This window comes from Blautia sp. MSJ-19, assembly GCF_018918125.1.
GTDB lineage: Bacteria > Bacillota > Clostridia > Lachnospirales > Lachnospiraceae > Blautia_A.
The window spans coordinates 57,672-115,342 of the sequence record NZ_JAHLQA010000005.1 but is presented as its reverse complement, the minus strand read 5'-3'; the positions used below and the strand labels follow the sequence as shown (position 1 = coordinate 115,342).

The window sequence follows — 57,671 nt, the reverse complement described above, 5'->3', positions numbered from 1 at the left end:
CGTAGAGATCCGGCTGGGTAAGCACGCCGATGACCAGAGTACCGTCCTCTACCAGGGAAATGGTTCCGTGTTTCAGCTCGCCTGCTGCATATGCTTCAGAATGGATATAGCTGATCTCCTTCATCTTGAGGCTACCCTCCATGCAGATTGCATAGTCGATACCACGACCGATAAAGAACACGTCTCTTGCATTTGCCTGTTTGGATGCAAACCACTGAAGTCGTTCTTTGTCGTCGATGATACGCTGAATCTTATCCGGCAGTGTTTCCAGTTCCTGAATATAGGCCGTATACTGTTCCTCTGTGATCTGCTCTCGGACTTTTGCAAACTGGATGGCAATCGTATAGGAAGCGATCAGCTGTGTGCTGTATGCCTTTGTTGTGGCAACGGAAATTTCCGGACCAGCCAGTGTATAGAATACATTGTCAGCTTCACGGGCAATGGAAGATCCGACTACGTTTACGATACCGAGTGTACGGATTCCCTCTTTTTTGCAGAGGCGCAATGCTGCAAGGCTGTCTGCGGTCTCTCCGGACTGGCTGATCACGATTGCAAATGCTTTGGAATCCAAAATCGGGTTACGATAACGGAATTCGGAAGCAAGTTCAACACGAACCGGGATTCTTGCCATATTTTCAATCACATACTGTGCCGCCATTCCTACATGGTATGCGGAACCACATGCAATGATGTAGATCTGGCTGATCTCACGGATATCGTCATCTGTAAGGTTCATTTCAGAAAAATCAATCTTACCTTCTTTGACTACAGAGTTGAGTGTATCTCTGACTGCCTTCGGCTGTTCATGGATCTCTTTCATCATGAAATGCTCGAAGCCGGCTTTTTCGGCTGCCTCTGCATCCCAGTCGATCACTTTCATTTCTTTCTGGATTTCTTCACCGTCAAGGTTGTAGAAAGTGATTTCGCCCTTGCGGACGCGTGCCATCTCAAGGTTTCCGATATAATATACATTTCTGGTATATTTGAGGATAGCCGGTACATCGGATGCCACATAGGACTCTCCGTCAGCCACACCAAGGATCATCGGGCTGTCTTTACGTGCCACATAGAGCTCTTCCGGATAATCTTTGAACATAAGCTCCATTGCATAGGAACCACGGATACGTACCATTGCATGATTGATTGCATCTACCGGTGTTCCTTCGTATTTCTTGTAATAGTAGTCAACCAGTTTGACAGCTACTTCTGTATCCGTCTCAGAATAGAAAGAATATCCCTTGCGCAGAAGTTTGTCTTTGAGTTCCTGATAGTTCTCGATAATACCATTGTGAACAGCTACGACATTTCCGTCATCGCTCACATGCGGATGTGCATTGTTTTCAGATGGTTCTCCGTGAGTGGCCCATCTGGTATGTCCGATACCACAGGTTCCCGGAACAGCCTCCCCGTTGTTTGTTTTTTCGGAAAGACCTTTCAGTCGGCCTTTTGCCTTGATCACAGTTGTCTCTGCTTCCCCGTCACGGACAGCAATACCTGCAGAGTCATATCCACGGTATTCAAGTTTGGAAAGTCCATCTAACAGGATCGGTGCTGCCTGATGATTTCCTGTAAAACCTACAATTCCACACATAAATTTTCTCCTCTTCTCTTTTGCTTACTATATGCAGTCAAATACTATAATGTAAAAAATAAGCATGATTATATAAATAACAATTTTTCGTCTATCATAGCACAAAATTTCTGAGAGTTCAACCGGTTAATCGCCCGTGCCTCCCTTTTCACCTCAGCGCAGGATGATATAGGCACTGTAAAACAGATACATTGCAACCATCGTGATTCCACCTGCACGGGTAATTTTTCTTTTTGTTGTCGCCAGTATCCATACGACCACGGTAAATGCCATGAGTACCGCAATATCGATCACGTTTTCACGGATCAGCGAAATCGGGCTGATGGCAGATGCTATGCCAAGGACCATCAGAATATTAAAGATATTGGAACCTACCGCATTTCCTACTGCCATATCCACTTCGTTTTTGCGTGCCGCCACTACAGATGTCACCAGTTCCGGAAGAGACGTTCCGATAGAAACGATCGTCAGTCCGACTAATGTCTGACTCATTCCGAGGTCCAGTGCGATCCGGCTGGCTGCATCGACAGTCAGATCTCCGCCAAAAGCAATAGCTGCTGCTCCGCCGATGATACACACAATACTCCTGGAATATGGCATAACCGGAAGCTCTTCTGTTTCCTCTACTGCCTCAAGTTCTACTTTTTCACCTTCTGCCCTCGCCTTCATCGCTGCCCGGACCATTGTAAAAATATAGACTGCAAATAAGAACAGAAAAATGATTCCGTCCAGATGCCCCAGTGTCATTCCCATTGCATCCCCAAATGCCAGATAGCCAAGGCCAAGGAGAAGCAATGCACAGAGCAGAGAAAGTGGAATATCCCTCACGATCGTAGCACGCTGTACCAGGATCGGTGTCAGAATAGCACAGGTCCCGATCACAAACATCAGATTAAAAATATTGGAGCCAACGACATTGCTGACTGCCAGTTCGTTGTTATGCACGAGCGACGCAGTCACACTGACTGCCGTTTCCGGAAGGGACGTTCCCATTGCCACGATCGTCAGTCCGATGATGATCGATGGAACTTTCAGTCTTTTTGCGATGCTGGAGCTTCCCTCCACAAAAAAATCTGCGCCTTTGATCAGAAATACAAATCCAATGAGCAGAAATACCAGAACCAGTACGAACGGTGCGTTGTTTACAAATTTTTCCATAAAGCCTCCTGTTGTTGTAGTTTGTTCTTCAAAATGTTATACTTTCTGCTGAGCATTATCGCACATTATAACAAGGAGAACAAGACATGCAGATTACAAAACCTGTTTTTTATAAAGAATTTTCCTGCATTGCAGGAGCCTGTCCGGATACCTGCTGTGCCGGATGGCAGATCATGATCGATGACAGAAGCCTGAAAAAATACCACAGATACAAAGGTGTGTTCCGCAACCGCCTGCACAACGACATTGACTGGAAAGAACAGTCTTTCAGACAGTATGACCACCGCTGTGCCTTTTTAAACGAGGAAAATCTCTGTGACATGTACAGCGAGGCCGGACAGGACATGCTCTGTGATACCTGCCGCAAATATCCAAGACATATTGAAGAGTTTGAGGGGCTTCGCGAGTATTCCCTGTCACTTTCCTGCCCGGAAGCTGCAAGGATCTTTCTTTCTCACAACGAAAAACTCACCTTCGTGACCAGAGAAGTTCCGGCTCCAGAAGAAACATATGATGATTTCGATTATCTGCTGTTCACTGCACTTATGGACACCAGAGAGTATCTTTTCACAATCCTTCAGAACCGGTCTGTCCCTGTAAAGCTGCGACGCCAGAAACTCCTGGCCTGCACACATGACTTCCAGCTGAGTCTGGATAAAAATGAACTGTTTCAGTGGGAGGATATCCGACAGCGCCATCTGAATTCCGGATTTGGAGATCGTTTTCAGGAAAAGATTTCTGCATGGAGCACAGGCAATGCAGAAACTGCTGATCGTAACGACCGTATTCTTCTTGTTCTGTATAAGCATATCTGGAAGACGGTCATTCCTCAGATGGAGGTTCTGCGTCCGGGCTGGCATGCATATCTCCAGGATACACTGACTCCTCTTTATACTTCCTGCAAAAATGATGCAGATCTGCTGGCGGTTTACAGGGAATTCGAAGCAGCTTATCCCGCCTGGTCGATTCAGGAGGAGCAGCTTTTGCTTTACTGGATCTATACATACTTCTGCGGTGCCGTTTATGATGACCGGATCTTTGCCAAAGTCAAAATGGCGGTGATCTGTACTTTTATAATCCACGAACTTGCAGTTGGCACTTTTCTGCGAAATGACCGGAAGTTTTCATTTGAGGAGATGGTTTCCATCTGTTACCGCTTCTCCCGTGAGCTGGAGCATTCGGATCCGAACCTGAATGAGATGGAGCGGCTGATGGATGAGGCAGAGATCTTTCGGTTTGAGAATCTGCTGATCATATAGAAAATTTGAGGGGCATTCCATGATGGAAGTGCCCCTTGCGTTTTATATGATTTCTTCCCGCATCAGAAAACCCATTGTGGATCCTCTGCTTACAAGAAAATTCAGAACAGCCATTACCTTTTTGCGTCTGCGTTCATCTGTCCGCAATGTAAACTTTTCTCTTTTGATCAGGTCATTCATGTATTCTTCTATATAATACTGTGTATTATTGGGCAACACTGCCTTGCCCAGATGCGAATTGGAACTTATGATGGTATACAGCCATTCCAGTCCCTCTTTCGAAAACATGTCTTTTCCTATTGAATTCAACACATAAGAAACCGAATATAAGGTTGCCGGATGAGCACCGATTTTAACTGCTGCCATTCTGTAAAAGTTTGCCCTTTCATGTTTCAGGGAATCCCAAGAGGTACTCTTCTCCGCCCGTATACCATTTGCCATAAGATAATTTTTTATGACTTTTGTGTCCTGTGCTCTGAAGATATACGGCTGAAGCAACTTCCACATATTCCAGAATGCCGCATATCTCGGTCTCTGCACTTCACAGTCAGTCATCTCCCAGATCCAGCTGGCAAATGTGTCTTTCATACAAATACATGGCATCAGGTTCCGGACAAGTTTACTCTGGTTGTCAGGCGACAAATCTAATGCATAGTCCGCCAGCCATCCCACATACGCACGTTCTTGTTGATAATTTCTGCGTACTCCTGTTTCTTTTGTATCTTTATCAAATATTCTTCCCCAGATTTTCTGCCCTGTTCTTATTACAAATGCGAAGTTACCCTCATCCTCTTTATTCAATAATTCATGAAAAAACAACAACTGGTTAAATGAGAGGGTGTCTGTATTTATCTGATCAATCGCTTCTATTTCTTCCGCAAAGTCCTTTTCTATGAGGTTCTTATTTTCTTCAAGAAATGTCTCCAACCGATCCTTTCTCTCATACTTCTGATAATTTTTTCGGTATATCGGATATAGATGGACATAAGTAAACAGAATTTTCCATGCTGCCTGTCGATCCTGCACCCACAGGATTTCCGCAACACAGGATGGAAGGATTTTCCAGTCTCCTCCATGCCCCAGCAATGTTCCCAGCAGCAGAAACATAGGGTTCTCCCAGTCTGCTGACAAATCTTCACAGGAAATCATTTTTGTCAGCTCCGGAACTACCATTTTTGCTGCATCCCCAAATGCATATTCCTTTTCAGATACGAGGGTCTCTGTGCTTACCACCTGTATAACTGCCTTACAGTAAGTAAGTTCTTCTGTTGAAAGATTTTCATTAAAATCACGTAAAAGCACCACACAGGTATAAATTGCCGCTGACAGATCCATGAAATCAGATATGTGGTTTTCATTTTTCAAAATTTCCTGCATCTCTACATATGCATTCTCAGGATGGTCTTCATATTTTGTATATTTTTGGTAATTCTCCGTTTTCTTTTCATATCGTGCCCAGGACCAGAGATTTAATTCCATATGTCCATATATCTGTTCTCTTTTTTTCTCCACATTTTTACTTAATTCTACCAGTTCATCAGGCATACAGACTTTCAAACCCAGATATTTCTGGTTTTCTCTTTCAATAATCTCCGGTTCCCCGTGATACTGTCTGAGGTCCATCCGATAATATGCATATCTGTAATCCGGATTCCAGTTTTCACTATCTTTCGTTGTCTGATCAATCGCCTCATACAACGTATCCATGCGGCAGTTAAATTCACTTTTTGACAGCCCGTCACTTTTTATCTGATATCCCATGATTACCTGTTCAAAGCTTATTTTTCGAAACTCCAGCTTATCGCTTGTCCTTCGTTCTTCCTTAAATACCTCTGTTCCCGGCAGCCAGCCCCTCATTGGCTTCATACTTTGATCGTATACCTGCCGCTTAATATCATAATGAAAAATTTCTTTTGTCTTAAGCAAAATACAGCTTATATCAAACAATTTTTCCGGATAAGCTTCTACAATGCTCAGCACTGTCGCTGTGACCGCCACATTATTACTGTTTTTCAGCAAAAACATACAATGCTGTTTTATAACTATTTCCGGGAAATTTTTTGCAACTTCCAGCAATCTTTTTTCTAATGCCATCAACACGCATTCCAGCACATTCGGATTTGGCATAGTTCCCCGATACATTTTCCAGAGTCTCTCACTGCAGATCTGTTTTACTTTTTCCGTTTCAGAAAAGATAATTTCAATCTCCTGACAATCACCGTCTCGCTTTGCCCGCGAAGAATCCCGATAACACTCCGATGCATAATTTAACAGATCTACAATAAACTGAAGGCCTGTTTCTGGTGCGGCATGCAGCAGAGAATATACAGGTGTCTGTAATGCACTATCCGGATAATAGTTAAGATGTGCTTTGAGCCCAAAATGCGATTCAAGCCCTGTCGTTTCCCACATATTTTCCGGATTCTGCTCCTTCCAATAACCACTCAGCAGTTCTGCCAGCAGTTCCGGAAGGGCAGTGCCTATCATTCCACATTCCACTACGTTTGATGCCGCCTTTTCAATCAGGGAAGCATATTCTGTTCTGTGATCAAATGCCTCTTCTCTGAGTACTTCCTCAAAAATTTCTTTCAGTTCTTCTTTTATCTCCATTGCCGCATTCAGAATGATCTGATCCAGTTTTTTATAGGCAGCATTGTTTTCCAGTTGATATTTGCGTGAAGTTTCTTCATATATTTTCTTTCTCAGATACAATGCCGTCAAACCGGCTGCCCTCGTTGTTTCTCCTCTTCGTTCTGCCTGTGTCCATACATCTAAAGCCTCCGTCACCACCGGTATATTTTCTTCCGACCAGGGAATCCAGTTCCGATTTTCATAAATATATCGCAAAAGCGTTTTCCATGCCGGTCCACTCGGACGTGTAAACCTGTACCGGCTGATTCCTGTTTCTTCCTGTTTATGAAGCAGTTCCAGAAGTCCGGGATTGATTCCGCCTTTACATGCCGTGTTTAACATAAAAAGGATTCTGGTAAAAAATCTGTCTTCCGGCTGGCTTAACAATATATGCAAGACAGACTCTGCCTCATCACTTTCGGAATTCATCAGTGCGATCAGCGTTTCATCCTTCCACTCCTGTCCCAGATCCTCATCCTGCAAAATATCTGTCAGAAATTCCAGCATGTCGTTGTCGCTGTCCGCCAGCTGCATTTCCAGCCAGGTCCGGTACATTTTTCTTCCTCTCAGCGAATCTCCCAGACCATCAAAAAACATCTTGCCGGAACATTCTTCATATTTGAGCCGTCTCGTAAACATGTGATTGGATACAATTTCTTCGTATACATCATGCCCCATCATCCAGGCTTCCCTGTTTTCCTGATATGGTGCGATAATCCCACTGGCTTCCAATGCTTCAACTGCTTTTGCATCGTCTGTAGCCTTAATCAAATAGGTATATCTTTCATGTAAAAGCATATCGCGGACCATATGCTCAATAAATGCCTCTCTTTTGGCCGGCAGATTGTCATATTGTTCAGAATTCCTGCGAATAACCTGACTCCAGATTTCCTCTCGGAACAGTGTCACATTCATCTCCGCATCTTTGGCCTTAGGTCTCAGATTCAAGTACAAATTCAAATAAAACAACTTACACAACAATTCCTGCAGTTTTGCATCCGCCGGCAATAGAAACTGATACTGCGTACTCAATTCAGACAGTACGTTCTTCTCCAACTTCAAAATCTCGTGTTCACTGTATGTATAATTTTCCAGAAGCAGATGGCAGAAACTGTCTTTATAAAATGTCCGGATGGTCAGAATCACTTTCCAGCCATGATCTAAAAACTGATGCAAAATAGACTCAAACACCTGAGGATATCTTGCGGTGCTGTATTTCTCTGCAGAATCTATGACACATAATCTGTATTTTTCATTTTTGTATAATCCAAACAGATCTTTCAGACGGTAATTCGGATCTTTCAGAAACAAAGTTTCGTCTTTTACATCCAGATCTCCTGCCGAAAACACCAACGCTATTTCGTCTTTTGCATGTTCATCCTTTTCCATGAGGAATTCTTTTATTACCGCAGATTTTCCGGTACCGGCATCCCCATACAGAATCAGTACCTGCTCGTCTGATTCCTGAAAATCCATAAGTTTCTGGTAATTCTGAGGGACTTTCACCTCTTTATCCCCATATCTTATCGCAGAATGAATATGTCGCAAGACAGAGTTTTTGCGACTCATAATATCTTCATAAAACCGGTCAAGTCCTGGCTCCGGATTAAAATACCGGTCTCTCACATAGCTGAATTCTTCAAGAAGCAGCATCTTTTCCAGATGACTCTGCACTCTCCATTCGATTTCAATACCGCGATCCCTTCCGTATTTTTCAATACGCACCTGATATTCCGGTTTTTCTTTTTCTTTACTGCTGCTCGCAGAGAATTCTTTATTTATATAAAAAATCAAACGGTCAAGTCCTTCATATTTTCTCCATGCACCCTCAATTGCGGCTTCAAGCTCTGCCTCTTTTGATGCCACAGAAGTACCCGCATCATAATATTTCGCCTGAAATCCAACCTTATGTCCATCACCGGTGTCCACCGGCTGTGTTTCAATATACGGTTGATTGCGGTATCGAAAAATTCCATAGTTCTGCTTAAATTCATAACAAAAAAGAATATACGCGAGCTCTTCAAACGCAGCTCGCGTATTCGCGGAAAACTTATATTCAAATACTTTCCAGTCAACTGACAGATTCATGCCCTCTTCCTCCTTGCCGTGGAAACGGCGGCTTAAAGTTAAAATAGTACGGAAGTTTACCGTATACGTTTCCTGCTTATTTTTTATTAGATTATTTTGCCAACACTACTTTACAGTTCTTTTTATAGCAGGCAATTCCATACTTAATGATATTCCGCATGCCGTCCTCTTTCAGTCTGGCAGCATAATCTCGTTCTTCAATCTGTTGCAGGGCTTTCTCACAGGCTGCATCCATATTACCATCTTCTGCATATTTCAGTTCAATGACAATACCTGTGCGGTTCTTTGGTACTTCCACAAGAATATCGCTGTACCCGGTTCCTGATTCGGCATTTGACCTGACAAGCCAGTTTGACTTATATCCCAGAAGTCCCAAAAGGATTCCATGGTAAAAGTTCTCTTTTTTTGCAGACGCAGTATCCCGAATGCTGATCGTATTCCACAGGTAATCGCTGAAGATTTCTTCTATTTTCTCTGGATTCTGCTCTGGAAATGCCTCACAAAACTGATTCAGTGTCTCTCCATCTTTTCTGGATACATCGCGGAACCATTCCCGAATCTGTAAAATAAATAATTCTCTTATTTCATTGTTTGGAATAGTTAAGCGATATTTTTTCCCCTCCTGGCCATGCTGTGTCAGGTATCCGGTCGTAAAAAGAACGCTCCACAGATTTTCGATGCTGCTATCTAACTCATTATATGTCAATTCCTGGTGAATTTCTTTTACGATTTCCTCGCCAGCAATCAGACGTTCAATCTCATCGCGTGTCTGAGTGTCTGCCTTATCAATAAACCTGCGTACCATTGCATTACCACTCGTATTAGACCAGTAATCCTGTGGCAGTGCATTTGGATCTGCTTTCAAAAGATCGCAGTAATTAATCACATCCCACGGACAATACACTTCCACATTTCCAAAACGATATCCATCATACCACTCTTTCACTTCTCCATAATGCTCAGATAAGCCATAATATTTCAGCATATCCTTCACTTCTGTATCCGTAAATCCAAAATACTCGTCAAATCTCACGTCCGTAAGCGTCAGCACTTTCAGATTATTAAGACCAGTAAAAATACTTTCTTTCGAAATTCTCAGACAGCCTGTCAATACAGCAAAATACAGATTCGGATTCGTTTTTAATGCATTGCCAAATATATTTCTGATCAACAATACCATTTCATCATAATATCCATACTGAAATGCCTTATCCAATGGCACATCGTATTCATCAATCAGAAGTATGACCGGCTTCCCATAATGTTTGCAGAGCAATGATGACAAACGCAGCAAAGATTTTTCCAATGCTGTATCAGACATTCGAAAATCTCCCGTCTCATCTACACCAATCAATGCTCTGTAAGATTTTTTCTCTTCATCTGTAAGATTACTGCTCTGTGTCAGAAAATAAAATCTGCCCGCCTCTTCTCCCAGAATATCCTTCAAAGATTTTTTTGCATTTTCAAAAGTCAATCCCTCTACGCTCTTTAAACTGATAGAAATCACCGGAAACTGTCCCATATACTTCTTACAAAGTTCTTTCTTTTTCGAAATCTTTAATCCGTCAAACAATGCAGGATTGCCATCGATTTCAAAGAATGCCTTCAGCATACTCATATTTAAAGATTTGCCAAAACGTCTTGGACGGGTGAAAAGGTTTACTTCACTCCGATTCTTCAACAGTTCTTCAATCATTTCCGTTTTATCTACATAGTAAAATTCTTCCCTGTCCATTTTTTCAAAAATGTCGATTCCAATTGGCAGTTTTTTTCTCTCTGTCATTCCTGCTATATCCTGCTCACCTATTTCTTTTCCCGAATAAATACAATACATTCTTTACCCTCTCACATGTTTTGGTTTCAATAACCACTCAATTTCATTCACCATTCACCTCTAAAAACTGTTTTCATCTCAACACTACTTTACAGTTCTTTTTATAGCAGGCAATTCCATACTTAATGATATTCCGCATACCGTCCTCTTTCAGTCTGGCAGCATAATCTCGTTCTTCAATCTGTTGCAGGGCTTTCTCACAGGCTGCATCCATATTACCATCTTCTGCGTATTTCAGTTCAATGACAATACCTGTGCGGTTCTTTGGTACTTCCACAAGAATATCGCTGTACCCGGTTCCTGATTCGGCATTTGACCTGACCAGCCAATTTGACTTATATCCCAGAAGTCCCAAAAGGATTCCATGGTAAAAGTTCTCTTTTTTTGCAGACGCAGTATCCCGAATGCTGATCGTATTCCACAGGTAATCGCTGAAGATTTCTTCTATTTTCTCTGGATTCTGCTCTGGAAATGCCTCACAAAACTGATTCAGTGTCTCTCCATCTTTTCTGGATACATCACGGAACCATTCCCGGATCTGTAAAATAAATAATTCTCTTATTTCATTGTTTGGAATTGTTAAACGATATTTTTTCCCCTCCTGGCCACGCTGTGTCAGGTATCCGGTCGTAAAAAGAACGCTCCACAGATTTTCGATGCTGCTATCCAGTTCATTATATGTCAATTCCTGGTGAATTTCTTTTACAATCTCCTCGCCAGCGATCAGACGCTCTATCTCATCACGTGTCTGAGTGTCTGCCTTATCAATAAACCTGCGTACCATTGCATTACCACTCGTATTAGACCAGTAATCCTGTGGCAGTGCATTTGGATCTGCCTTTAAAAGATCACAGTAATTAATCACATCCCACGGACAATACACTTCCACATTTCCAAAACGATATCCGTCATACCACTCTTTCACTTCTCCATAATGTCCAGATAAGCCATAATATTTCAGCATATCCTTCACTTCTGTATCCGTAAATCCAAAATACTCGTCAAATCTCACGTCCGTAAGTGTCAGCACTTTCAGATTATTAAGACCCGTAAAAATACTTTCTTTCGAAATTCTCAGACAGCCTGTCAACACAGCAAAATACAGATTCGGATTCGTCTTTAATGCATTGCCAAATATATTTCTGATCAACAATACCATTTCATCATAATATCCATACTGAAATGCCTTATCCAATGGCACATCGTATTCATCAATCAGAAGTATGACCGGTTTCCCATAATGTTTACGAAGCAGTGATGACAATATCTTAAGACTTGATGTAAGCACTTCTATTGACATATCAAAAAGTCCGGTTTCTGAAGTTCCTACCGTTGTAAGCTGCCTGTACATTTTCTTATCATTTTCTGATAAAACAGTACTTCCTTCCAAAAAATAAAATCTCAATGCTTCTGTTCCTATAACCGTTTTTAATGCAGCACAAGTTGCCGCAAAAGTCAATCCCTCTACGCTCTTTAAACTGATAGAAATCACAGGAAACTGTCCCATATACTTCTCACAAAGTTCTTTCTTTTCCGAAATCTTTAATCCGTCAAACAATGCAGGATTGCCATCGATTTCAAAGAATGCCTTCAGCATACTCATATTTAAGGATTTGCCAAAACGTCTTGGACGGGTGAACAGATTCACTTCACTCCGATTCTTCAACAGTTCTTCAATCATTTCCGTTTTATCTACATAGTAAAATTCTTCCCTGTCCATTTTTTCAAAAATGTCGATTCCAATTGGCAGTTTTTTTCTCTCTGTCATTCCTGCACCTCCAACAGACCAAGTTATCGGAATATTACGGAGCAATTTCCTATAACGTAAAAAAGTTCCACGCCATCATTCATAAAATAATGATAGCATGAAACTATTTTTGCGTAAAGTCGAATTTAGAGCCCGGTTTCAACCGCGTATCCCATTCCGAGCAGGCACCAGAACACTGGCGAAACAGCAAGGTTGGAATCATTCAGCAGTCCCATCAGCCAGAAGCTGACCACCGCTGCCAGAATGACCAGCCGCAGCCATCCTTTCTTTTCTTTTTTATGGTTTCTGATCCAGAGAAACAGATACTGTCCCCAGAAGATCAGCAGACAGATCAGTGAAAGAATCCCTGTCTGGAGCGCGGTCTGCAGATACATACTGTGTGCCTTTGTCGGAAGCTGCTGATACATGCCAAGACCGGTATTTGCTTTCATAACATAATCCGACTGCGGGAATACCGCTGCAAAAGTATCCGGCCCGCTACCCCAGAGGATACATTTTTTTAACAGCGGGATCGTTCTTCCCCAGATATATCCTCGCCCGGACAACATTTTCTCATGACCTTTGAGTACCGCCGGTGCGTTCTTTATCTCATCCGCTTTCTGATACTGATTGAGAAACACATACTTTTCCGCATAATCTTCTTTATAAAAGATCCAGTCCACATCCAGATACTGTACCGTTATGTACTGTACATTTCCCTGTGTATAAGTATCAAAGGCAAGTTCACTGTATAGGGTATCCTGGAATCGAAAGCTCTCTGTTGTATCATCCCAGTTCGCCGTCAGCGTTGTTTTTCCATCTTCGATTCCCTGCAGCATCTGACCCCATTCTGTCAGCTCCGGAACCAGTTCCAGTTCATGTCCTTTGTACTGCAGAGTCACACCTGTATCTCCTGGTTCCATTGCCTGCAGATCGTATTGTTCTTTTTCTGTCATACTTTTCAGACCATCAGACAAAGCCTGATTCTGTGCCATATCATAGCCTTTGATTCCTACACAGAGTAAGACAAGACAGATGCCTGCACAAATCCATTTCTGATTGCCTCTGATTTTTTTGATACAGAACATAAATGCTGCTGCCAGAAGCAGGATCCCGCACACCAGAATTCCTGTTTTGGATCCGCTTCCATACAGGCAGACCGCCAGTATCACACACAGAACAATTTCTGTAATTTTTCGAATTCTGTTTTTTTCTTTTATGGCAAACAGGAACACCACCGGAAGAACCATCGCCAGATAAACGCCCGCATAGTTCGGTGTATATGCTGCCATGTACACTGTGGAGCTCCCATTCCCTGCATACAGAAACTGAAGATTGTCTTTTGCATAAGAGCCGAGCCCCAGCGTCATCAGCACTTTACCCAAAGCACTGGCAAAAAAATCTTTGCCGGCAAACTGGCTGAGACCAATCATTCCCTGGCATGCCGCCCCGCAGAGCAGTGCATACAGAATGACTTTGACATCCTCCATGCTCTCTATCACCTGCACACTGTAGAACACAGTCACCACATACCCCAGCAAAACCCAGACAGATTCATATTGCTGCCACATTCCCTTCAACGACAGTGTCTTATCCGCGGACAGGACCGTAGACAGCACCACCAGTATTGCATAGATATATAATGGAATAAAATATTTCCCGTGATGAAGCTTTTTGCCGCGGATCAGTACCCTGTCAGTCAGCATTACCAACATCCAGAGTACCAGTGCCAAAAAGGCGATACTTTTTCCATACATAAAGAAATCATATTGAAACTCGCCGTCCGGAAACCAGGAATACTGTCCCAGACTGACTGCTACTTTGCAGCCCACGGAGATCAGTGGCTGCAATGTTACCAACAACAGTAACGGCAACAGATCTCCGCGAAACCATTTTGATTTACTTTTCATTTAATGTTTTTTATTTCCTTTTATTTCTGTTTTATCTGATATACAACAGATGCTCTCCGGACTGTTCCTGTACTGTCTTTGACATCTACATACAGATTCTTCTTTCCGGCCGGTCCTGTCGTCCAGGTAAACTCGCTGCTGCTTCCGAAGTCTCTCAGGCGATACCAGTTTCCTTTGTCATCACACACGATGAATTTGTAAGTATAACTTCCGCTTCCTCCGTTCGCTTTTGCACTCAGTTTTACTTTTGTTCCACTTACCGCACTTCCAGACGGACTTACGTTCAGGCTGGCTGTCAGTTCTTTATTGGTTATCTCATATCCGAGTGCAGCTCTCTTGACCGTTCCCTTGCTGTCTTTTACATCTACATACAGGGTTTTCTTTCCGGCCGCTCCCGGAGTCCAGGTAAACGCACTGCTGCTTCCAAAATCTCTCAGACGATACCAGTTTCCTTTGTCATCACACACGATGAACTTGTAAGTGTAACTTCCGCTTCCTCCACTTGCTTTCGCGGTCAGTTTTACCTGGCTTCCGCTCACGGCCTTTGCAGACGGGCTTGCGCTCAGACTGGCAGTTATGTTCGTTACTGTCTTTGGTGTTACTTCACACGCAAGCTCTGCTCTCTTGACATATCCGTCACTGTCTTTGACATCTACATACACCGTCTTTTTCCCGCTTGCTCCTGTTGTCCAGGTAAACGCACTGCTGCTTTCAAAATCTCTCAGCTTATACCAGTTTCCCCTGTCATCGCACACAATGAATTTGTACGTGTAGATTCCGCTTCCTCCACTTGCCTTCGCAGTCAGTTTCACCTGTCCGCCGCTTACAACCTGCTTACGGTCAGCTTCCAGTGTGGCTGTCAGTTCCGGTCTGGCCTGTCGGATATAGAAGGATCTGGTGAAGTATCCGTAAAAGTTTCCGATTCCTGTGACACCTACCCGTGCAGTACCGATTTCTATGTTATTTGCATATTCTACAGTATAATCTTTGTTCAGAACAAGCGGCACATCATTGTACTTGATGATTACCTGCGGAGTCTGCGGTTTTCCATTGTAATAGCCGACAGACGGGGTCAATTCAACCGTTGTCATGCCGCTGTAAATAGAAGTTGCACGAATCGTAAAGTCTCTTTCGATCGTTCCTGTATATCTTCCGATTCCTGTAAAAATAACCGTGGCTGTTCCCGCATTGACCAGATCTCCTCTGTAGCTGACCGCAAAATCTGTTCCCTCCTGCAGAGACTGTTCGGAATTGGATATGTACGCAGACGGTTTGTGTTCTTTTGCGTTATAATAAGGCAGATTATTGATCAATGTCACATCAAAGACTGCATCACTGAGGCGGTCCACATAAATATCAATTTTTTTCTCAACTTCCGGATTATAGGTTGCTTTTATCGTGAGTGTTGCCACACCGGAGCGAACCGGTGTCAGTTCCAGCGTTGTAACAGCAGTCTTTTTTACCGTAAAGATACTCTCATCCGAACTTGTGAACTCAAAATCCACGGCACTTTCCGCATCGTCATCATCCACAGTATCAAATCCGCAATACATCTGATAGGTTTTTCCATTCTCTACAGATCTGGCATCTCCCATCAGCTGCCATCCATGTTTTTCTGTTTTGATACGAGGATACACTGCCGTCGGAACAACTGCCTTCTGGGTTGCTCCGCATATTTTACAGGTCTTTGTCACATAACCGTTTTCTGCTTTGTCTGCATAAGTAAATTTATGTCCGTTTTCAATTCGTACAGCCTTGTTTGCAGAAAGATTGGACAGGTTGATCTCATAGAATGTATTTCTGTTGTTTTTCCATGTGTACCAGATCAGTTTTCCGTTGATCACAGACGGCACACAGTCGGAAAGATTTCCTGCCATTTTGTAGGTATTTCCTGCACGTTCTCCGTTTCCGTCCAGTGCACAGTAATACACATAGCCCTGGCTGGACCAGAGGAGCACAAAACTGTTGGCACCGGTCTTGACCAGATGCGGGGTGGATGCACTGTCACCGGTTCCCGCATAATCAGAAAAATATCTGATCGTGGCTGTTCCACCGTCTTTTGGCACAGATGAAACAAAAACATTTCTGCATGAGCCTTCATCATCTGCATCGTAGTTTCCTGCCACCAGATATGATGAATCTGAATATTCAAATCCGCCCTGTGAAGCTCCCGTATAATTGCCGCCTCCACCGGAATAAGTAAACATCGTATATTTTTCACATTTCGCACCGTAAGACGGGAGAAATGCACCATTGCTGATATCCGTCGGATATTTCAGGGCTACGATAGAACGTGGGTATGCATCTCCGTGGTCTGCTCCGAGAAGAACACCATTATCCACCTGAATAAACTGATTGAATGAATGGCTGACATATCCGTTATCGGTATTCCATACTCCTGTAAATTTGTCCACCACAGACATGTTGGAAGTATCTACTGAAAATGTTACATTTGCCTGATGTCCATTGTACATCTCATGGCAGGTTCTTACATAAATGTATTTTCCATTCATGACCATCCGTGCAGAACCGGCATCAAACGGAATCGCCGTATTCGCTCCATACAGGCTGCAGGATCCCTGTGAAGTCCAGGACTTGGAATATTTACTCAGACGATAAACCTCTTTGGAATCGCTGTGTTCTGTATTCTTGTCACCTGTGAGAATATAATAGTTGTCTCCGCTTTCATAAAATGCTCCAAAAAGCGGAAGTGTCAGTTCCAGTGTCAGAGTTTTTTTCAGATTATAGTTTGTATCATAATATTCAATCAGAAGAGCTCCTTCTATTGCTCCGGACTGCACACGCATGATCAGCCCATCTGATGTCCGTGTGATATAGGAATACGCCGGTGAAGACCACACAGAATAGTTCTGATATTCCAGATTGCTTCCGGAGTATACGGTGCACGTCGTTGTTACAGAATCTGATGCCGGAATATTTGCCTCTACCACTGCTTTTGCCGATCTGGAAGAGCTTCCTCCTGCATCCAGAATACCGCCGAGATTTTCTTCCGTAGACGCTTCTTCTGCAGATATAAACTCGTCCTGTTCTGCATCTGAAAACAGGTCTTCTTCCTGCGTATCTCCTGCCTCCACACCATCTGTTTCTTCTTCGTCCGCTTCTATGCTGATATCTGCATCTGTTGCAGGATCATCTTCCGGCTCCATCTCAAAATCGGCAGCCTCATCCTGTGCCTCCTGCAGATTCGTTTCTTCCGTTCCTGCTTCATCCAGCACAAATGCCTCTGATGAAAATTCTGCAGCTTCGACCGGAAGTGCAGCTGCCATACAGGATGCCAGCAGCATAGACAGTATCTGTACTTTCTTTTTCTTCATATCTTCCTCCTGAAATGCCAGTCTAACTGGTTGTTACAGGAATATTTTACTACAATTTCTGACATTTCAAAACAACTTTCTCTACTTTTTTCGTCATTTTTCTTTTTGTTTTTTTGTTTTTAGTCAAAAAAGACAGGATGGTTTTTCCACCCTGCCTTTTTATTATTTATTCTTTATTTTACTTCATAATTGATCTGAGCTCTCTTCACGGTTCCTGCTGCGTCTTTGACATCTACATACAGCATTTTCTTTCCTGTTGCTCCTGTCTTCCAGGTCAGGGTACTGCTGCTTCCGAAATCTCTCAGTTTGTACCAGTTTCCGCTTGCATCGCATACAAGGAATTTGTAAGTATAGCTTCCACTTCCTCCAGATGCTTTTGCACTCAGTTTGACTTCTGTTCCGCTTACTGCACTTCCGGACGGGCTTGCACTCAGTGTTGCTGTCAGCTCGTTGGACTTAACCTCATAGGTAAGCTCTGCTCTCTTCACGGTTCCTGCTGCATCTTTGACATCCACATAGAGAGTCTTCTTTCCTGCTGTTCCTGTCTTCCAGGTAAAGGTACTGCTGCTTCCGAAGTCTCTCAGTTTGTACCAGTTTCCGCTTGCATCGCATACAAGGAACTTATAGGTATAGCTTCCGCTTCCTCCGTTTGCTTTGGCACTCAGAGTTACCTGTTCTCCGCTTACTACGCTTCCGGACGGACTTGCACTCAGTTCTGCTGTCAGTTCCTGACTCTTGACTTCGTATACGAGTTCTGCTCTCTTCACAGTTCCTGCTGCATCTTTGACATCCACATACAGCATCTTCTTTCCTGCACTTCCTGTCTTCCAGGTCAGTTCACTGCTGCTTCCGAAGTCTCTCAGTTTGTACCAGTTTCCACTTGCATCGCATACAAGGAATTTGTAGGTATAGCTTCCGCTTCCTCCGCTTGCCTTCGCGCTCAGTTTGACTTCTGTTCCGCTTACTGCACTTCCGGACGGACTTGCGCTCAGTGTTGCTGTCAGTTCCTGACTCTTGACTTCATATGCAAGTTCTGCTCTCTTTACAGTTCCTTCGCTGTCTTTGACATCCACATACAGAGTTTTCTTTCCTGCACTTCCTGTCTTCCAGGTGAAAGTGCTGCTTCCTGCGAAGTCTCTCAGCTTGTACCAGTTTCCGCTTGCATCGCATACAAGGAATTTATACGTGTAGCTTCCGCTTCCTCCGTTTGCTTTGGCACTCAGAGTTACCTGATTTCCGCTTACTACGCTTCCGGACGGGCTTGCACTCAATGTTGCTGTCAGTTCCTGACTCTTAACTTCGTATGCAAGTTCTGCTCTCTTCACAGTTCCTGCCGCATCTTTGACATCCACATACAGGGTCTTTTTGCCGACAGAACCTGTTTTCCAGGTCAGTTCACTGCTGCTTCCGAAGTCTCTCAGCTTATACCAGTTGCCGCTTGCGTCGCATACAAGGAATTTATAAGTATAATTTCCTTTACCGCCGGATGCTTTGGCACTCAGTTTAACTTCTGTTCCGCTTACCGCACTTCCGGACGGGCTTGCGCTCAGTTCTGCTGTCAGCGCATTTGCTTCCACAACTTCATACGCAAGTTCTGCCCTCTTCACGGTTCCTGTACTGTCTTTGACATCCACATACAGGGTTTTCTTACCAATTGAGCCTGTTTTCCACTTTAAGGTATTGCTGCTTTCAAAATCTCTCAGTTTGTACCAGTTTCCACTTGCATCGCAGATCAGGAATTTGTAAGTATAACTTCCGCTTCCTCCCTCTGCCTTTGCAGTCAGGGTTACTGTTTCGCCGGATACTGCATTCTTTTTATCTACGCTGAGTGATGCTGCGATCAATTTGTTGAGTTTTTCTTTCTTTACTTCTCCGCATCTCGTACAGGTATAAACGATTTCTCCTTCTCTCGTCGTAGTCGGAGTAACCGTAACCTGTCCCGCATTCCAGCTATGACCAAGTGCCGGCAGAATTGTCTCTCTGTCCTCTCCATGTCTGCTGCAGATTTCAACTACTTTTCCATCTGTTGTGCAGGTTGCCGGAATTCTGAGTGTTTCCTGCCATACACAGCCGGACTCTGTGGACACATTCACTACCGGATTTGCCGCATCTGCATGGACATACAGGTAATACGTCTTACCGGCATGCAGATAATAAGATTCCTGCCATTCTCTGACACGTACATCATCTGCTGCATTCTCACCTTTGATATAGAGCAGACGTCCGTTCGTTATGTTGATCCAGTAACTGTAGTCCTTCTGTGGAATAATCTTCAGAACAAAGGTATCACCTTTTTCTGCCTTTGCCTTGTATTCCTGATTTTCCGTAATCTGAACTGCTGTCCGCGGTGCGGCTTTCAGTTCAAAGCTTACCCGATATTTACCAAGACGTGCATACGCTCTGCATTCTGTTGCATTCAGCCACTCTACGCCATCATGGTACAGATGTCTTCCTGAAGAATCTGCTTCTCCATAGGTAATGGTCTCTGTAGAACCATCTGTGTAGGATGCCTGTACTTTCAGTCCCTTAAGAGAAACCACATTTACGCCATCTGCCACGCAGGTTGTCTGCTCCGGCGGTGTCAGCAGTTTCAGTCCTTTTAAGGTTTTGGCTGCTTTGTAGATCTTGAATGTATCAGTGCTTGTAAGAGAAGCATAGTTCTCCACTCTGTAGATCTCATCTTTTACCAGATGTACAGAATAGGTACTTTCTCCCTCATAACTGAGAGTCTTGCCGTTTCCAAACTCAACTCCGTATTCATTAAATGTATCCGAAGCATATGACAGACCTTTTATGCCGATTCCATTCTGTCCTGCGACTGCCTCGTTTACGGTAATCATATACTCGCCTGTCTCCGGTGCCTTAAACAGTCTGTCCAGAGCATTGGCTTTTATTGCATATTCTTTGTCCAGTTCAAGGAAGGTAAAAGCACCAAGACCTTTTGTCTTAAACTGTTTCTCGGTCTTTTTCCATTCTTGTTCATCTTTGGCATGATATTTTACTGTAATTGTAAAGTTTACTTCTTTATCCAGTACAGAATTTGTTGAGGCAAATGCAATATCCAGTACATTGTCATTCTCGTCACTGTATCGACCGCTATTTACCCCAAAGGACGCGGTTGTGCCATCCTCGTAAGTAACCAGAATCTCATATGCCTGATCCGGTGCATCCAGTACACTCAGCTCTTTGCCTTCGTATTCCTCGTTGACAACCAGTTCAACTTTTGCAATTTTCCTTGATTCTGCTTTGTAAAAATTCAGATAGAAGGAACCAGATGTTTTGTTACTATAAAAACGAACTGTATAAGTATATGTGATTCCTTTTTTAAGGTGATATTTCAGTCGGAAATGATTATCCCTGCCGCCGTCATCATCGTCTTCATAATAAGTATCTTCGTTTTCCTCCCATTCCAGTGATGCGAAGGTATCTACCCAGTCATCATATTCAGAAGATTCCAGTACGTAATCGCCATCTTCTTCCGGTGTGAAGGTACAGGTGATCTGTTTTCCTGCAGACAGGGATACTGCTTTCTTCATTCCCGGCTCCAGTGTAAGTTCGGAAATCTCATCCGGCTTAACCGGATCTACCGGATCTACTGCTGACTCTTTGACCACTCTTCCCTGCATTGCATCCGTTGTCAGAACTTCTATCAGGCAGCTCTCGCCCTTCTCAAGTTCAATAGTGCTGCCTTCAAATTCATAACCATCTTCACCGTCACGGTAAAAGACCATGCTGGAAACCGTTCCCTGGTTCTCAAACTCTCTGATATATGTTCCGGCTTCCTCGGCAGTAAAGGAATAAAATTTCCGTTCAAAAGAACTGTTTTCCAGTGTCTTCCACTCATTTAAGGTAAACGCCGGAAGCTGTGTAAGATCCAGTTTTTCTGCCGTAACTTCATCTGTTACAACCGGAATGTCTGCCATCTCTGCTGCCACTGCGCTTCCTGTCTGGATGCTGGCACTCAGATAAGGTTTTACTACCCATGTACCCACTGTCATTGGCTCATAGGATTCCAGAACCTGATTTGTTTCTTTGTTTGAAACTTCATACTGGAGATAATAACCACCAACTGCCGCATTGCCATTTGTCGTGTAGCTGCCTTTGTCGCTTCCTTCATAAGATACTTTTGTCTGCATATATGCACTGTCGAAATGATCAATTCCTGCAATATATGTCTTTTTCAGTGCTTTTGTTTCCAGATTTGACGGTCTGGTAACAGGAGAAACCTTAACGTTAAGTTCCGGACAATATTCATTTGCCTTTACATACAGATAATAGGTAGTGCCCTTTTCCATATTGGCATAAGCCCGGAATTCCTCTACGGAACTGCTTTCCAGCCCCTGACCATCTTCTGTTATTACTTTGACCGTCGTAACTGGAACATTAAAACGAATCTCATAACGTGCGGTTTCTGCCGGTGTATATTTGAGAATCATCTTGTCTTTATTGACAAGGTCTGTATCTCCCTTGATCTCCGCATCCGCCACATCTGATGGATCGACTATTTTCACCGGAATATCTTCAATATGATAATCTCCATAGGAGACTCTGTACACATAGTCGCCGGCCGGAAGATCTTTTATATCCTCTACTCCATCCCAGATATCCGGATACTTTCCGTCTGCGTCCTTGCAGCCGGTCAGCACGCACTCAAGAGATCTGTCATATTCATCATCCCAGCCATCCATATCTACTTTTTCTGTTGTTCCATCATCATATACAATTTCTGCATAGAGATTATTCAGATGAACGGTCTCCATGCCTTTGATGAAGGTCAGATTTTCAGGATCATGACCAGTTACTTTCGCAGATACAATCTCAGGAACTTTTTTAATGATCACCTCATCTGTATATGCACCGGCCAGACTCTGCCAGCAAACCAGATAACGCACTCCTTTTTGTAACTGATAACCATACTGTCCCCATTCCGGATACTCGCTTGAAACATTGCCATCTTTGTCAATACATCTCCAGATCCAGCTCCAGTCGCGCTCATAACCGGTCGCCATGGAAATTTTGTATTCACCGGTTTTTTCCGGTTCAAATCCATACCAGGTCTGTGCAGAAAGAGAAAGATCATCCATTTCTTCACCGATCTGAATGGTGTTGCTGCCCAGGCTCAGTTTTTCATATTTATCAAAATCAATCGCCTGCACCTTGAGTTCTACAGAAGCAGACGCAACAGAACCACTTGAGAAGGTAAGGGTATAGGTTCCTTTTGCGATCGAATACCAGTCACTTCCCCAATCATAGGCCTTGCCGGTCGACTGATCGATCATGGTTGTTTCGATGCGGTTTCCATACGAATCCTCAATACCTACCGCATATTTCGGATGAATCGTATCGGTTGTTCCGTCGTCATATTCCAGCGTAAGCTCCCCTTTTGGAATCATACTATCATATGACAACGCATCAACGGCTTCTGACAGTGCGATCGTACTTTCTGAGTACTTCATAGATGTCAGTTTCGGGCATTTTTTTATCTCGACATTCCACTCATTTATGTCCTCTCCGTTCTCTGCCTCTCTGCCGCCACTGAACCCTACATAATTCTGGTCAGTCGGATCAAAATAGCACGTTCCCTCTGAAACAGTCACATCGAACATACCATAACCATAGTCTCTCCGGGCTTCCAGAATGCCGACCGGAGAAAACTGGTATCTTCCTTCTTCAGGTACTGTAATGCGATACCATTTTGTCCAGTCATCCGGACTTTCGATATGGTTGCTGCCAACAGACAGTGTATCCAGTGTATCCAGTCCCTGCACGGTAATACAGTCAGCTAACGTAGCCATCTCTGTATTGTTACAGTCAACTCTCAGAGAATACACACCTGCATCACGATTTCCGCCACCCATATCACTTTCCAGACCATTCTCGGTCTCCCTTGTGAAATAATAGGTAATGATGTTTCCATAGGAATCCAGCTTGCTGTTTTCCCATTTATGATAAGTAAGTTCTTCCGAATCTCTGCCATCTGTATAGTTCACAGTCAGCTTCATTCCCAAAAGATATGTATAATCCAGTTTCTCTACGAATTCGGTTCTTACGCCGCTCAGATCTATATCTACAGATTCTACCGGTACACATTTTTGAATCCGAACCGTACCATCATAATTGCTCGGCTGTCCATAGTAGGTAGTGCCCGCTTCCAGCACATACATCCTGTCTTCTGCAGATGCGTCTTTAAACTCACCATTATCATTGTATTTCAGATTTATCCAGGCAGATGTATCTGAAACACTCATGCGAAATCCATATTTTCCTGATTCAGACGGAGTGAAGGTAAAGATATCATCCCGCGTCACATAAGGCTCATTGTCTCCCTCACGGAATTCTCCCTTGTAACGGTCTCCGATCTCTGTCGGCAATACTGCCTGTGCAGATATTTCGTTACTCGACACATCTCCACAGCGAAGCATCAGTGTATGCGTTCCCATTGTCAGCGTGCTATAGGAATCAAATGTCTGTGCTTCTCCATTGTTCAGCCAGTAAGCTGTAATCTGATTTCCCTCTTCATCACTGAAGACATCACAATAATCAGTGCCATTATACTCGTGCACATAAGGTGCTGACCCATCTGCATAGTTCACAGTAACTGTGGCATCTTTTAAGATCTTGCCTGCTTTGTCAAATCCTGCTGCCAGACGTGCTGTCGTATTTGACACTTCAATAGAAGAAACTGCAGATTTTTCTCTGAATGCTACGGAAAAAGATCCTGTATCACTACTGTTATACAACTGTACGCTATAGTAATAGGTTGTTCCGGCTTTTAATTCATAGGAAAGCAGGAAATCATTGCTGCTTCCCTTGCCATCGTCATCCGTAGCCGCATAATCATACCAGTTAGAAACATCGGCACGATCGTACAGAAACGCGCGAGGATCCACCCCTTCTTCACTGGTGGAAACGAGTCTGTACTCTGCATCCTTATCCGGTGTATAGGAGAACCATACTGCTTTTCCAGGGGTATCAATATCCACCTGGTACTCCATATTCGGAGTCAGTTCTGTTATTCCTTCTGTCGGGACAATAGAATCCGAAGCACTCTGCAGGTCAATCTCCGACTCCTCCGAAGTAAAGTCCGGTTCTTCATCCTCTCCTTCTGTCTGTACCTCCGGAGCATTTTCTTCCTCATCAGAAATCACCTCTGCTTCTGCTGCGGAAGGCTCTTCATCTTCTGCCTCATAGGTTACACTGTCTGTAAAATCGGCATCTGCTGATTCCTGAGAAGCTCCGTCCTCAGACTGCACACTTGCCTCTGCATCCTGCTGCACTGTTTGTTCTGTCTGCACAGGATCTGAAGAAAAGTCTGCCCCACTGGCCACTACAGCTGCGCTGTCCAGACTTGTGACCATCATTACTCCAGCCAGTAATAACGCCAGACGCTTTCTTTTCATACATCAAACCTCCTTTGTAATAATGTATGGCTTCATTATAAAAGAAAACTGCCCTGCATGCAAGCATACAGGACAGTTTTTCCTCTTTCTCTGATCTACAGTTCCCGCTCACACATTTCCAGTGCTGATGCGATCACTGCATCCATATCGTAATATTTGTATTCGCCGAGACGACCTCCAAAGATCACCTTTGTTTCTGCATCGGCAAGCTTTTTGTACTCTGCGTAAAGAGCACCGTTCTTTTCATCGTTTACCGGATAATATGGCTCATCGCCCGGTTTCCATTCGGAACTGTACTCACGGCTGATGACTGTTTTGGGCAGATCATTGCCGTTTTCATCTTTGCCGAATTCAAACCATTTGTGTTCAATGATCCTCGTCCACGGAGTCTCTCGATCCGTGTAATTGACTGCCGCATTTCCCTGAAAGTTTGGCTTGTCCAGTGTCTCAGTCTCAAAACGGACAGAACGATATTCCAGTGTTCCCAGTTTATAAGCAAAATACGCATCAATTGGTCCGGTGTACACCACTTTGTCTGCCAGAGCATCCAGTTCTGTTTTTTGTTCCAGATAATCGGTATTCAGACGTACTTCTATGCCGTCCAGAAGATTTGCCACCATCTTTGTGTAGCCCCCGACCGGAATTCCCTGATACAGTGCATTGAAATAGTTGTTGTCAAACGTCAGACGCACCGGAAGGCGTTTGATGATGAATGCCGGCAGATCTTTGCAGTCACGTCCCCACTGTTTTTCCGTATATCCCCTGATCAGCTTCTCATAAATATCGCGACCCACCAGAGAGATTGCCTGCTCTTCCAGATTCTTCGGTGTTGTGATTCCGGCTTCTTTTCGCTGTTCTTCAATTTTTGCTTCCGCTTCTTCCGGCGTCACGACACCCCACATTTTGTTGAATGTGTACATATTGAACGGAAGACTGTACAGTTCGCCTCTGTAATTTGCAACCGGACTGTTTGTAAACCTGTTGAACTCTGCAAACTGTGTGATATATTCCCATACTTTTTTGTTGTTTGTATGAAAAATATGTGCACCATATTTGTGAACATGAATGCCTTCAGTTTTTTCTGTATAGACATTTCCGGCAATGTTCGGCCGTTTGTCAACGACCAGAACAGATTTCCCGGACTTTTTTGCTTCGTGTGCAAAAACTGCACCATATAATCCTGAACCAACTACTAAATAATCATATTTCATTTTGTTTTTCTCATTTTCTTAAATTCTGCTTCACGCCGAATCCCTGTCTGCCGTATCAGTAGCAGTAAAATCTGATTTCAGAACGTACGGTTGTACCTTTGCCATCTTTTACGTCTACATACAGTTTCTTCTCACCTGCGGAACCCGGTTTCCATTTTGCAGTAGATTTTGTGCTGAAATCCTGAATCTTATACCAGCTTCCTGTTCTCAGATCCTGCACAAGGAATTTGTAATAATAGGTTCCTGAGCCGCCGGATGCACCTGCGGAAAGAGTCAGTGTGCTTCCCACATATCCCGGATAGGAATCGGTCTTAAGATAGGAAACTTTTAACGGAGTATTCGCTGTTACTGTAATCGTTTTTGACTTGCGGACTACTCTGCCCAGTCTGTCTTTTACATCCACATACAGTGTCTTTGTGCCTGTCGTGGTTGCAGTCCATGTAATGCTTCTGTTTGAAGAGAAGTCCTGAATCTTGTACCAGTTTCCTTTTGCATCACAGATCAGGAATTTGTACTGATAGCCGCCTGCTCCGCCGCTTCCCTGTGCAGTAAGCGCAACTTTGGAGCCTTTGGTGCAGCTGCTTCCCGCACTGGAAACAAATGTGGCATTTACTTTGGAATATACCGTTACTCCTGTCGCTTTTCTGCAGACTTTTCCGGAACCGTCTTTGATATCTACATACAAAGTCTTTTTGCCTGACGCACCCGGTGTCCATGTTACGTTTCTCTGTGTTCCATAGTCTTTGATCTTAAACCATTTTCCTGATGCTTCATCAAGGAGAAGGAACTTATACTGGTAACTTCCGGTTCCGCCGGTTCCGGCTCCCCAGATCGTTACGCTGTCACCTGCATATACCGAAGTGCCGGTGCTGAGTGCCATTCTTCCACCCAGGGCTTCTGTGATCTTTATGTTCATTGACTTTCTGACAGTCGTGCCTTTTTCATCTTTAATGTCACAGTACAGTGTCTTATTTCCGGTTGCTCCCGGTGTCCATGTGATCGCTGCATCTGAAGAATAGTTGCGGAGCAGATACCAGTTGCCTTTTTCGTCACAGATCAGGAACTTGTACTGTAAGGCTCCACTTCCACCGGATGCCTGTACCCACAGACGTACTGCATCTCCGGATGATACTGTATTTCCTTTGTTCTTGTAAAAAGTAGCTGTGATCGGCTGTACCGGTGTACTGTCTACAAAAGGTATGTCATATTCATTTGCATAATCTTCTGCAAATGATCCTGCCACTCCATAGATTGTTACGTTTGGACAATCCCAGAAAATAGATCTTCCAAATACTGTTACACTCTCCGGTATCACTGCTTTTGTCAGACTCTTGCATCCCTGCATCGCGTTGCCGGAAATCGTGGTCACACTGTCCGGAAGATAGATTTCAGACAGTGCGGTGCAGTTCTGGAACGCATAACTTCCTATAGAAGTTACTGTATTTGCAATGGAAATATTCGTTAATGAAGTACATTTATAAAAGGCTTCATACTGTATGGATATTACTCCTGATGCTACAGTAACTGTCTTCAGAGAACTGCACCCTTCAAAACAACTGTCGGGAACAGTCGACCCATACACGGTCGCGCTGGTCAGATCTGTGCAACCTTCAAATATACTCGAACCTATTCCCGTAACAGATGCCGGAATTGTAACGCTGGTCGTACCTGTTCCTGCAAATGCATTGTGTCCAATATCTGTAAGCGTATTTGGAAGAGATACCGTCGTCAGTGCTGCGCAGCCTTTGAACGCGGAAGTTCCAATCGTTTCAATCTTGGCCGGAATATTTGTTTTCAGATTCTGGCAACCATAAAATGCATAACTTCCAATTTTTGTTACACTTGCAGGAATCGTAACGGTTCCCAGTGAAACACAATTTTTAAAAGTTTCATATCCAATCTCAGTGATTCCGCTTCCCAGCGTAACGCTTGTCAGATTTGTACACTCCGAAAAATAAGACTCTCCAACCTGTCCGACACTTCCCGGAACGCTTGCCGATACCAGACTTTTACATCTCTGGAACGCACCGGCTCCAACAGAAGTAACCGTTCCCGGAATCGTAAGTGTTGTCAGTCCACAGTCCGAAAATGCATAATGGCCTATTTCCAGAAGACCATTCTGCAATGTCACATTTCCCAGTGCAGAGCAGCCATAAAACGCGTAACCATCAATCGAAGTTACAGATTTTGGAATCGTCATATTTTTGATTGCGGTGCAGCCATAAAATGCAGACTCTCCAATTGTTTTTAATCCCTGATTGAGTGTCACGGTTCTAAGTCCTTTACACTGCCAAAAGGCACGATAACCGATTTTGGTTACACTACTTGGAATCACCACCGTCTGTACTCCTGTGCAGTATTCAAAAGCATAGCTTTCAATCTCGGTGATTCCTTCCGGAATCGTTACATTTCCGCCAGTTCCGGTATATTTCTTTAAGACTGTTCCTTCAATAGTAAAGGAATTTGCCTCACCACTCTCCGGAAGCTCCTCTTCCGTGGCAGTTTCTCCATCGGAAAACACATCCAGGTCAAAGCCATCACCGGCTTCTGCAGTGTCGCTCTCTTCTTCCGGATCCTGTACTTCAATCTCCGGTTCCTCTGCGGGTTCTGCTTCCTGCGTCACATCTGCTTCTTCTGCACTGTCTGAAATCTCTTCGCCGACATCTGCTTCCTCTGCCGTAAGATCGATGCTGTCGCTGAACTCCTCAATCTCTGCTGCAAATGTTGTAACACCGGTTCCTGATGCAACCATGCTGGTACTTACCAGAGTAAGCATCAGACTTTTTAACACTTTCCTTTTCATCCCTTTATCCCCCTTTTATTTATTTTTCTTCTTTTGAATCCTGTACCTCCAGCGTAAGCACTGCTTTTTCTTCACCCTGCTCCTGATAGATAATATCTACTTCCTTTGTGCCCTTCAGTGCCACATATGGCTGTTCCTGTTCCTTCTTTTCTCCTGCCTCTACAAAATCAGGGAAACCATTTTCTGACATTGTAGAATCCCACGCTTCAAACTCATTGCCGTCTGCATCTTCCATATGGAAAGTATTTGCATTCAGCATCAGAAGGCTTCCATTATCCGGATCATAGTCAATATTCTCTACTTCATAAGATAAAACAAGAACTTCGTTTTTATCATCGCTCATCCAGTCTGTTCTGTACACGCTGTGGATCGTAAATGTATAGCTTCCTTCATCCGTCTTCACGGTATAAGGCTTATCCACTTCCAGTTTTTCCAGTCCTGAACGGTCTTTCTTTTCTTTTTTTACTTCTTTTTCGGCTTCATCATCTGCTGCATCTTCTTCCTGAGCATCCGCTTCCTGTGTTTCAGAATCCTGCGTCGCCGCTTCTTCCGTCTCTGTTTCTTCTGTTTCTTTTTCTTCTGTTTCCTGCGTTTCTTCATCAGATTTCGTTGTTTCAGTTTCCTCGCTGTTCTGGTCATTTCTGAGATTACCAGAAATTGCACCACCTGCAAGAGCTCCGATGATCAATGCAGCAGCCACCAAAAGTGCTACCTTTTTGTTTGCCATGACAATCCCTCCTATGCATGCCTTATTTTTTTATAAAATTTTTAATTTTACGCTTTACTCTGGTTTTCAGAGGATCCTTAAGAAGTCCTCCGAGTTTGTCGATTTCTTTATGATGAAGATCTCTGAAAAATCGTTCTCTGTTGCGATGAAGTGCTACGGAATGTCTGGATTCCGCACTCGGCGGGAGTGCTGCTTCCGCATCCACTTCCTGAAATGCTACTGCTTTCTGAAGTGCTTGCATCATGTCCATTCCTTTTTGAGAATGGACGAGTACCAGTGAGGTTCCACGGTCGTCATCAATCGCAGGCGCAACATTCTCAACTCCCCAGAAATCTCCAATCGTAAGATCACTCGTTCGATTGAGGCTCTTGAATCTGCAGTCATAGCAGGATGGCCGCAGGCAGATATTCTTAAGGAACAGCTGCATATACAGGTCCTTTGCCAGAGTCTCCGAATACAGTGCACCATTTTTGAATCGGATCTCCATAGAGAAATCTCTCCAGCCCTGTCGTTTGCTTCTGAACGTAACATATTCTGCTTCTGAACCAAAATTCTTCTCCTGAAACCTGAGATATTTTTCCCAGACATCCGGACTTGGCACCCCATGACAGAGAATATCTATGGTGATCAGATTCTCATATTTTTTGCCAAGATATCTCTGCAGGCCCTCAATCTGACATCCGGTTCCGGAAAAAAGCACTTCCCTTCCCTGCTGCAATGCCTGCTTTGCCTCTGCAAACGTGTTCTTTGTGTCGCTCTGCACATACTTACTTCCTCTGAGCAGTGCCAGTTCCTCTGTATCGGAAACTCCCGTATGCTTTACCTGCCAGTTTCCATCAAATGCAGCTCCAAAGACCATCCCGCCCTTTTGCAGGGTCTGCTCGGCAAGTAGCGTAAACAGACCTCCGGAAGAACTCTCTTCTCTCATGCCAGTGTCTTTTGCATATGCTGCATAGGCCTTCGGAGATGTCTTTTCCATCTTCTCCTTATGGATGACCGGACAGACTTTCTCACACAGACCACATTCTACACAGGCTTCTTTATCCACTTCCGGATACAGAAATCCCTCCACATCTTTTTTCATGGAAATACAGTTCTTCGGACATTTCTGTACACAGGCTCCACAGCCACAGCAGTCCGATTTTTTATTGATACAGATCATAAGTGTTTCCTTTCTTATGATAACTTTTTCTCTAAGTTGAGTTTATTCTTGGTCATTTTATCTGCCAGCTGCAGACACTGCTTAAATTCCGGTCGTTTTCTGTAAGTAACGAAATAGATCACATTCGGAATGATACAGCACAGGACTGCACGCACGATCAGTGTAGCCCATTTTCCAAAATCAATAAAGCTACAGCACAGCCAGCATACCAGACAGCTGATCAACACAACAGACACATAACTCAGCAGGCACATCAGATATTCCTTCAGCTGGCTTTTCTCAAAGAGAACAGTAAACAGATTGTGCAGAAGCCATGGCATTCCAATAAACAGCGTAGACAATACGGTAGATAAAAGAACTCCATAAATTCCCCAGAACTGAACCATGATAAGGTTCATTCCCAGATTTGCAAGTGCCGTGATCAATGGTCTGAAACGATCCTCATGCCAGATTCCAGCTGCATCTTTGTATGTTGTCAGAACCTGATTGATCTCATATACAAAATAGTAAACACAGAAACAGATAACTGCGGAAAAGCCGAGCATCAGCTTATCTCCTACCCAGATTTTCATAAATGGCTGATATAAGCAAAGGAAACAGCAGGTACAGAAGCCAGCCAGCCATGCGATCAGAAATGTGAATTTCTTAAGATCATTGAAATTCTTTTCTTTTGATTCTACAATGACACTGTTTCCGATTCCGGCTGTACATGCCTGAAAAATGATCGTTACAAATCCAATAATAGAGGACAGGATAAAATAGTAATTCTGATAAACTGCCAGTACTGTCAGACCCAGAAAGGCCGAAATGATCACGGTGTCAGCAGAGTTGATGATGACCATACCTAGTTTGGAGGTAAAAAGGTCTTTGATCCTCTGATTGATATCTTTTACTGTCTGTTTGTCAAGTTTTCCTTCCGGCTTATAATCCGGATATTTTTTATTTGCTGCGATCGCAGTTGTAACATTTGTCAGAATCTGTGTAAGTAATGCCGCAATTACATAGATATAGTAATCTTTCAGCCAGAAGATAACCGCCAGCTGTACCGCATACTGAATCGTGTTGGTGATCAGTGTGATCTTGCTCGTCACGTCAACACGCTGATGTGCCTGAAACAGAGAATTCTTATAGGCAAACAGCCAATAAGACAGTACGGTTGCCGCCAGGTTCAGAAGATACAATACATAAATATTTAATTCCGGCGGCAGATCACTCTTGATCAGTTTGGGGATAAACGGTGTCAGCATAATTCCCAGAACCGCGATCACTGCACCGATTGCCCTGTAATAAGTACGATACAGACGAACCAGCGCACAGATCGTCTTTGAATCATCTTCCGCAATCGGGCGGTACATGCTGTAGACCATCGCGCTTCCTACGCCAAGCTCCGCAAGATTCAGCACCTGCAGGATAGACGTAAACAAACTGTTCAGTCCCAGGTACTGTACCCCCATAAAGTAGATCATTGCGGTTCGCATCAGAAATGGAATGGTAATCTGATAAATTTTCAGGATACCTCCAAATACAATATTCCGACTCGCATTTTTTGTACGTTCAATCTTCATCTCAATCCACACAATCTACACAGTCGGCAATCGCTTTATGCAGAAATTCCATACTGTGTGCCTTTTCTTGTTCTATCGCTTTTTTTGCAGTTTCAAAATTACAGTTTAACAGATGCTCTTCATCCATATACTCTTTTTTTCTTTCAGACAATCCACACATCTCGAGCAGAGAGGATAATCTGGAACCCATCTTGCTGCCTATACCCTGGCGGCCATATACAACAAAGGGGCGTTCATACAAAATTGAAAAAACTGTAGCATGAAAGGAATCTGTCAGTACAAGTTTCGCCTTGCTGATCAGTCCTACGAATCCATCTGGTCCGGCTGTATAACTGGCATCTTCCAGATCCAGCAGATGAATGACCGTGCAATGATATTTTTTTGCATAACTGTCTATTGTTTTGTTTAACTCTTCTGTTCTTCCTCCCAGAAAATAGGTAAGAATGTAATTTTCATTCTGTACTTTCTCCGGGACTTTTTTTACCTTATCCCAGTCGCTTCTGTTCAGCAGCATCGTAGGATCCAGGACTTTCTCGCAGGAGTTCCCGGTAAGTTCTCTGACAATCTCAACTGCGCGGTCTTCTCTGACCGATACCGCACGAAACTCAGAAAGTCCGGTTCTGTATTTTTCTGTCCATTCTTCCGGTACAGTATCTACCCCAAAGCTTGCCGCATAGGAAATACGTTTGTCTGTCGGTGAAAATCGCAGAAACATCTTGTCATATGTATACTTTGCCCAGTCCGGATTCCATACCTGATCACTTCCGGATATAAAGCAATCGTAATCTTTTTCGGGAACATTTTGAAAACTGTTGTCATTGACAGCAAGCGTATTGACATATTGCTCATCAAAAGAAAGAAAATTTCTTAATCTTTTCATATTAAGCAATTTCGTACTCAAAGAATTCCTGTCTTTTTTTATCACAGTCTTTATTGTTGTTTTTATCAGATTGGGACGATATGGCACAAGGGATACAGCCGTATTCCCCATATCTGTAAGTACCTTTTCGAGTGCATAATTCTGCAGTCTGTTTCCATAATTATTAAAATCTGCCAAAGTGACGATTGCTATTTTACTCATGTTTTTATAATTTCCTTATTTGTCAAAAATTTTAATTATCGCACATGGGAATCTTTTTCTCATCATCTTCTCAACAAGCCTGCGTCTGATCTTTCCCAGTTTATTTGAATGATGCTTATACCAGACGGTCCGCACATCATCGATCTCACGGTCGATCATTTCATAAATATCATAACGCCCACTGTAATATGCAGCCTTCATGATCCTCTGTCCTACATAATACAGTCTCTTCTGTGCGCACAGTGTCAGCTCGTCTGAATGATAATCTCCGATACTTTCCAGTACCATTTTCTGGGACTCATAATCCGTCATTCTTGCATCGGAAATCCAGACATCCTTTGATGCGCCTGCTGAACGATACCGATAATTATATAACGGTGCACCAAGCAGTACAATATTTCTCGCTTTTTTGAGCACCTCAATCATCCACAGTTCATCTTCTCCGATTTTTAATGATGTATTGAAGATATTTGTCTGATCAATCAGACTTGTTCGAAACAGTTTGTTCCACAGCATCGTAGAATACTCTCCAAACAATCCCTCTACACCCTCATCTCTGCGGACCTGTCCACGCTGATTCGGCGTAACCGTCTGCAGAAGTTTATTCGTGCCATCCTCGATTTCCTGATAGCCACAGAAAACTGCATCTACAGACTCCTTCTGTTCCATCTCATGCACAAGGATTTCAACCATATTCGGTTCGATCCAGTCATCTGCATCTACAAACAGGACATAACTTCCGGTCATAATACTCATGCCGAAATTTCTGGCCGCACTTACTCCTGCATTTTCCTGATGCAGTACTTTTACTCTCTCGTCACGGCTTTCGTATTCTCTGCATATACGCAAGCCCTCATCTTTTGAACCATCATCCACGACGATCACTTCGAGTTCTTTATAGGTCTGCCCCAGAATACTGTCAAGACATTTGTTTAAATACGGTGCAACATTATAGACCGGCACAATCACTGAAACTGTACTTTTCACTATGTCATTTCTCCTCATATATCGTTAAAAATCCAGGCTGTTTATCCTTCACGATTGATCAGCAAGAATATTGCAAACATGCATATATTGAATGGCATATAGGTAATCATATAGTCCACCATGTAGTTTACAAACGCATAACCAACGATTGCAAAATATAACCACACATCCGCATTTTTGAAATTCTTTCTGATTCTTTTCAAATTAAGAACAAACAGATTATAAAAATAATACAGGAACGGAATACATCCCCATCCAATATAGGTTCTGAGAATGTCATTATGAATTCCGACATTATTTGTAACTCTTAATGCATATTTTGTTGAGGATAATATCATGATATTATCTGTGTACTGAATTCCTCGTCCCAAATAAAACGGTGATAACTGATACGCATCTTTAAAGTAATTCCAGAAACTGAGACGCATATTATCCGCAATTCCAAAATAACTTAAGATCTGATCAAAGTAATTATTCTTTATCAGATACAGGTACACAAATGCCAGGATGACATAACAAAGCATGATGATACGAATGATCCTGTTTCTTCTCTCTTTAAATTTGTGAAACAGAAAATAAATAATCAGAGACCATGCAATTCCTATCCACGCAACACGCTTTGCACCCATCAGCAAAATGACGAGACATGGAATGCACCTCATCCAGCGCTGCTTTGATGTATACGATTTGCTCAGGAAGAAATAAATAAACAGAAGTCCCACACTTTCAATAAGACCGTGTGACTCCAACAGTGTTGTATCCCAGCTTCCACTGGCAATGCAGTTCTGCAGCCAGTTCAGAATAACGGATGCATAAGAAATACACGCTGCCCACAACAGTATATCCAGACTCTTTTTTCCAACCATCGCAATCATGAAATAGGCAACCGAAAAAATAGATAAAACCTGTATAAATCTCAAAAAGGACATTGTAACATCACTGAAGTTCGATGTATGATGTACAGCTATCGCCGACAGACACGATATGATCGTTACGATAAAAAACGGAACAACGATCTCTCCCATACCGGTCTTTAAAAGTCGATTCATTTTTCTTTTTTTAACGGCACTCAGTACAACGATTGTCAAAGCTGCCATACCAAAAACAATTACGACTGTTGATGAAAACGTATTGTAAAACATACTGTTCATTGCATTTAAAACAACAATCGCATAACACAAATACAGTAACTCAAAAAAAGTCTTTTCAGATATTCTAATCTTTTTCATAAAAGTAATATTCCCTGCTATTAATTTGTCCAATCCCAAAACGCGTTTATAAGTTTCTCATCAATCCCGTTGATGCCTTATGTTATAAAGCATTTTATCTTTTTAGTTTTAAATAACATGCCGAAACCATGTCCGGTGCGATAAAGAAACATCTGTAAAACAGTTTCTTTATTCCCTGTGTCAGCTGGCCATATTGACGCCATACTTTTTTGTAATCGCTCAATATACGGCGTTTTATTTTTTTGTGACCTTCTCTGTCGTTTCTTTTTGATGATTCATCATATATTTTTATTGCAGAACCAAAATAGTCGTTAACCGCCATTTTCTGCAATTCTTTTTCATTCTGATCTCTGTAAAATTCAATCGTCTGCATTCTGGCTTCGATCGCATCCAGACGTTTTTCTGAAAATTTACTGTTCATGATGCTTCCGGATCTTACACGATAGTAATACATCTCACCTTCGACAATGCAGACTTTTTTTGAATGATACAACAGTTTATATGTTGTATAGATGTCTTCATGCTGTTTTCTGTATGGATATAAAATCCCGTGTTCTTCAAACAGACTTTTCTTATACAGCTTATTCCATGCCACAAATGCGATTTTTTCTCCTTTTCCGGCATAAATCTCTGAAATCAGATCTTTTCCGGTACAGATCCTGTGTCCCATATCCTTCGCATCTATGTCACTGTAGCTGTCTGTAAATTTCTGATAATAACAAACAGAAGTATCTGCATCGTTCTCAGCGCAGGCACGATACAGTTCTTCTACTATGTGGATGCTTACCGCATCATCGGAGTCAAAAAAGCAGACATACTTACCCTGTGCAATATGTAATCCTGCATTTCTTGCATCTGACAGTCCGCCATTTACCTTATGGATAACACGCACTCTTGCATCCAGTTTTTCATAATCGTCACATATCTGCGGACAGGTATCTGTGGCTCCATCATCCACCAAAATGATCTCAATATTTCTGTACGTCTGATTTAACACTGTATCAACACACTGACGCAGGTATTTTTCCACATTATAAACTGGAATGATTATGCTTATGAGTTCATCCATTTTCCATTACTCCTTCTCGTTGTACAGCAGCACAAAAACAGTCAGGTATCACTGTTTCAGGCTGCTGATATAATCATGCAGCTGACTGATCAGATTTTCGATCTTGAAATCCTGTGCACGCAGCACTGCATTCTGTCGGATTTTCAGGCGCTGTTCTTCTGTCATCGTCTTATAGACATACTCTATTTTTTCTGCCATCATTTCCGGATTTTCTGAATCTACCAGAAAACCATTTTCTCCATCCTGTATGATCTCAGGAATTGCTCCACGACGCGTAGCTATACAGATTTTTCCATAGCTCAGAGCCTCTGCAATGGTAAGTCCGAACGCTTCATTCCATACACATGGATGTATAAAAAGATCTGCCTGCTGCAATCGTTCATTAACATTGCTCTGGTTTCCACAGAACTGTACACTTTCTTCAAGTTTCAGGTCTTTTTTTAATGCTTCCAAAGTTGGTCTATATGGACCGTCTCCTACGATCTGTGTCTCAAAAGGAACCTTTTCCTTTATAAGGGACAGGGCTTTTAAAAGGACCTGGACACCCTTCTCCTCGATCAGACGGCCAACATAGATGATTCTCAGCGGATCATGAAGAGTTCCATCTGAAATGGTGCATTCATCCGGACATTCAATGCCATTGTAAATAACACAGACTTTTTTGTCTGTCAGCGGAGCATTTGACAGAAATGTATCTTTTACAAATTCAGAGATAGCAACTACTCCATCACATTTTGCCAGAAGTTTATTGTAGATAACTCGTTTGAATTTGTTCTGTACCGTGATCACCTCATATACATTATGCGCGTATACAAGGACCCTGGCGGTATGCGGCAGGCTCAGATACAGCAGCATAGACAGCCAGATCAATGGTGCAGGATGATGAATGATGATCGCATCGATTTTCTTTTCCTGTACTGTTTTTTTAACAGCTGAATAAAGCCTGACGATATCTTTGTTTCCGAATTTCAGGCATTGAACATCCAGAGATTCCTTTTGCATTTCGTCGAAAAATCTGCCACCCTCATGCACAAACAGGAAGCAATGCTTATCCTCTTTGGCATTCAGGGCAATATCTTTACATAATTTTTCAATTCCTCCGGTTCCTCCAGAATATTCCAAATGTAAAATATTCATCTATTATGGCCTCACTATTTCATCTGTTCTGCAATATCTGCATCTACGATCTCTTCACCGGTCTTATGTTTCAGCTGCTCTTTGGATGCCTCACTCAGACCATTGTTGATCACGCAGTTCATGTCACAGGTACTGCATTTATCCAGCTCTTCTTTTGTGACTTTTCCGTCACGGTAGTCACGGCAGACTTTCAGCTCGTACATGCTGTACGGATGTTTGCTGAACAGGGCTTTGAATTTGTGAACCAGAACCCAGGTCGCCGGCTTCCAGATATATTTATGCATGGCGGGACTTACACTTCCGATCATCCAGCAGTCACGGTCACAGCAACGAACTTTTTTACGAACTTCCTCTGCCTGTGGGCTGTTCCACAGTTCATCCCAGCTCTGGCTGTTCAGATTACCCATAACTTCTTTGTCCTTGGTACCGTTACAAGGCATAACATCACCATATGGATCAATAAAGAATGTATCGAAACTCATGTCACAAGGCAGCAGACGTTTCTGACCGTAAATATAGTTGATCAGACCATGGTTAAAGTACGCACGGAACCATTTCTTAGGGCTGTTGCTGCGAAGCAGTTCATTTACCAGGTTTTCAAAGTTCTTTGCGACCATCGGACGGTCTTTGATAATATTTTTTGCCTCAACGAAATAGAAACTGTTATGAAGGCTTGCGGTTGCGAACTCCATACCCATTTCATTGGAAATCTTGTACAGTGGAACTAAGTCCGGAGCGTTTTTGTCCTGTACAGTCATACCGAATCCAACGTCTTTCATGCCCATCTCGCGCAGTTTTTTCAGTGTGCTGTAACCACGCTGATAGCCGTTCTGCAGACCACGGATCTCGTTATTTGTCTGTTCCAGTCCCTCGATAGAGATACGGATACCGATCTGAGGGAATTCTTTACACAGATCAACGATACGGTCTGTAAAGAAACCATTTGTAGAGATAACGATACGATCGGATTTTTTGTACAGCTCACGTACAATATCCTTCAGGTCAGTACGGATAAACGGTTCTCCACCGGTGATGTTGGTAAAGTACATCTTAGGCAGCTTCCTGATTGTTTCAATTCCGATTTCTTCTTCCGGTTTGGAAGGTGCTTTATAACGATTACACATGGAACAGCGCGCATTACAACGATAAGTAACAATAACTGTACCATTTAATTTCTTTTCTTCAGACATTTTTTACTCTCACTTTCCTTTTCTTACTCTGTCAAACACATTCATCAATGCATCATAATGTGTTTTAGGTGCAAATCGATTCTCCAGACGTTTTCTGCTCTCGGCACCCATTTTTTCAACTACTGTATCATCATCCAGCAATGCAATTTTCTTGCACAGTTCCTGGGCATCTGCAGGTTTGAACAGATAACCGTTTACTCCGTCCAGAACCAGCTCCGGCAGGCTTCCGATATCACTTGCAATGACCGGTTTGGAATACTGGAAGGATTCCAGTGCTGTGTTCGGAAGATTATCATACCATATGGAAGGGATTAATGTAAATCTCGCTCCTTTTATGATATTTTCCAGTTCCTCACCAGCTTTAAATCCAACAAATTCGACATTTTTGATCTTTTTTTCCTGGACATATGCTTTTAAGCGTTTTGCTTCGTCAGTGGTATCATCACCCATGATCTTTACCTGACGATCCGGCATCATTTCATATGCTTTAACAACGGTATCAACACCTTTTTCTTCGGTAACTCGTCCAAAATACAGACCATACTGACCAATCTGAGGCTCTCCTACTTCAGATTTGCTGGCAGTAAATGTCGGGATACAGGTAATCTTCTTCTCGTCAAAACCATTTTCAATCAGTTTCTTTCTCAAAAACTCTGATGGTGTGATAAATGCATCCACATCCTTGTATACATTCAGCATTTTGTGTACTTTCATTGAGAAAACACGGACAACTGATGCAAACAGAGAACCTTTTACACATCTTTTCTTAATGCAGGTCATGTATCCCTTTGTGAGACATTCCTCACATGGTTTCTTGTTGTACATAAAGTCAAATCTCGGGCACAGCAGGAAATAGTCCGACAGTCTTGACACCACCGGAACTCCCATTTTTTTGGCTCCAGTGATTACGCTTGGTGAAAGCTTATTTACAAAATGAATGATATAAACCAGATCCGGCTTTACATCTTTGATTTCTTTCTTGATAGCTTTTTCCACTTCTGTAGAGTAAACACTTCGCGTCAGCATCTGCCAGATAACCTTCGGTGTCTTTTTGCACTCCTCGAAATATGTCGCATCACGGCTGCCGATCGGTTCTACAAAATATTTGGAATACTCTGTCTCCACGTTTTTGTTCGAATGGATAGAAAACGGAATCACTTCGTGACCATTGTCCTCCAACATTTTCTTAATGTTGAACATATATTTTTCAGGTCCGCCAGAAATAAAATATCTATAATTAACCAGTAAAATTCTCATCTTTCATCCCTCTTTTTATCTGTAAAATTCAGCATACCACTCGGCGAATTTTCTTAATCCGTCTCTCAGACTGGTGGAAGGTTTATATCCGAAATCACGCTCCAGGGCGCTGGTATCTGCATAAGTTACCGGAACATCTCCCGGCTGCATCGGAACCAGCTCTTTGTGTGCCTCAAAATCATAGTCCTCCGGCAATACACCTGCACGTACCAGTTCCTCACTCAGGATCTGTACAAAATCCAGCAGATTTTCCGGATTCTGATTGCCGATGTTGTAAACTGCATAAGGAGGGATCGGTAAACCATCTTCTCCGTTTTTCTTATCCGGAGCTTTCTTCATGACGCGGACAACACCTTCAACAATATCATCCACATATGTAAAATCTCGCTTGCAATTGCCGTAGTTAAAGATCTTGATGGTTTCGTTGTTTCTTAACTTGTTGGTAAATCCGAAATAAGCCATATCCGGACGTCCTGCAGGACCGTATACCGTAAAGAAGCGCAGACCGGTAGAAGGAATATTGTAAAGTTTGGAATACGCATGCGCCATCAGCTCATTGGATTTCTTGGTTGCAGCATAAAGGCTGACCGGATTATCTACCTTGTCCTCTGTGCTGTACGGTACTTTTTTGTTGGAGCCGTAAACACTGGAAGAAGACGCGTAAACAAGATGCTCCAGATTCTCGCAATGGCGACAGGCTTCCAGAATATTAAAGAAGCCGACCAGGTTGGATTCCACATATGCATCCGGATTGGTGATAGAGTAACGCACACCAGCCTGTGCTGCAAGGTTAACGACTACAGACGGTTTGTATTTTTCGAACACTTCTGTGATCAGTGCCTTATCAGCGATGTTTCCCTTGATAAAGGTAAATGTAGGATACTTGGTCAGCTCATTCAAACGAAAATCCTTTAAGGCCACATCATAGTAATCATTCATATTATCAATACCGATCACTGTGACTGACGATGTTTCCTGATAAATTCGTTTCACCAGGTTGGAACCGATAAACCCGGCTGCACCTGTGACTAAAATCGTTTTATTTTCTAAAGTTACTGTACTCATCTATATTCCTCCAAATAATTTGTCCCCCGCGATTTCCGCTGTCCGGAAATCTATAATAATCTTATTATCGCACAATTACGCCGGTTTGACAACCAGCGTAATAATAGAGATTCTTTACTTTTGGACATATGGTTCCTCATCAAACAGATCCTTCACCCTTTAACACAGATGTAACTGTCTTGAGAAGGATTCTGAAATCCATTCCGATCGACCAGTTTTCGATATACTCTGTATCCAGACGAACAACTTCCTCGAAGTCTGTAATGTCGCTTCGGCCGCTCGCCTGCCACATGCCTGTGATACCCGGTTTTGTGGACATACGGCTTCTGTGATGGAGTTCATACTGTTCCCACTCATCCACTGTCGGCGGTCTTGTTCCTACAAGACTCATATCGCCTTTAAGGACATTCCAGAACTGTGGAAATTCATCCAGAGAAGTCTTACGGATAAAGTTTCCGATTCCTTTTGGATTACCATTTTTGTCTTTTTTCTCACTGCCGATGATTCGTGGATCATAGTCCATCTTGAACATCAGTCCATCCATTTTGTTCTGGCTCATCAGCTCAGCCTTGCGTTCCTCCGCATCCATATACATGCTTCGGAATTTGTAAATCTTGAATTTCTTTCCGTTTTTACCGATACGAACCTGCGAAAAGAAAATCGGTCCCGGAGATTTTATGTAGATCATCGGTCCAATGATCACGATCAGAAGCAGTGTGATCAGGCATCCGACAATACCGCCAGCAATATCCAGCAGTCTCTTATACATCATCTGTTTCAGAGAAACCGTATTGATCGTGGATGTAACAACGGAATAGTCACCAATTTTTTCTACGAAATTTTTTCCGCTGAGCGACTGTTCCAGTTCACCAAGGCTAAGATGGATCGTCAGCCCCATCGTCTTCATTTCCTCGATCAGATTTTTCGGATACGGTACATTCTCACTGATCTTTACGAAAACTTCATCTACCCATTCATGGCAGAGGTATTCTTCTACGGTATTGATATTTCCGATTACCGGAATGCCGGAAATCTCCGTGGCAATGCAGTTTTCATCCAGTAATGCAATGCCTGTGATCGCAAAATCCTGAATCGGTCCGCTCATGATTCTCTGCAGTGTCTCTTCTGCCTCTGACGAGTATACGACCACAACCATGGATTTTTCTTTTTTGTCACTGGCATTTTTGCGCAGCACATAATGTTTGCGCCAGATTCGCAGGACATACGCAATCAGAAGATATAAGACTGCCGTATAAAAAAGTGTCAGTCTTGAATAGTCTGCCGACTGCTGAACTGCAAAAAGATACAGGACTGCCAGAAGCATGACCATCAGAACATGCTGTGCAGTCTTGGTAAACTCTATATAATATCCTCGTCTGAGTATATTCTGATAAGACTGCCCGAGAAACATCACTGCAATCTGGCACAGAACAAATACAAACGCCTCCATCCGGTATACCTGACTGCTGTACGGATTCTCCGTTCCCAGTCGAAGCATATACGCTATAACAAATGCGATTTGAAGACTGATGATGTCCAGCAGCACAAAATCCCAGTGCTTTAGCCACCCTTGCGGGGATTTTCGATACATACGCTCACTCCATTTTTTTATTTTTTTCGTTTCTTCGTCTTATTCTACCTTTTATGACACAATTCGTCAACATATATCTTGTGTGCCCTTCCCCACAATTTTTGTCATCTGTGTCTGCTTCAGGCCCTTTCATGCGGCTAACTTCTTCGAAATACCGTTAAATATTTTCTGCATTACGATTGCGAAGACAGAAGCTCCCGCAATTACAACAACCACAGTAACTATATACTGAAGCCAGCCATTTCCTAATACTGTATGGATACCCAGCTTTTCAATCACACGAAAGATAAACATATGGGACAGATAGATCTCCATGCTGATTCCACTGAAGAATTTCGTAACTCTGTTATCCAGAAGTCCTCCCGTTTTTGTGATCGCATACATCAGTAACATCGCAGACACCAGGAGGTTCATCACAGAATATCCGCCGATCACATAATAAAGCACGATACTGATCCATGCTGCTCCCAGCATGATCCATGAATTAAAACGGGCAATCTGATTTCTGTAAAGATAAATCAGTCCGCCTGCCAGGAAAAAGCATGCACTGTACAGGATATTTTTTCTTCCGACGTCAAAATAACAAATACACACAAAATTGTAAATCAGGCTCACGCCAAAAGCCATCCACGCTCTTCTTTTGTTCTCGATAAGGACACAGAAGAACGGAAATATCAGATAGAACACAAAGACCAGTCCCAAAAACCATCCAACACCGATTACCGAAATGCTGTCGGCCGGCAAAAATCCAAACACCAGCGTCAGGTCTGCAAAACCCTCACATAAGCTTCCCAGAGAATGAGACATGACTACATCGATCAAAACAAGCAGGCCAAAAAACGGAAGAATTTTCTTAAATCGCTTGCCGTAAAAGTCTGACCAGGAAATCTGGTTGTTTAAGACTTTCTGATAATACCCGCAGCACATGCCAAAGGCAGATACAACCATAAACAAATATACAAAATTGGTAAAGGACGGAATGATCCGGTTATACACAAAGCCTTCTATCTCGTAGTTGTTGTTTGTGCTCATATGCATCATCACAATGCCAAAAGCGGCAATCATCCGCAATCCGTCAATTGCTCCATAATGTTTCTTTTTCATCGTTTATCTCCTGTATAACTGCAGCGTTCTCTTCACAACATCATCCCAGTTGTACTTGCCGCAAATATAATCTGCTGCAGCATCTTTGTATTTCCGGACCTGTTCTGCATCATCACATGCTTCCTGAAGTTTGCTCTGCAAATCTGCCACATTGCTTTTCTTAAATACGATTGCTTTATCTTCTACTACAGACGCACATTCATCTATATCAGAAACCAGGCAGCAATTACCATAGCTCATTGCTTCCAGCAGACTGAGCGGCATTCCCTCCAGATCACTCGGAAGGCTGTAGATATAAGCATTGCTGTACAGTTCATCCAGCATCTGTCCCTGTACAAATCCGGTAAAGAGAATTCTGTCGTCACCTTTTGCCATTTCTTTTAGCTGACCTGCAAATTCATCTGTGTCGGAGCTGCCGCCTGCAATAACTAATTTCTTGTCCGTATTAACTTTTTTGAATGCCTCGATCAGATAAGCGATTCCTTTTTCCGGAACAAGTCTGCCCAGGAACAGGATATAATCATCTTTTTCTAGTCCGAATTTTTCTCTGATGAGTTCCGGCTCTCTGATGACCGGACGGTTTACTCCATTAGGAATGAATTTTGTGTCCCGTCCATAAGTTTCTTTAAAATAGTTCTGTACGCCTTCACTTAATACAATGATCTCATCCGCAAATCTGACCGCACATTTTTCACCAAGCATAATATAGGTACTGGCCAGTTTGCCCCATTTTGCTCTCTGGTGATCCAGTCCATGTACAGTAGCTATACAACGCTTTCCAAATAATTTTGGCAGCCACAGCATTGCGCACGGTCCTTCTGCATGAAAATGTACCACATCATATCTCCCAAAGGCTGCCGCAACCGCCGCAAAAAAGGAAGCACTCATCGCTGCCAGTCCCTTTTTGTCTATTGTCGGTACATATTTCATACGAATGCCTTTATATTCTTTTAATCTCTTTTCGTCAAATTCTTTGCCGCTCACATGGTGTCCGCTACGATTATATACCGTAATCTTATGTCCCATCTTTGCCATGCGGACAGTCAGTTCTTCCACTACGATCTCAACTCCACCCTGGCGGCTTGGAATTGTTTTGTGTCCAAGAACCGCAATTCTAAGCGGAGAAGTTTTCTTTTTTCTTTTATCCATAACTTCCTCTTTTAGCATTATTTTTATCTTTATTATTTCGTTTCCTCGCTATATCATACCTTTTACGACACAATTCGTCAACATTTATCTTATGTTAAAACCGATTCAGACACTGTTATCCGTGTCTGCTGATCTCCTGAAAAAAATATGGCCATGGAACACAGATGTTTCCGAATGACCATATTTTCACATATCATTTTGATAGGTTTTTCTTCATATTATAATACATACCATTCCACCTTTGCTGTCGTTGACGATCTTCTGCATCGTATCCTGCAGTTTGGACTGGCTCTCTTCTCCGATCGTAGTCAGTTTGCTGCGGATGCCGTCCTGCACCAGCTGCTCGATGGATTTGCCAAAGATATTGGTCTCCCAGATGCTCTCTCCTCTCTGGCTGCTTTCTCCTATATATTGAATAAGATCATTTGCCTGCTGCTCTGTTCCCACGATCGGTGCGATCTCTGTTTCGATATTTGCCCGGATCATATGGATAGACGGACTCTTGGATTTGATCTTCACTCCATACTTGCTTCCCTGACGGATCACAGACGGTTCTTCTATCTGAATCTCATTAAGCTCCGGAACCACAACACCGTAGCCGGTCTCTCTGACTGCCTCCAATGCCGACTGGACTTTTACATACTGTTCCTTCATGGCCGCCAGTTCTTTCATGGTATGTATCAGATCATACTCACTCTCCATCCGGATACCACTCATCTCGCTGAGCATTTTGTAATAATAGATATCCTTGATCTGTACACGGATACGCACTTTTCCACTGGACAGGCTTACATCTTCCAGGAGTATATCCTGCGCATAAGGGCTTTCCATCTGTACAGATTCCTTCGTAATATCACGAATGTGAAGCATTTTCTTCATCTGCTCCCGAATCTTATCCAGAAGCTCGTGTTTCAGTTCATGATCTGCTGGCAGCATCTCCACCCATTTCGGAACAAAAAACTGAATTTCGCTGACCGGAAATTCATACAGAATATTGGACAGGATCCTGGCAATGTCTTCTTTCCGCAACTGTTCACAGTTTGCTGCCATGGTTGTGATCCCATATTTCTCCTGCAGTTCCCTTACAAGCTTCTGTGTCTCCTCTTTGTACGGCATCTGTGAATTGACCAGAAGAAGGAATGGTTTTCCCTGTTTTTTGAGCTGTGTAACAGTCGTCTCTTCTGCCTCAATAAAGTTTTCTCTCGGAAGCTCTCCAAAGCTGCCGTCTGTTGTGATCACCAGCCCGATCGTGGCATGTTCCTGTATCACTTTACGTGTGCCGGTCTCCGCCGCTTCGTGAAAAGGAATCGCTTTGTCAAACCATGGTGTTTTTACCATGCGTTCTCGGCCATCTTCAATATGTCCGCTGACATCTTTTACCAGAAATCCCACACAGTCGATCAGGCGGATCTTCACTTTCTGATCTTCACCCAGATCCACACTTACTGCCTCTCTTGGTATGAATTTGGGTTCTACCGTCGTAATCAGTTTGCCGGATCCACTCAGTGGAAGCTGATCGCGCACTTCCGCCTGTTTTGCCGGATCCATTGACGGCAATGCCACCAGTTCCATGAACCTTCGGATAAAGGTAGATTTGCCGGTACGAACCGGTCCAACAACGCCTATGTATATATCACCACCGGTACGTGCCTGAATATCCCGGTAAACCTGAAAATTTTCCATACAAAAGCCCCCTCGCATATATTCACACAATCCCATGTATTGTTATATTTATATGCATAAGGGGACTCAGTTATGATTACATATGTTCTTTGAGATAGGCCTCTCTTCCCTGCTCATAGAGATTATTTCCTTCGCAGTCGATAATGACTACAAGCGGCATTTCTTCAACATAAAGTCTGCGGAGTGCTTCAGACTGAAGGTCTTCGTAAGCAACGAGTTCCGCCTTCTTGATACATTTCGCAAGAAGTGCACCTGCTCCTCCAATTGCACCAAAATAAACGCCACTATATTTCTTCATGGCCTCTACGACTTCAGGAAGGCGTGCTCCCTTGCCGATCATGCCGCGGGCTCCAACGGACATCATCGTCGGTGCATAAGCATCCATACGTCCACTGGTAGTCGGACCTGCGGATCCAATGACCTGACCTGGTTTTGCCGGAGTCGGGCCTACATAATAGATGGTTGCATCTTTTGGATCAAAAGGAAGTTCTTCTCCTCTGGCTAATGCCTCACACATTCTCTTATGTCCTGCATCACGGGAGGTATAAATCGTTCCTGTCAGATAAACAGTATCACCTGCATGGAGTGTCTTTGCAAGTTCTTCGGTAAGTGGTAATGTAATATGACGTTCCATCTTTAGATCACCTCCGTTTTGTGTCTTGTTACATGACAGCTGATATTGATCGCACATGGCATGCCTGCAATGTGTGTCGGCATAGTCTCGATATTCAGACCAATTGCAGTTGTTCTGCCTCCAAATCCCTGCGGACCGATCCCAAGCTGATTGATCTTTTCGAGCATTTCTTTCTCAAGATCCGCATAATATGGATCCTCGTTTTCGGAATCTACCGGTCGCATCAGAGCCTTTTTTGCAAGAAGTGCTGCCTTATCAAAAGTACCTCCGATTCCTACGCCGACAACCATTGGCGGACATGGATTGGGTCCGGCTGTCTCAACTGTTTCAAGAATAAAATCTTTGATTCCTTCGATACCGGCAGATGGCTTGAACATGCGGATTGCGCTCATGTTTTCGCTTCCGAAGCCTTTGGGACCGACCGTGATCTTGATATTTTCGCCAGGTACGATCTCGGTATAAAGCATCGCTGGTGTATTGTCTCCGGTATTTCCTCTGCGTACCGGATCTTTTACAACGGATTTGCGGAGATAGCCATTTGTATAGCCACGACGCACACCTTCATTGACAGCCTCGGTGAGATCACCGCCTGCAATATGTACGTCCTGTCCAATTTCCAGGAATATACAGGCCATTCCTGTATCCTGACAGATCGGCACCTGCTCGTTCTCTGCTATCTGATAGTTTTCAATGATATTGTCCAGTATGCCACAGGCAATCTGACCATCCTCTTTCGCACGACAGGCCTGGATAGATTCCTTGATATCTTCCGGAAGCACCTGGTTGGCTTCGATACAAAGTCGCTCAATGGTGTCTGTGATAACTGATGCTTGTATTTCACGCATGTGGGTTACGCTCCTTCGTTTTTTTGTTTTATTGTATCGTATCGGGGATATATGTGCAAGGGAGAGATTCGTGCAAATTGATCTGGTTCACGAAAGGCCAGGTGGAATGGTGCATCGACACGCTTCGTTTCCTGTGTCCTCCCATGCGCTTATAGATGACCGTGTTAGCAAACTCGCGCTAAGAAGCGCTCAGACAGAGCACCACGGCCATCGCTAGCACAGTCGTCCACCAGGAAGCCTTGCTGAGTCGTCTGTACCATTCCATCTGGTCTTTCTGTGAGTCGATATAGGCAGGATGCAGGATTTACACAAGACAGTAATTCCCCTTTTCACCTTGCACATATATTCCCCTGTTTACGAGGTTGGCTCAGGACCGGACGCAAGTGCCCTTATTTTACTACCAGAAACTCATAATGAAATGTGACATAATGAGTGTAATTGTCTTATTATTAAGGGTATTCTTGAGAGAATTATATCTATGTAAAAACAGCCGGGAGCCACATAGCTCCCGGCGTAATGTCTCTATATTACTCTCTCATCATACCCTCAAGTTAAAAATCAATAAAACTCATTATGAAGCAGTTCATGCTCCTTGCCTTTGAGAAGTCCCTGATAAAGTTCAAGTACCATCGGGTTCTCATCGGATTTCTTGATAATCGTTGTATTATCCGCGTTATACAGACCTCTTGCTCTGGCAGCTTTTGTTCTGTCACCGGATCTGGTCGGCTGACCGCCACCCATGATACAGCCACGACGACATGCCATAACTTCGATCAGATGATATTCTGCTTCACCATTCTTTACACGATCCATAACGATTCTTGCATTGGCAAGTCCGCTGGCTACGCAGATCTTGACTTCCATTCCTTTGTATGGTACGGAGAATTCCTTGATACCCTCGTCTCCACGTACACCACACTCGGAGATTTCTCTCATTGCTTCTTTGCTGTGATCCGGGGTCAGACGGCGGAGGACTGCCTCTGTAACACCACCGGTAACACCAAAGATAACACCACCGCCGGAACCGAATCCAAACGGCATATCACATGCTTCTGGCTCAAGCCCTGCAAAATCAAGGCCAAAGTTGTCAATCATGCGGAGAAGCTCTGTGGTTGTGATAACGATATCTGTATCTTTTTCGCCATGTGTATAGCTGTTTGGACGAACTGCCTCCGCCTTTTTGGCGGTACATGGCATAACAGAAACCATAACGGTCTTCTTGCCTTTTGCATGTTCCGGATCACGGAAATATTCTTTGATGACTGCAGAAAGCATTCCCTGTGGGGATCTGCAGGTAGAAATATTCGGGATGTAATCCTTGTACTGGTCTGTGATAAATTTCACCCATGCCGGACAGCAGGATGTCAAAAGCGGAAGTTTTTCACCTTTCTCGATACGATCGAGGAATTCTGCACTTTCTTCCATGATGGTAAGGTCAGCACTGAATGTAGTGTCATAAACTTCGTCAAAGCCCATGCGGTGAAGTGCATTGACAATCTTACCCATTACACTGCGTCCCTTCTGGAGTCCGTAATGATCACCTACTGCAACACGTACTGCAGGTGCGATCTGTGCAACCACACGGATATCCGGATCTGCGAGCGCCTTAAAGACTTTGTCTGTGTTGGTATGGATGGAAATAGCTCCTGTCGGGCAGAATGCGCGACACTGTCCACAGTTTACGCACTGCGTCTCGGCAATCTTTTTATTGAATGCAGGCATAACCATGGCTTCTGTTCCACGGAATGCAAATCCAAGTGCGCCGATTCCCTGAATTTCCTCGCAGGCACGTACACAGTTTCCGCAAAGGATACATTTATTCGGATCGCGAACGATAGACGGAGAACTGAAATCCAGTTCATGCTGCTCTCTTGTGTTCTGGAAACGGACAGTTCTTACACCAAGACGATGTGCCAGTTCCTGGAGAACACACTCACCACTCTTGATACATGTTGTACAGTCACGGCAATGTGCTGCAAGGAGCAGTTCCACGATCAGTTTACGATAGTTTCTTAATTTATTTGTGTTGGTATGAATCACCATACCATCGCGTGGTACTTCTGAACAGGAAGCAAAGGTTTTGCCTCTGTCGTCCTCTACTGTACATAAACGGCATGCTCCAAATGTAGAAAGTTCCGAATGATAGCACAGTGTTGGAATATCAATGCCTGCGTTACGGATAACGGTCAGGACGTTTTTTTCATCGGTAAATTCAACTTTTCTACCGTCAATTGTCATTGTACCCATAATTCAGCCTCCTTCCTATGCTTCCACATAAACCGCATCAAAGTTACAGTTATCTTTACAGGAACCACACTTGATACATACGTCATTGTTAATATGATACGGAGATTTGATCTTTCCACTGATTGCACCTGCCGGGCAGTTCTTTGCACATTTGCCACAGCCGATACAGAATTCTGGATTAATGTGGAACTTACGAAGTGCTGTACAGACTTTTGCACGGCATTTCTTATCTTTAATATGTTCTTCGTATTCATCGCGGAAGCGTTTCAGAGTACTGATAACCGGAAGCGGTGCACTCTTGCCAAGTCCACAGAGAGCCATACTCTGTACCATGGTTGCAAGTTCTTCCAGTTCATCAAGATCGGACATTTCGCCCTTTCCCTCTACAATTCTCTCCAGAATCTCCAGCATACGTTTGGTTCCTTCACGACACGGAACACATTTACCGCAGCTCTCACGCTGTGTAAAGTTCATGAAGAATCTGGCAACTTCAACCATACAGGTATTCTCATCCATAACTACGAGACCGCCGGAACCCATGATCGCATCGAGAGATTTAACAGAGTCAAAATCCAGAGGACGGTCAATCTGATCCTCGATCAGACATCCACCGGATGGTCCACCGATCTGCACGCCCTTGAATGCGGCGCCGCTCTTAAGACCACCACCAATGTCATAAATAATATGACGAAGGCTGGTTCCCATAGGAACTTCAATAAGACCGGTATTTTCGATTGCACCGGTAAGTGAGAATGTCTTGGTTCCCGGGCTTCCCTCTGTTCCGATAGTACGGAACCAGTCGGCACCCTGAAGAATGATCTTCGGAACGTTGGCATAGGTTTCTACGTTATTGAGGACCGTTGGTTTCTCCCAGAGACCTTTTTCTACTGTACGAGGTGGTTTGACACGCGGCATGCCTCGTTTGCCCTCGATGGATGCGGTAAGGGCAGAACCTTCACCACAAACGAATGCACCTGCTCCACGGTTAATATGTAAATGGAAGTTTACACCAGAACCGAGGATATTATCGCCAAGCAGTCCATAAGCCTCTGCCTGTTCGATTGCCATACGGAGACGCTTAACAGAAAGCGGATACTCTGCACGAACATAAATATAACCGTTCTCTGCACCAACTGCATATGCGGCGATGGTCATACCTTCGATCATCTTGTATGGATCACCTTCCATTACGGAACCATCCATGAATGCCCCCGGGTCACCTTCATCACCATTACATACTACATAGCGTACTTTTTCTTTCTGGCGTGCAACCTGAGACCATTTCTTGCCGGCCGGGAAACCAGCGCCACCACGGCCGCGAAGTCCGGATTTGGTCACTTCATCGATGACATCCTGCGGAGTCATGTCGAAGAAAGCTTTAGCCATAGCCTGAAAACCGCCAACTGCAATATATTCATCAATAGATTCTGCATCGATATTTCCGCAGTTTTCCAGAACAATCCTGGTCTGCTGATTAAGGAAAGGAATGTCTGATGGATGAGGACAGGCAGTATCATGATCACGATAAAACAGACGGGTAACCGGCTCTCCTTCCATAACAGTACGCTCTACGATTTCCTTACAGTCCTCTACCTGAACATGCACGTACTGATAATCATACGGTTCGATCTTCATCAGAGGTCCAAGTTCACATAATCCCTGACATCCGGTCTTGACAACGCCGACATGTGGAACGTCTTTCTGCATTTCTACGCTTACCCAGTCAAGATTCTCACACAGTTTTGCCATCTCGTCGTAAATCTTCTGTGCACCGGAGGCGATACATCCGGTACCTGAACAGACAAGTACACGACAGGTAAAAGTTTCCAGGGTATTCTTTGCTTCGGCCTGCTTCTGGAGCAGATCATCTTTACTCACAATACTCATACCGTCTCACCTCTCAATTCATTTAACAGATCAATTGCCTTTTCTGGTGTCATTTTCGGATGTACTTCATCATTTACTGTAAGAGTTGGTGCTAATCCGCACGCACCAAGGCAGGATACAGTTTCTACTGTAAAGAGCATATCATCCGTTGTATGTTTCTTATTGCTAAGTCCAAGTTCTTTCATCAGTGCCTCTTTGACCGGCATGGATTTACGCACATGACAAGCCGTTCCATCACAGACCTTGATCACATATTTTCCCTTTGGCTCAAAAGAAAAGTTTTCATAGAAAGTAGCTACACTATAAGCCTTTGCTTCTGTAACTCCTATCTTGGATGCAACATAAGTCAGAAGTTCCCCCGGCAGGTAACGGTATTCTGCCTGGATGTCCTGCATGATCGGGATCAATGATGCAGCTTTAGGTCCATAATGCTCAATGATCTCATCTGTCTTCGCGTAATAAGACTGATCTAACATTCAATTCCCTCCTTGTTTAAAAATAGATTTTTTCTGTGCTTATTGTTTTTGTATAATTTACACAGCTCTGTTGTATTTGATTATACATGAAATATATAATTTTAACAAGACAAATATAGGAAATTTGAATTAATTTATTCATTTTTTTTATTTTTTGCAACTTTTTTGTGATGTTTTTAACATGTTGCATAATTTTTTATCAATCTTGTTTTATTGAGTTAACTTTCCGTACAATTTGTTATTCTGATGCAACTTTATACAAAGTATATTTATCTTCCTTCTTATTATAAAGTCTGTTTCTTTTATCTATTTGTTTTGTGCACGGAAAAGTACATAATATTTATTGCTTTTGGAAATTCTTTCCTATATTATAGTGTCAGGTAGATGAAAATATTTTTCAATTATTTAGACGCCACCAACTTATGACAGATGAATTTTCAGATTCTGCTAAGAATACCTGGTGCTGAATAATTCCAATTTTATACAAGGAGAAACTTTATATGAGAAATTATGACACACCTGTCAGATCTATCCGCCACAGAGTTTACACAGAAGTAGCCAAAGCCGGATTCGAATCCTCTGACGAAACCCTTATTCACGATATTGAAGCAATTCCTTACAATATTGTCAGTGAAACTGCTCAGTACCGCGAAAGCATTTACAGAGAACGTGCTGTCGCAAGCGAAAGAGTCCGTCTTGCAATGGGTCTCTCCCTTCGTCCGGAGAACAAAGCTGTTCACCTGACGGATGGTCTGGCTGCCAGCAATATCAACGAAAAATATTATGAGCCACCGCTTATGCAGGTTATCCCTTCTGCATGTGCAGCCTGTCCTCCGAACAAATACATCGTCAGCAACATGTGCCGCGGATGTGTTGCTCATCCATGTATGCAGGCATGTCCAAAAGGTGCGATTTCTATGAAAGACGGTAAATCCTTTATTGATCAGGACAAATGTATCAAATGTGGAAAATGTAAAGCAGCCTGTCCTTACGATGCCATCTCACACAATGTTCGTCCATGCGAACAGGCATGCGGCGTCAAAGCGATTGGAAGTGATGAACAGGGACGCGCAAGTATTCTGGAAGACAAATGTGTTTCCTGCGGTATGTGTATGGTAAGCTGTCCATTCGGTGCAATTTCCGATAAATCTCAGATTTTCCAGCTGGCTCATGCACTCCGCGATGGTGACAAGATCATTGCGATCGTAGCTCCGGCTTATATCAGCCAGTTCGGGGATGACGTCACTCCGGGTAAATTCAAGACCGCCTTGCAGGTTCTTGGTTTTTCTGATGTGCATGAAGTTGCTTTTGGTGCTGATGTCGGGGCAATCTCTGAGGCCCATCATTATGCAAAAGAAGTAGCTACCGGTAATCTTCCGTTCCTTCTGACCTCCTGCTGTCCTTCCTGGTCCATGATGGCAAAGAAATTTTTCCCGACCATGATCGACAACATTTCTCAGGAACTGACTCCTATGGTTGCCACTGCACGTAAGGTCAAACAGGAAAATCCGGATGCAAAAGTAGTTTTCGTCGGACCATGTGCGTCCAAGAAACTCGAAGCTATGCGCCGCACCGTCCGCAGTGATGTTGACTTTGTTCTGACTTTCGAAGAACTGGATGCGATGTTCGACGCACGTGAAATTGATCCTTCTTCTTTTGAGGAAGATGGTTCTCTTCATGACGCCACAGCTGCAGGACGTGGATATGCAGTTGCAGGTGGTGTTGCCGGTGCGATTGAAGCATGCCTGAAAGAATATTATCCGGATGTACCGGTTCATATCGAACATGCGGAAAGTCTGGCTGAATGCAAAAAAGTCCTCGCGCTTGCCAAAGCAGGCAAACTCAAGGGCTGCATGATCGAAGGTATGGCCTGTCCTGGAGGATGTATGGGCGGTGCCGGAACAAATGTACCGGTTGCAAAATCTTCCAAAGAACTGAAGAAATTCCTGGCCGGATGTACCAAGAAACTTCCGCCAAAGGAACTTGTAGATATTGAACTGAACTAAACCTAAAAGAGGAGTGAGACATCGTATCTCACTCCTCAAACTATATATATCGCTTTTAACAACTAATCTATTTTTTGATTATCCATTAACCTTTCTCATTGCAGCTTCCACTACATGTCCTACAAGAACGGATGTTGTAACGCTTCCAACACCGCCCGGTACAGGAGTGATTGCATCAACGATCGGCTCAACTGCTGCATAGTCAACATCTCCGCAGAGTTTTCCTTCTGCATTTACATTGATACCTACATCGATGATGGTCTGTCCTTCTTTGACATATTCAGCACCAACAACACCAGCACGGCCTGCTGCTACGATCACGATGTCTGCTTCTCTTGCTACAGACGGCATGTCTACGGTTCTTGTGTGGCAGATGGTTACAGTTGCATTTTTCTTAACCAGCATCATTGCTGCCGGTTTACCAACTACAAGGCTTCTTCCGATCACAACGGCTTTTTTACCTGTGCAGTCAATTCCGTAATGATCCAGGATTTCCATACAAGCCTGTGGTGTACATGGCGGGAAACCAATTTTCTTTCCTGTGTAAACACCAGACATGGAAAGATCTGTCATACAGTCAACGTCTTTTTCTGCTGCAAGCGCATTCTCGATCACTGCCTGATCCAGATGTTTCGGCAGCGGACGGAACAGAAGAACGCCATGAATATGGTCATCTTTGTTTACTTTATCGATTGTTGCAAGAAGCTCTTCCTGTGTTACATCTCCCGGAAGAAGAATCTTTTCGCATGCAACACCAAGTGTTTCGCAACGTTTTGTTGCTCCTCTTTCATAAGAGATATCGCTTGGGTTTTCACCTACACGGATAATGCACAGAGTCGGATTTACACCCTTTCCCTGTAACTCAGCTACATTTGCTTTGATTCTTTCGTTCAGTGCTGCTGTTACTTCTTTTCCTAATAACTGCTTTGCCATTTTATATTTCCTCCGCTATTTTGTTGCTGATTATTTTAATCTGCCAAGAACACTTTCGAATGTTTCGTCTGCCATCTTAGTGTATTTTTCGAGCATTGCATCTGCTTTCTTATTAAGCTCCTCCGCATATTCTCTGTCTGCCATGGATTTTGTATTGATGTATACGTTCAGGCTGGCACCCTGTAATGCTGCTTTACAGAAAGCTGCACCAACACCGGCATCACTGATTGCCAGTTTGGAGCCTTTTGCACCAAATTCTACGATCAGTTCGATTGCTTCACAGCATTTTTCCATAATTTCCATCGGAACGGAACATGCATCTTTCAGCACGATTTCCATAACACGTGCTTTTTCTGCTTTTTCTTCCTCTGTTTCTTTTGGCATACCATATGCTTTGGAAAGCGGCTCAAAAACTTCTGCATCTCTTTCGATCAGACGAAGGAAATCTTTCTGAAGCTGGTCACATTTTGCTTTCAGCTCCCACATTTCATCTTCTACATCTGCATATTTCTTTTTGCCTACTGTGAGGCTGCCTACCATATTACCAAGTGCAGTTCCAACTGCACCAACTAAAGCGGACGCTCCGCCGCCACCCGGTACCGGGGCTTTGGATGCGAGAACTTCAACGAATTCTGTGCATGTACTATTTGAGAATCCCATTTTATTTTCCTCCTGTAATAAAATGTTGCTAAATAAAAGGGAATTTTCCTTTTATATATTTCTTTTTTCAAGATGACTCTTGAAGTTATCTCAGGATATTTCCTGAAGACCTGTTTTTATATTTGGATTTCTGGGACAAATCCCAAAACCCTGTTCATATTTGTAAGTATGAGAAAACCCTATACGAGGGGAGGCGCTCGGAGTTGCGGGGGCCGCTCTCCCCTCGCGCACCCCACCTGGCCACGCCGAGTAGGAATGACAGATGTTAGCGGTCAACGTGACATGTCGATACCAGCACCGCATACTCCCTGACTCCTGGTTTAAACAAATTTTCGCGTTCTATGACTAGCATTCGTATAAATGTAATTTGAGCCATCCAAATTTGAGCTTTTCATTGACTCGGAATCATATAAGTATAATTCAAGCCAACCTATTTTAAGCTCTTTAATGACTCTGAATTGTATAAATACAATCCAGGACAACCAATTTAACTCTTTTTAGTGACCTGCAAGCATATAAGAGTTATCTAGGTCATCTAATTTTCGACTTTGCCTATGACTTATAATCATGCAAATGTAATTCGAATCACTTTTGCTCGTCTTTCTTGATGGTCTAAAACTATAAATATATAATGCAAGTCAATTTTTCTCACTCTTTTCGATGACCTGTATTTATACAAGCGCAAACTAAGTCATTTTTCAGGTTCACAACTTAACTTCTTTTCAGCGTGGCCAAAAAGGGGGAGTCTGAGGGGGACATTCGGCCTTCGCAACTGTGAGATAGTCCCCCTCAGGGTTTTCTAGTTTCCAAACTGAATTCCCATGCCTTATAAGGCACAAACTATACCTTTTGATATGAGACTTATTTCTTATCAGAAAAGTCCAGTAATCTTTCCGGTTTCGTCTACATCGATTCTCTCTGCAGCAGGTACTTTCGGAAGACCTGGCATTGTCATGATTTCGCCGGTCAGTGCTACGATGAAACCTGCACCTGCAGAGATTTTCAGGTTACGTACAGTAA

At 43.3% G+C, this 57,671-nt stretch carries 35 protein-coding genes (2 of these 35 cut by a window edge); 2 read left to right on the top strand and 33 right to left on the bottom strand.

The genetic code is table 11. The features are described from left to right. A protein-coding gene (gene glmS / locus KQI91_RS02745; protein WP_216391345.1) for a glutamine--fructose-6-phosphate transaminase (isomerizing) crosses the window boundary here: on the bottom strand, positions 1-1,591 show its 5' portion. The gene continues 248 nt to the left of window position 1, outside the view; only the first 1,591 of its 1,839 coding nucleotides appear in the window; its start codon is at positions 1,589-1,591; its stop codon lies beyond the left edge, outside the window. Positions 1,592-1,744: 153 nt separating this feature from the next. Continuing rightward, positions 1,745-2,749 (bottom strand): calcium/sodium antiporter, encoded by a 1,005-nt coding sequence (locus KQI91_RS02740; RefSeq protein ID WP_216391344.1) that lies wholly within the window; start codon positions 2,747-2,749, stop codon positions 1,745-1,747. Between the two features lie 86 nt (positions 2,750-2,835). On the opposite strand from KQI91_RS02740, the gene fliB reads away from it, so the two are divergent. Continuing rightward, a complete protein-coding gene (gene fliB / locus KQI91_RS02735; protein WP_216391343.1) occupies positions 2,836-4,008 on the top strand; it encodes a flagellin lysine-N-methylase in 1,173 nt (390 codons plus the stop codon). A 42-nt stretch (positions 4,009-4,050) separates the two neighbouring features. On the opposite strand, the gene KQI91_RS02730 is transcribed toward fliB, so the two are convergent. The 28 genes from KQI91_RS02730 to KQI91_RS02595 all read right to left on the bottom strand — a co-directional run bounded on the left by KQI91_RS02730 (position 4,051) and on the right by KQI91_RS02595 (position 53,052). After that, a complete protein-coding gene (locus KQI91_RS02730) occupies positions 4,051-8,727 on the bottom strand; it encodes a hypothetical protein (RefSeq protein ID WP_216391342.1) in 4,677 nt (1,558 codons plus the stop codon). 91 nt (positions 8,728-8,818) lie between these two features. After that, the gene (locus tag KQI91_RS02725; protein WP_216391370.1) at positions 8,819-10,510 is read right to left on the bottom strand and encodes an AAA family ATPase; all 1,692 of its coding nucleotides are present in this window, start codon (positions 10,508-10,510) and stop codon (positions 8,819-8,821) included. Between the two features lie 124 nt (positions 10,511-10,634). Further along, positions 10,635-12,329, bottom strand: coding sequence for an AAA family ATPase (locus KQI91_RS02720; RefSeq protein WP_216391341.1), 1,695 nt, complete (start codon positions 12,327-12,329; stop codon positions 10,635-10,637). Positions 12,330-12,454: 125 nt separating this feature from the next. Next, positions 12,455-14,218 carry an O-antigen ligase family protein gene (locus KQI91_RS02715; protein ID WP_216391340.1) on the bottom strand — a complete coding sequence of 588 codons (1,764 nt, stop codon included), beginning with the start codon at positions 14,216-14,218 and terminating at the stop codon, positions 12,455-12,457. A 20-nt stretch (positions 14,219-14,238) separates the two neighbouring features. Next, complete coding sequence (locus tag KQI91_RS02710; protein WP_216391339.1) at positions 14,239-17,553, bottom strand: hypothetical protein; 3,315 nt, start codon at positions 17,551-17,553, stop codon at positions 14,239-14,241. A 173-nt stretch (positions 17,554-17,726) separates the two neighbouring features. Beyond that, positions 17,727-24,953 (bottom strand): hypothetical protein, encoded by a 7,227-nt coding sequence (locus KQI91_RS02705; protein ID WP_216391338.1) that lies wholly within the window; start codon positions 24,951-24,953, stop codon positions 17,727-17,729. A 95-nt stretch (positions 24,954-25,048) separates the two neighbouring features. Continuing rightward, positions 25,049-26,164: a UDP-galactopyranose mutase gene (gene glf / locus KQI91_RS02700; protein WP_216391337.1), complete on the bottom strand. Its 1,116-nt coding sequence runs from the start codon at positions 26,162-26,164 to the stop codon at positions 25,049-25,051. 55 nt (positions 26,165-26,219) lie between these two features. Further along, positions 26,220-28,967, bottom strand: a complete 2,748-nt coding sequence (locus tag KQI91_RS02695; protein ID WP_216391336.1) for a leucine-rich repeat protein — start codon at positions 28,965-28,967, stop codon at positions 26,220-26,222. Between the two features lie 19 nt (positions 28,968-28,986). Further along, a complete protein-coding gene (locus KQI91_RS02690) occupies positions 28,987-29,694 on the bottom strand; it encodes a hypothetical protein (protein ID WP_216391335.1) in 708 nt (235 codons plus the stop codon). Positions 29,695-29,716: 22 nt separating this feature from the next. Further along, positions 29,717-30,856 (bottom strand): Coenzyme F420 hydrogenase/dehydrogenase, beta subunit C-terminal domain, encoded by a 1,140-nt coding sequence (locus KQI91_RS02685; protein WP_216391334.1) that lies wholly within the window; start codon positions 30,854-30,856, stop codon positions 29,717-29,719. Positions 30,857-30,870: 14 nt separating this feature from the next. After that, positions 30,871-32,421 carry a lipopolysaccharide biosynthesis protein gene (locus tag KQI91_RS02680; protein WP_216391333.1) on the bottom strand — a complete coding sequence of 517 codons (1,551 nt, stop codon included), beginning with the start codon at positions 32,419-32,421 and terminating at the stop codon, positions 30,871-30,873. Position 32,422: 1 nt separating this feature from the next. Next, on the bottom strand, positions 32,423-33,502 hold the full coding sequence (locus tag KQI91_RS02675) for a polysaccharide pyruvyl transferase family protein (RefSeq protein ID WP_216391332.1): 1,080 nt from the start codon (positions 33,500-33,502) through the stop codon (positions 32,423-32,425). A 15-nt stretch (positions 33,503-33,517) separates the two neighbouring features. Then, positions 33,518-34,489, bottom strand: coding sequence for a glycosyltransferase family 2 protein (locus KQI91_RS02670; protein WP_216391331.1), 972 nt, complete (start codon positions 34,487-34,489; stop codon positions 33,518-33,520). 41 nt (positions 34,490-34,530) lie between these two features. Continuing rightward, complete coding sequence (locus KQI91_RS02665; protein WP_216391330.1) at positions 34,531-35,718, bottom strand: O-antigen ligase family protein; 1,188 nt, start codon at positions 35,716-35,718, stop codon at positions 34,531-34,533. Between the two features lie 94 nt (positions 35,719-35,812). Then, complete coding sequence (locus tag KQI91_RS02660) at positions 35,813-36,787, bottom strand: glycosyltransferase family 2 protein (protein ID WP_216391329.1); 975 nt, start codon at positions 36,785-36,787, stop codon at positions 35,813-35,815. Positions 36,788-36,835: 48 nt separating this feature from the next. Beyond that, positions 36,836-37,924: a glycosyltransferase family 4 protein gene (locus tag KQI91_RS02655; RefSeq protein WP_216391328.1), complete on the bottom strand. Its 1,089-nt coding sequence runs from the start codon at positions 37,922-37,924 to the stop codon at positions 36,836-36,838. A 14-nt stretch (positions 37,925-37,938) separates the two neighbouring features. Further along, positions 37,939-39,114 (bottom strand): radical SAM protein, encoded by a 1,176-nt coding sequence (locus KQI91_RS02650; RefSeq protein ID WP_216391327.1) that lies wholly within the window; start codon positions 39,112-39,114, stop codon positions 37,939-37,941. A 9-nt stretch (positions 39,115-39,123) separates the two neighbouring features. Further along, positions 39,124-40,371 carry a glycosyltransferase gene (locus KQI91_RS02645; RefSeq protein ID WP_216391326.1) on the bottom strand — a complete coding sequence of 416 codons (1,248 nt, stop codon included), beginning with the start codon at positions 40,369-40,371 and terminating at the stop codon, positions 39,124-39,126. Positions 40,372-40,386: 15 nt separating this feature from the next. Then, complete coding sequence (locus KQI91_RS02640; protein ID WP_216391325.1) at positions 40,387-41,436, bottom strand: NAD-dependent epimerase/dehydratase family protein; 1,050 nt, start codon at positions 41,434-41,436, stop codon at positions 40,387-40,389. A 139-nt stretch (positions 41,437-41,575) separates the two neighbouring features. Next, positions 41,576-43,027, bottom strand: a complete 1,452-nt coding sequence (locus tag KQI91_RS02635; RefSeq protein WP_216391324.1) for a sugar transferase — start codon at positions 43,025-43,027, stop codon at positions 41,576-41,578. A gap of 129 nt (positions 43,028-43,156) precedes the next feature. Further along, on the bottom strand, positions 43,157-44,131 hold the full coding sequence (locus KQI91_RS02630) for an acyltransferase family protein (protein WP_216391323.1): 975 nt from the start codon (positions 44,129-44,131) through the stop codon (positions 43,157-43,159). A gap of 3 nt (positions 44,132-44,134) precedes the next feature. Next, positions 44,135-45,280 (bottom strand): glycosyltransferase family 4 protein, encoded by a 1,146-nt coding sequence (locus KQI91_RS02625; RefSeq protein WP_216391322.1) that lies wholly within the window; start codon positions 45,278-45,280, stop codon positions 44,135-44,137. Positions 45,281-45,493: 213 nt separating this feature from the next. Then, positions 45,494-46,963, bottom strand: coding sequence for a stage IV sporulation protein A (spoIVA, locus tag KQI91_RS02620; protein ID WP_216391321.1), 1,470 nt, complete (start codon positions 46,961-46,963; stop codon positions 45,494-45,496). A 76-nt stretch (positions 46,964-47,039) separates the two neighbouring features. Then, positions 47,040-47,597, bottom strand: coding sequence for a Fe-S-containing hydro-lyase (locus KQI91_RS02615; protein ID WP_216391320.1), 558 nt, complete (start codon positions 47,595-47,597; stop codon positions 47,040-47,042). 2 nt (positions 47,598-47,599) lie between these two features. Beyond that, positions 47,600-48,442: a fumarate hydratase gene (locus KQI91_RS02610; protein WP_216391319.1), complete on the bottom strand. Its 843-nt coding sequence runs from the start codon at positions 48,440-48,442 to the stop codon at positions 47,600-47,602. A 558-nt stretch (positions 48,443-49,000) separates the two neighbouring features. Further along, positions 49,001-50,689 carry a [FeFe] hydrogenase, group A gene (locus KQI91_RS02605; RefSeq protein WP_216391318.1) on the bottom strand — a complete coding sequence of 563 codons (1,689 nt, stop codon included), beginning with the start codon at positions 50,687-50,689 and terminating at the stop codon, positions 49,001-49,003. A 15-nt stretch (positions 50,690-50,704) separates the two neighbouring features. Then, positions 50,705-52,576, bottom strand: a complete 1,872-nt coding sequence (locus tag KQI91_RS02600) for an NADH-quinone oxidoreductase subunit NuoF (protein ID WP_216391317.1) — start codon at positions 52,574-52,576, stop codon at positions 50,705-50,707. After that, entirely contained in the window at positions 52,573-53,052 is a 480-nt protein-coding gene (locus tag KQI91_RS02595; RefSeq protein ID WP_216391316.1) for a complex I 24 kDa subunit family protein, read from the bottom strand. Before KQI91_RS02595 ends, KQI91_RS02600 begins: the two co-directional genes overlap by 4 nt. Positions 53,053-53,552: 500 nt before the next feature. Between KQI91_RS02595 and KQI91_RS02590 the strand changes: the two genes are divergently transcribed. Beyond that, positions 53,553-55,058: a 4Fe-4S dicluster domain-containing protein gene (locus tag KQI91_RS02590; RefSeq protein WP_216391315.1), complete on the top strand. Its 1,506-nt coding sequence runs from the start codon at positions 53,553-53,555 to the stop codon at positions 55,056-55,058. Positions 55,059-55,136: 78 nt separating this feature from the next. On the opposite strand, the gene KQI91_RS02585 is transcribed toward KQI91_RS02590, so the two are convergent. The 3 genes from KQI91_RS02585 to KQI91_RS02575 form a co-directional block, all read right to left on the bottom strand. Next, complete coding sequence (locus tag KQI91_RS02585) at positions 55,137-55,991, bottom strand: bifunctional 5,10-methylenetetrahydrofolate dehydrogenase/5,10-methenyltetrahydrofolate cyclohydrolase (protein WP_015542879.1); 855 nt, start codon at positions 55,989-55,991, stop codon at positions 55,137-55,139. 30 nt (positions 55,992-56,021) lie between these two features. Continuing rightward, complete coding sequence (locus KQI91_RS02580; protein ID WP_216391314.1) at positions 56,022-56,651, bottom strand: cyclodeaminase/cyclohydrolase family protein; 630 nt, start codon at positions 56,649-56,651, stop codon at positions 56,022-56,024. Positions 56,652-57,522: 871 nt separating this feature from the next. Further along, positions 57,523-57,671 carry the 3' portion of a formate--tetrahydrofolate ligase gene (locus KQI91_RS02575; RefSeq protein ID WP_216391313.1) on the bottom strand. It continues 1,537 nt past the right edge of the window, so the window shows 149 of its 1,686 coding nt (coding positions 1,538-1,686); its start codon lies beyond the right edge, outside the window; the stop codon is at positions 57,523-57,525.

Bases quoted from the DNA above. Each gene is read 5' to 3' on its own strand.
- glf (WP_216391337.1), bottom strand. From the start codon at position 26,164: ATGAAATATGATTATTTAGTAGTTGGTTCAGGATTATATGGTGCAGTT.
- KQI91_RS02645 (WP_216391326.1), bottom strand. From the start codon at position 40,371: ATGAGAATTTTACTGGTTAATTATAGATATTTTATTTCTGGCGGACCT.
- KQI91_RS02630 (WP_216391323.1), bottom strand. From the start codon at position 44,131: ATGAAAAAGAAACATTATGGAGCAATTGACGGATTGCGGATGATTGCC.
- KQI91_RS02705 (WP_216391338.1), bottom strand. From the start codon at position 24,953: ATGAAAAGAAAGCGTCTGGCGTTATTACTGGCTGGAGTAATGATGGTC.
- KQI91_RS02665 (WP_216391330.1), bottom strand. From the start codon at position 35,718: ATGAAAAAGATTAGAATATCTGAAAAGACTTTTTTTGAGTTACTGTAT.
- KQI91_RS02695 (WP_216391336.1), bottom strand. From the start codon at position 28,967: ATGAAAAGGAAAGTGTTAAAAAGTCTGATGCTTACTCTGGTAAGTACC.
- KQI91_RS02655 (WP_216391328.1), bottom strand. From the start codon at position 37,924: ATGAATATTTTACATTTGGAATATTCTGGAGGAACCGGAGGAATTGAA.
- KQI91_RS02680 (WP_216391333.1), bottom strand. From the start codon at position 32,421: ATGAAGATTGAACGTACAAAAAATGCGAGTCGGAATATTGTATTTGGA.
- KQI91_RS02690 (WP_216391335.1), bottom strand. From the start codon at position 29,694: ATGGCAAACAAAAAGGTAGCACTTTTGGTGGCTGCTGCATTGATCATC.
- KQI91_RS02600 (WP_216391317.1), bottom strand. From the start codon at position 52,576: ATGAGTATTGTGAGTAAAGATGATCTGCTCCAGAAGCAGGCCGAAGCA.
- KQI91_RS02730 (WP_216391342.1), bottom strand. From the start codon at position 8,727: ATGAATCTGTCAGTTGACTGGAAAGTATTTGAATATAAGTTTTCCGCG.
- KQI91_RS02715 (WP_216391340.1), bottom strand. From the start codon at position 14,218: ATGAAAAGTAAATCAAAATGGTTTCGCGGAGATCTGTTGCCGTTACTG.
- KQI91_RS02585 (WP_015542879.1), bottom strand. From the start codon at position 55,991: ATGGCAAAGCAGTTATTAGGAAAAGAAGTAACAGCAGCACTGAACGAA.
- spoIVA (WP_216391321.1), bottom strand. From the start codon at position 46,963: ATGGAAAATTTTCAGGTTTACCGGGATATTCAGGCACGTACCGGTGGT.
- KQI91_RS02625 (WP_216391322.1), bottom strand. From the start codon at position 45,280: ATGGATAAAAGAAAAAAGAAAACTTCTCCGCTTAGAATTGCGGTTCTT.
- KQI91_RS02595 (WP_216391316.1), bottom strand. From the start codon at position 53,052: ATGTTAGATCAGTCTTATTACGCGAAGACAGATGAGATCATTGAGCAT.
- KQI91_RS02720 (WP_216391341.1), bottom strand. From the start codon at position 12,329: ATGACAGAGAGAAAAAAACTGCCAATTGGAATCGACATTTTTGAAAAA.
- KQI91_RS02580 (WP_216391314.1), bottom strand. From the start codon at position 56,651: ATGGGATTCTCAAATAGTACATGCACAGAATTCGTTGAAGTTCTCGCA.
- KQI91_RS02610 (WP_216391319.1), bottom strand. From the start codon at position 48,442: ATGCGTGAAATACAAGCATCAGTTATCACAGACACCATTGAGCGACTT.
- KQI91_RS02590 (WP_216391315.1), top strand. From the start codon at position 53,553: ATGAGAAATTATGACACACCTGTCAGATCTATCCGCCACAGAGTTTAC.
- fliB (WP_216391343.1), top strand. From the start codon at position 2,836: ATGCAGATTACAAAACCTGTTTTTTATAAAGAATTTTCCTGCATTGCA.
- KQI91_RS02650 (WP_216391327.1), bottom strand. From the start codon at position 39,114: ATGTCTGAAGAAAAGAAATTAAATGGTACAGTTATTGTTACTTATCGT.
- KQI91_RS02640 (WP_216391325.1), bottom strand. From the start codon at position 41,436: ATGAGTACAGTAACTTTAGAAAATAAAACGATTTTAGTCACAGGTGCA.
- KQI91_RS02685 (WP_216391334.1), bottom strand. From the start codon at position 30,856: ATGATCTGTATCAATAAAAAATCGGACTGCTGTGGCTGTGGAGCCTGT.
- KQI91_RS02660 (WP_216391329.1), bottom strand. From the start codon at position 36,787: ATGGATGAACTCATAAGCATAATCATTCCAGTTTATAATGTGGAAAAA.
- KQI91_RS02635 (WP_216391324.1), bottom strand. From the start codon at position 43,027: ATGTATCGAAAATCCCCGCAAGGGTGGCTAAAGCACTGGGATTTTGTG.
- KQI91_RS02740 (WP_216391344.1), bottom strand. From the start codon at position 2,749: ATGGAAAAATTTGTAAACAACGCACCGTTCGTACTGGTTCTGGTATTT.
- KQI91_RS02605 (WP_216391318.1), bottom strand. From the start codon at position 50,689: ATGGGTACAATGACAATTGACGGTAGAAAAGTTGAATTTACCGATGAA.
- KQI91_RS02675 (WP_216391332.1), bottom strand. From the start codon at position 33,502: ATGAGTAAAATAGCAATCGTCACTTTGGCAGATTTTAATAATTATGGA.
- KQI91_RS02710 (WP_216391339.1), bottom strand. From the start codon at position 17,553: ATGAAGAAAAAGAAAGTACAGATACTGTCTATGCTGCTGGCATCCTGT.
- KQI91_RS02725 (WP_216391370.1), bottom strand. From the start codon at position 10,510: ATGACAGAGAGAAAAAAACTGCCAATTGGAATCGACATTTTTGAAAAA.
- KQI91_RS02615 (WP_216391320.1), bottom strand. From the start codon at position 47,597: ATGGAACGTCATATTACATTACCACTTACCGAAGAACTTGCAAAGACA.